Below are 57,221 nucleotides of genomic sequence, written 5' to 3'. Positions count from 1 at the left end.
CGGTGGCGGCAACAAGCCCCACCGCGATGAAAGTTGCCGATGACGGAATCAGCGCCAACAACCACAAGTAGCGTTTCCGGTCTCTCCATGTTGCGAGCCGGCCATCTGGCTCGGTGTACACCAACGCCGCCATCGAATTCTCCAGTTCTCGTTCGGATCAGTGAGTGCGTCCTGCGCGGCAATCCGCGACACGAACAACATCTATGTATAGAGAGTGGACAAATGACAGTGTTTTGTCAACGATTTTCAAGGAAAAACTTTTACAAACATGCTGATTTGTACATCTAGATAAACCCTCCGTTCGGGCTGATCGCAAATCTTCCGCCACCGCGCCACACTCGGTACAAAAGTGGAATGGGGACGTCAGCGTGCGCAATATGCGCCAAACACCAAGGAACAGGCCCGCTCGTCAGCCCCCGAATATTCGAGGACGACTTCGTCGTTGTCTCCCATCGGCCTCCTCAGCCAGACGGCCGTTCGGTTCCTGGATATGTGTTCGTCGAGACCCGTCGACACGTGTCCGGATTGCCTTCACTATCCGAACCTGAAGCACTCGCCATCGCACACGCGGTCTGGTGCGTCTCACGTGCCCTCGACTCGGAATTGACTCCAGAATTCGTGTTCTCCGCGATCGCCGGGCGAAGCGTCCCCCACTTTCATCAGCACGTTTTCGTCAGGCCCTTCGGCCCTTCGGCGCTCCGAGTTCAGTGAGTTGGAACGACGTCGATTCATGGGACGACGCGCCACGCGTCGACGAGGTCGAGCTCACGCTTCTGTGCAGGAGAATCGCGCTCGGCTTCGAAGCCGAGCAATAGCGCAAAACAGTCGGTGCGCGGACGGACAGTCGGCGCGAGACTCAACCTCTCGATGTCCGATTTGCGCGAATTTCCCCAAAACGAAAGTTCGCTTACCCATACTGAAATGACCGACTGTCCCCGACGTGAGTGGGTCCTCATGGATACCGACGTATTGGTAGCGGGCGCCGGCCCGATCGGTTTGACCACCGCGATCGAGCTGCGCAGACGCGGTATCTCCTGTCGAATAGTCGACCCCCTCGACGAACCGCGGCAATACGCGAAAGCCGTCGGGATTCAGCCACGCACACTCGAACTCTTCGAGAACATGGGGGTGCTCCGCCAGGCACTCGACGCCTCGACATTGATGCGCGGTCAGATCATGTACACGAACGGCGTCGAGGTCGGCCGCGTCGACCTCACCCTCCCCGACGACGTTCCTTACTGGTTTCTCTGCCTGCCTCAGTACTCGACGGAGCGCATCCTCACCGAGCGCCTCGCCGAATTGGGAACAACCGTCGAACGCGGAGTCGGCCTCACCGCATTCGAACAATCCGACGACGCCGTCACCTGCACCCTCAGCGACGGCAGCGCCGTGACGGCCCAGTACCTGGTGGGTTCCGACGGCGCGCACAGCGTGGTCCGCAAAGGGCTGGGCCTGAGCTTCGAGGGCGGCGCGTTTGCCGAAAGCTACATGCTTGGTGACGTCGAAGTCGACTGGTCGATCCCCAGCGGCTACGCGGTGCGCGCCAACCACACCAGCGACGACGGAACCACCGACGATCTACTCGTGTGCATCCCACTTCCCGGACACAAGCGGTACCGCATGTCGATGCTCGTTCCGGACGATTTGATGCCGGACGAATCGTCGAACAAAGCCTCTGTACAACACGGTTTTTCAACCGGCAAGACACCTGAACTCCATCACATCCAGGCCGTGCTCGACAGACTGTCCCCAGAACCGACAACCGCCTCGATGCTGCGATGGTCCTCGGTCTTCCGCATCAGCCACCGCATCGTCGACGCATACAGTCGCGGACGGGTTTTTGTCGCCGGCGACGCCGCGCACATCCATCCCCCGACTGGAGCGCAGGGCATGAACACCGGGATCCAGGACGCCCACAATCTCGCATGGAAGGTAGCGCTCGCCGTCAAAGGCGTTGCAACAGCAGATCTTCTCGAGACCTACGACGCCGAAAGACGGCCGGTTGGTGAAGAAGTCGTCGGGATGACCGTCCGAAATGCTCGAGAAGGAATCGGTTCGGGAGAGTCCTCGATCGACACGGCAATGCGGCGCCAGGCTCAATTGTTGATCGACTACTCGGAGAGTCCGCTGAACAGCGGGCGTGATTCTTCGAGTCCACACGTCCAACCGGGCGAGCGTGCACCCGATGCGCGCGGTCTGCGCCGAGATGGTGTGCAGTATCCAATTCGGCTGTTCGACTTGCTGTCCGGAGTCGACCACACGTTACTGCTGACTTCGGACGGATCCGCGGAGAGCATCAACGGTCTGGAGAAGGTCGCCGACGCCGCAATTCGATCAGCGCACGGCTTGCTGGACGTCTATGCGATAGTGCCACCGGGAACTGTGCCCGTCGATTCGCTGGTGCCGATCATCGAGGACAACGACTCGCAGCTGTGCGCCGCGTACGGAGTCGAAGGTACGGCGGCGCTGGTCATCCGCCCCGACGGCTACCTCGGATTCCGTGGTCACCCGGAGAACGTTTCCGACTACTTCGCGAAAGTGTTTGCCGTCAATCAGGAATGAGCGAAGCGAACATCAGCCGGATCTCGGGTGAGAGCTTCATCAACTCGACATATCCACCCAACGGCCCGGCATCGAGGTAGGAGAACTCCATGCCGGCGCCCTCTACCCGACCCTGTTGCACCACCGGCATTCCGCGACGCTCGGCCTCGACCAGCGTCGCCTCGTAATCGTCCGGAACCCAGGCCAGGTGATGAACTCCGACGCCGTGAGTCTCCAGGAATTCCGTGTACAGGTTGTGTCCGGACACTGGTTGGATCAGCTCGAGCTGTTGGCTGCCCGCATATCCGATCGACACGTGCACGACATAGTCTGCGGGCTCCCCGCGAAAGGTTGTGGTCTCGGGACCAAAGGCGATGTCTGGCATACGTAGCCACCGCTCCACTCCCCACTGCCGAGTGAACTCTTGTTCGGCAGCCTCGATGTCCTCGACCACCCAGCAGATCTGGAAGATCGGTCCCGAGACCAACGGGGTCATGCCATTTTTCCGTTGTCCACCGAGTAGACGGCCCCGTGTATCGCTGAGGCGTCGTCGGAGGCAACGAAAGCCACCATCTTCGCGACGTCCTCGGCTTCCATCAAGCCACGCGGCGACGCAACCTTCATGACGAGATCGAAGTCGACTCCGTCGGGGAAGGTGAATCCGGTGACTTGAGGAGTCATCATGCCGCCGGGGCAGATTGCGTTGACACGCAGAGACTTTCCGGTGAACTCCATCGCCATCGCCCGGGTCAGTCCGATGAGCCCGTGCTTGGCAGCGCAGTATCCAGCCGAATACGCCTGCCCTTCCAGTCCCGCAATCGAGGAGACGTTGACGATGTTGCCGCCCCGTTCCAGCAAGTGCGGCAGTGCTGCTCGGGACAGGAAGAACGGTCCGTTCAGATTGACCGCAAGGTCATGTGCCCATTCGGAATCCGCAATATCCGCCGTGTGACGAAGCGAGTGGGATCCCGCCACATTGACGAGGATGTCGATACCACCGAGTTCGTCGACACACGCTTGCACGGCCGCATCACACTGAGTGGAATCCGAGACGTCCGTCGCTGCGTAACGACGCTCACCGTCCGTGCCGACCACCTCGACCATCGACTGCCGCAGCTTTTCCTTGTCGCGGGCGATACCGAAAACCTGTGCGCCTCTGCGGTGGAGAATCTCGGTGACGGCGCGCCCCAACCCTGAGGACGCGCCGGTCACCAAGGCCACTTTTCCGGCCAGTACGTCTGCCATGGGCTAGGAAGCCGCTGCTTCGCGCTGGAGTTCCAGCGCGATGTCGATCAACTGATCTTCCTGTCCGCCGACCAACTTGCGCTTACCTGCACGCACCAACAGTTCCGCGGACGACACTCCGTACCGCTCGGCCTGACGCTCGGCATGCTTGAGGAAGCTCGAGTACACGCCGGCGTAGCCCATCATCAGTGCCTGACGATCGAGCAGGCACTCCTGCGGCATTGCTGGGCGCACAACGTCTTCGGCTGCATCGGCAATCGCGAAGAAGTCGATACCTGTCTTGACTCCGATCTTGTCGCAGACACCGACAAACGCCTCGACCGGGGCGTTGCCGGCGCCGGCACCGAACCGACGGGTACTACCGTCGATCTGCTTGGCTCCCGCACGAACTGCCGCAATGGAATTGGCGACGCCCAGGCCCAGGTTCTCGTGGCCGTGGAAGCCGACCTGAGCGTCGTTGCCGAGTTCCTGAACCAGCGCCTCGACGCGATCGGATACCTGCTCGAGTACCAGCGCGCCGGCCGAGTCGACCACGTACACACACTGGCAACCCGCGTCGGCCATGATGCGAGCCTGCTTGGCCAGCTTCTCCGGCGGAATCGAGTGAGCCATCATGAGGAATCCGACTGTTTCGAGTCCGCGCTCACGCGCGAGGCCGAAGTGCTGGATGGATACGTCGGCCTCGGTGCAGTGAGTTGCGATGCGGCAGATGGACGCACCGTTGTCCTGTGCGATGACGATGTCGTCCTTGATGCCCAGTCCGGGCAGCATCAGGAAGGCGATCTTCGCGTTTGTCGCGGTCTCGACGGCAGCTTTGATGAGTTCCTGCTCAGGAGTCTTCGAGAAACCGTAGTTGAAGGAGGACCCGCCGAGACCGTCTCCGTGAGTGACCTCGATGACCGGCACTCCGGCTCCGTCGAGGGCGCCGACGATGGCTCGCACTTCTTCGACGGTGAACTGATGACGCTTGTGGTGGGAGCCGTCGCGCAGCGATGTGTCGGTGACGCGGATGTCCCAGCTCGAATCGAAATGAATCATGTCGCTCACGCCTTCACACTCAGAAGCTTCTGGGCGATTTCCTCGCCCACCTTGGTGGCTGCTGCCGTCATGATGTCGAGGTTGCCCGCGTACGGCGGCAGGAAATCGCCTGCACCTTCGACCTCGACGAATGTTGTGACCGTGGCGTATCCACCGGAAACGACACTCGGTTCGTCGAACTGCGGTTCGTTGAGCAACCGGTAGCCGGGCACGTACTGCTGGATGTCCTTGACGACGCGGTGAATGGAGTCGGTGATCGCGGCTCGATCGGCGTCCTCGGGAATGGCGCAGAAAATGGTGTCGCGCATGATCATCGGCGGGTCTGCGGGGTTGAGGATGATGATCGCCTTACCGCGCTTGGCGCCACCGATCGTCTCGATACCGCGGCTGGTGGTCTTGGTGAACTCGTCGATGTTCGCGCGGGTTCCCGGACCGGCGGACAACGATGCAACGGAGGCGACGATCTCGGCGTACGCCACGTCGACGACTCGCGACACCGCGTAGACGATCGGAATGGTTGCCTGCCCACCGCAAGTGATCATGTTGACGTTGGGTGCGTCGAGGTGCTCACGCAGGTTCGCCGGCGGAACCACGGCCGGGCCGACCGCGGCTGGAGTCAGGTCGATGGCGCGGATACCCGCGGCCTCGTAGCGGGGTGCTGCCTCGCGGTGCACGTATGCCGACGTCGCCTCGAACACCAGGTCCGGTTTCTCCGCCTGGTTCAGCAACCAGTCGACACCCTCGGCGGAGGTCTCGAGCCCCATCTTGCGAGCGCGAGCCAATCCTTCACTCTCGGGATCGATTCCGATCATCCATCGCGGCTCCAGCCACTCGGAACGCTGCAATTTGTACAACAGATCGGTACTGATGTTTCCCGATCCGACGATCGCCACACTTGCCTTGGTCATGACTACTCCTACGTGAACTGAAGAGAGACGGAGCCGAGGCCGCTGAACTCGGCTCGGAAGTTGTCGCCTGGATGAGCGTCGATCGCTCGCGTGCACGAACCCGGCAGCACGATGTCGCCGGCCTTGAGCCGAACTCCGAAGGTGTCGACCTTCTGCGCCAACCACGCAACCGCGGTGACCGGGTTCCCGAGTACCGCATCGCTGCGCCCCTCCGCAATCCGCTCCCCGTTGCAGGTCAGAACCGCGTCGATGGCCTTGATGTCGATGTCCGACGGGCGAACTCGTTCCTTGCCGAGGATGAACCCCGCGGAGGACGCGTTGTCTGCGATGGTGTCCGAGAGCCCGATCTTCCAGTCCTTGATCCGACTGTCGATCAACTCGATGGACGGCGCGTAGGCAACAGTGGCGTCGATGACATCCTGTTCGGTGCACCCGGCGCCCGGCAGATCTGATCCCAGAATGAAGGCGACCTCCACCTCGACGCGTGGGAAGCAGAAGCGCGACGTGTCGACCGGACGGTCCTCGAACTCTTCCATCTCGGCGAGCAGGTGACCGTAATCGGGCTCGTCGACGCCCATCATCTGCTGCATCGCCAGTGACGAGAGTCCGACCTTGTGTCCGACCACCTTTGCGCCACCGGCAACACGACGCCGAATGTTGATGAGCTGGATCTCGTAGGCGTCGACGACGTCGATGTCCGGATAGTCGGCGATCAGCGGGCTGATCGGAGCGCGGTCCCGTTCCGCCGAATCGAGGTGGTCGGCAAGTTCGCCGCGGATCTGCGTCGAGAGCATCGTTCAGGCCTTTCCGACTGTGGAGAATGCGGCTGCGTGCTGACCGGCTCGTCGTCCGGAGAACACGCAGTCGGCGAGCGACAAGCCGCTCACATACGAGTTGGAACAGATACCGACAGCGGTACGGCCGGCGGCATACAGGCCAGGGATACCCTCCCCGGCCTCGTTTTTCACCATGCCGGACGATTCGTCGACCACCAATCCACCGAGCGTGAGCATCGGGCACGGATTCATCATGTTGGGCTTGATCGAGACGTCGTACATCGTGAACGGCGCGCTCAGTATCGGCCTGACGAAGTCCGACGGCTTACCCATCGGATCGGGTTGCCCGGCAGCGGCAGCCGAGTTGTGCGCGTCGACTGTGGCTTGAAGGCCGGCGACGTCTATCCCCGCCTTGCGAGCGACCTCGGCAATCGTGTTGCCACGCACCGCGGTACGCATCATGCCGGTGGTCTGCACCCGCTGGAACCACATCGACTGGTCACTGATCTGCGACTTCGCTTCGCGAACAAGCTCGGAATCTGCCAGCAGCCAACCGATTCCGCTGCTCTTCTCCGCCATCGCCTGACCGAGAGCGGCACCGTAACGTGACTCGTCGACGATTCGCGCACCGGATTCCCCCACCAGAACGGAACCGAGAAAAGCACTCGGCGGGACGATGAATCGCCAGGCGGAAACATTGCCGAGCTTGTCGGTTGCGCCCCCGGCTTCGATACCGAGGTTGATGCCTTTGCCGTCGTCGCCCGACGTGCCGAGCGGGATACCGCCCTTGTAGGCAGGAGCATGGGTACGCATCATCTCGCGATTGGACACGAAGCCGCCGGCGCTGAGGATCACGCCGCCCCGAGCTTGGATGCGAATCCGCTTGGCGTGCTTCTTCTCGATGTTCGCGATGAGTGCGTCGAGAATCGTGCGCAACTGCGGCGCGTAGACGCCGGGCTTGGAGGACAACGATCCGAGCGTCGCGTGCCGGCGCCGAACACCGGCAGGTGCGTCGCCAAGAGTCAGTGCTTCGACGCCGATCACCCGGCCGTCCTCGATGATCAGCCGGTCCGCTCGCGTCTGGCCGAGAAGTTGGACGCCCTTGGCCGCCGCGGACTTCGCGAGCGGGCTGTACAGCATCTTCCCCGACGTGCCCCTCCCCTTGGCGCGATGACCGCGCGGAGCAGGTTTTGCGATGTCACGGAACCCGCCGGCCGATTCGCTACCCGAGAAGTAGAGGTAGTGCTTGTTGCTCGGATACGACGTCTTGTACGGACACAGTGAAGCCTCGAACGGCACTCCGTGACTGCGCAGCCAGTCGATCGACGCCGGACTCTCGTCGACGAACCGGCGCAGCGTCTGCGGCGTCACCGCGTCACCGACCTCGCGGTTCAGGTAGGCGAGCATGGCTTCGGGACTGTCCTCGACTCCGGCTTCCTTTTGAATCACGGTGCCGCCGCCGGCGTAGTAGATTCCCCCGGAAATCGTGCTGGCACCGCCACCGAGCGCTCGGTCGATGGCCAAAACCGACGAACCGGCCGCTACCGCTTCGAGCGCCGCACTGGCGCCCGCCACACCGAACCCGACCACAAGGACGTCAACCGAAGTATCCCAGGTCACACCGCACCATCCTCAATTTCACTGCAACGTGTTTCGTTATCAATGACAACGTCCGGAAATACTTCCTGGCAGAAAGCATGGACTGACACCCCCATCATTCTATAACGTGTTCTACATGAGCAAGCAGGAATACGACATCGTCGTCGTCGGCAGTGGTGCCGCAGGTATGACAGCGGCCTTGACCGCAGCCCACCAGGGCTTGAGTGTGGTCATCGTGGAGAAAGCCGCCCACTACGGCGGATCGACCGCCCGTTCCGGTGGTGGGGTCTGGATCCCCAACAACGAGGCACTTCAGGCGGACGGTGTCACCGATACACCAGAGGCTGCACGTTCCTACCTGCACAGCATCATCGGCGACGTCGTCGCTCCCGAACGCATCGACACCTACCTCGAGCGCGGCCCCGAGATGCTCTCGTTCGTGCTGAAGAACAGCCCGCTCGAACTGCAGTGGGTCCCCGGCTACTCCGATTACTACCCGGAAGCTCCCGGCGGACGCCTCGGTGGCCGCAGTGTCGAGCCCACCCCGTTCGACGGCAACAAGTTGGGCGCCGACCGTAAGAATCTCGAGCCCGATTACGTCAAGGCCCCCAAGAACTTCGTCATCACCCAGGCTGATTACAAGTGGCTCAACCTGCTGATGCGCAATCCGCGCGGACCGCTGCGCGCCATGAAGGTCGGCATGCGATTCCTCGCCGCCAAGGCCACCAAGAAGGATCTGTTGGTTCGTGGCCAGGCACTGGTCGCCGGCATTCGACTCGGGCTTCAATCCGCCGGAGTGCCCATCCTGCTGAACACCCCGCTGACCTCCCTCTACACCGAAGACGGCGCGGTTCGCGGCGTCAACGTCCTCGTCGACGGCGAGGAGCAGGTCATCCGCGCTCGCCACGGAGTTGTGTTGGGATCCGGCGGATTCGAGCACAACAAGGAAATGCGTGAGAAGTACCAGCGTGGGCCCATCGGCACCGAATGGACCGTCGGCGCCAAGGCGAACACCGGCGACGGCATCCGCGCAGGCCAAGAAGTCGGCGCTGCAGTCGATTTCATGGACGACGCCTGGTGGGGCCCGTCCATTCCGTTGACCGGCGGACCGTGGTTCGCTCTCTCCGAGCGCACGCTCCCCGGCTGCATGATGGTCAACATGTCGGGCAAGCGCTTCGGCAACGAGGCGGCTCCGTACGTCGAGGCAACCCATGCGATGTACGGCGGCGAGTACGGCCAGGGCGAAGGCCCTGGTGAGAACATCCCGACCTGGATGATCCTCGATCAGCGTTACCGTAACCGCTACACGTTTGCCGGTATCACTCCGCGCTCCCCCTTCCCCGGCCGCTGGCTCAAGGCCGGCATCGTGGTCAAGGCGGGAACAATTGCCGAATTGGCCGAGAAGACAGGGCTTCCCGTCGCATCGCTGACTGAAACCGTGGAGCGGTTCAACGGCTTCGCGCGCAACGGCAAGGACGAGGACTTCGGCCGCGGCGACAGTGGTTACGACGCGTACTACGGCGATCCCCGACTGAAGAACCCCAGCCTCGCCGAGATCAGCAAGGCCCCGTTCTACGCCATCAAGATGGTTCCGGGTGACCTCGGCACCAAGGGCGGAATCTGCACCGACGTCAACGGCCGAGCACTACGCGAAGACGGAAGCGTCATCGACGGCCTCTACGCCGCGGGCAACGCGAGCGCTCCGGTCATGGGCCACACCTACGCCGGTCCAGGCGCGACCATCGGTCCCGCAATGACTTTCGGCTACCTGGCCGTACTCGACATCGTCGAGCGTGCGAAGAAGGCCGAGACCACCACGGCACCTGCAGCTGAAAAGACGGCGGTCGACCATGCCAATTGATCCGAAGATCGCACTCGGCGCCGAGCTTGCGCCACAAGAGTTCTCGTGGACCCCGTCGGACGTGCAGCACTACCATTTGGCACTGGGAGCAGGTGCGCGTCCGCTCGATCCGAACGAACTGCGCTACCTCGACGACGAAAAGCCTCAGGTGCTACCCACCTTCGCCACCGTCGCCGCCAACTTCCACGCCACCGAGGCACCGAAGGTGTCGTTCCCCGGCGTCGAAATCGATCTGGCGAAGGTAGTACACGGAAGCCAGGAAGTCACTGTCCATCAGCCGATCCCGGCAAGCGGTAGTGGACGCACCACCACGCGGATCGCCGAGATCTGGGACAAGGGCAAGGCCGCCGTGATCGTGCAGGAATCCGTCACGGTCGACGCCGACGGTAACCCGCTCTGGACTGCCCGCTCGTCGATTTTCGCCCGCGGAGAGGGTGGTTTCGGGGGTGAACGTGGTCCGTCGGAGTCGATTTCGCTTCCGGATCGGGAACCAGATGCGACAGTGGTGACACCTGTGCTTCCACAGCAGGCGTTGCTGTATCGGATGTGCGGTGATCGGAATCCGTTGCACTCGGATCCGCAATTCGCCTCCGCGGCAGGCTTTCCAGCGCCTATCCTGCATGGACTGTGTACTTACGGAATGGTCTGCAAGACCGCAGTGGATACCATGCTCGACGGCGACAGCAGTCGGGTAGCCGGATTTCGGGCCCGCTTTGCCGGGGTCGTGTTTCCCGGCGAGAACTTGAGTATCCAGATCTGGAAAGACAATGGGCGACTCCTGATCTCAGCTTCTGTACTGGAGCGTGAAGCTCCTGCCCTGGCTGACGTAGTTCTCACTCTTGTCTGATACCACCCTGTCTGATACCCACCTGTTAGAACTCACCGTAGTTCTCGAACCCGATGGAGTAGCCCGAAGATGACGGCACAAGACGAAAAGTTCCGACTGTCCCGACGAGGTTTCATGGCCGCTGGAGCCGGTGCCGTGGCAGCGACCGCATTCGCCGGCTGGACGCCGGCCTATGCCGTCCCCGCCGGCTCTTCCGGCTCCGCGGGTGGCCCCGTCTCCACCCTCACCCCGCCGCCTGCCTTCCCCGAGGGCATCGCCCTCTACCAGCAGGCATATCAGAACTGGTCCAAGGAGATCATGCTCGATGCGATCTGGACCTGTTCGCCCAAGACGCCCGAAGACGTAGTCCGCCTCGCCAACTGGGGCCATGCCAACGGCTACACCATTCGCCCCCGCGGTGCCATGCACGGCTGGACGCCGCTGACCATCGTCAACGGTGCGCCGGTCGACAAGGTCATTCTCGCCGACACCACGGTCCATCTCACCGGCGTCTCCGTCAACGCGGGTGGTAGCCCGGCCACCGTCACCGCAGGACCCGGCGCGACCCTCGACGCCATCACCACGGCGCTGCAGGCACAGGGACTCGGGTTCGCGAACCTGCCGGCACCTGGTGTGTTGACCATCGCCGGTTGCCTCGCCGTCGACGCTCACGGCGCAGCTCTTCCCGCCGAAGGCGAAGCACGCGTTCCCGGACAGACTTTCGGCTCACTCTCCAACCTCGTCACGTCCCTGACCGCAGTGGTCTGGAACGGTAGCGAATACGCGCTGAAGACGTATGCACGCAGCGACGCGGCGATCAAGCCGCTGCTGACTCACCTCGGACGCACCTTCCTCACCTCCGTCACCTTGCAGGCCGCTCCCAACTACCGCATGCGCTGCGTCAGCCACACCGACATCGGTTGGCAGGAACTCTTCGGTGCCCGCGGCGCTTCCGGACGTACCTTCGAGAAGTTCGTCCGCGAAAACGGTCGCGCAGAAGCAATCTGGTACCCCTTCACGGAACGTCCCTGGATGAAGGTGTGGTCACTTGCCCCCACCAAACCGCCGTTCGCGCGTGAGGTGACCGGGCCGTACAACTACATCTTCTCCGACAACCTTCCCGAACCTGTCACCGACATGATCGGCCAGATCAATGCCGGAAACCCGGGCATTGCACCGGCATTCGGGCAGATCATGTACGCCACCACCGTTGCCGGACTCGCCGCGACGTTCTCCAACGACTTGTGGGGATGGTCCAAGGACGTCCAGTTCTACATCCGGGCCACTACCCTGCGCCTGACCGAGGGCGGCGGAGCCGTCATCACCTCTCGCGCCAACATCGGCCAGGTCATCCACGACTTCACCCAGTGGTTCAACGGCCGCATGGAGTACTACCGCTCCATCGGACAGTTCCCCCTCAACGGCCCCGTCGAAATCCGCTGCTGCGGGCTCGATCAACCGTCCGAGGTCGAGGTCGACTCGGCAGGTGCCCCCACCATCTCGGCCATGCGCCCTCGCCCCGACCATCCGGAATGGGACACCGCCATCTGGCTCAACGTCCTCGGCGTCCCGGGAACTCCCGGCATGTTCGCGTTCTACCGCGAAATGGAACAGTGGATGCGCAATCACTACAACAACAACGACGCCACCTTCCGCCCCGAGTGGTCCAAGGGCTGGGCGTTCGGTCCCGACAAGCCGTACACCGACACACCGATCATCACCCAGGGCCTCCCCCAGACCTACCGCGAGGGTGTTCCCTCGAGCGACAACTGGGACACCGCCAACGCCGCCTACAACGCGTTGGATCCACACAAGGTCTTCAGCAACACCTTCCTGGATCAGTTGCTGCCTTGAGGTTCAAGTACTAAACGCACACTCTGGCAACTCGACGGTCGTCGCCACTCCCCTGCTTTTCAGGAGTGCGGCGGCCGTCGTGCGTTGTAGCGAGAGGGATGAAGGAGTCCCCGCACCCCGACCAACTAACTGACTCAACCGCGATCAGGATGCATCGCCTCGTGCATGCTTTCCACCGCCCGGGCGTGGGTCGAGAGCTCAGATCGAGCAGACCGAATCGAGGCACTATTGCTGCGTGTCCCAGGCTCGGACGGCGCCGCGTCCTCTCCGTGGTTCGAGGTAACACCTGCGGGATGCTCGGAGGGGCTGGTTTGCTCTTCCCTCTCCGCGCGGGCACGCAACAACGACTCGGACTTCGGGGTATTTCGCATCGCAACATTGTCCCAGATCCACCTCGTACGACTCACACCGCGCGCTCTCACCCCCCATGACCGGGTCGTTTCCGAGCTGCAATACCTAGAAAGTTCGCAACAAAATATCTACAGCGGTCAGAGTAGACATTCTCACGGGGGTGTTGTATCTTTTTTCTCGTAGCAAGGAACGAATCAAGAGATGCGGGAGAGATGAACTACCCGCAAGCAGTACCGCAGGGCAGGGACGTGCCGGGGCCGAATTCGTGTGTGAGTGTGTAGTCGGACCCGGCACCCCCCTTCAAAGCGGCTACCGGATGTCTTGTGCGAGTCCGGAAGTTCGAAAGAATGCAGTTATGTAAGTAAGTTCAAACCCCATCCGGCCCCCGGCGCACCTCGCGCCGGGGGCCCCGTCCATTTAACGAAAGAAGCGAGCCATTTCGGCAGATATACCCCCGGGTGACCCGTCCGGCAGATTCGACGACGAGAACTACCCGGCATACAGCATGGGGCACGCCGCCGAGATCCTCGGCGTCAGACAAGCTTTCCTTCGCAGCCTCGACGCCGCGAAACTGCTCACCCCGCAACGCTCCGAGGGCGGGCACCGCCGATACTCCCGCTACCAGCTTCGCATCGCAGCTCGCGCCCACGACCTTGTGGCCAACGGCACGGCGCTCGACGCGGCTTGCCGCATCATCATCCTCGAAGACCAACTCACCGAAGCCCGTCGCATCAACGCCGAGCTTCAGCACGCGCAGGACCTGCGAGAGGAACCGGACGCGGCACCCGAATGAGGAATGCACTGGAAATAGCAGTTTCACCTATACGGCCGATCTGATCCCTCCTCATTTCAACTGCGGTAAATTCGGCCAATTGGGACATTGCTAGGCGTCGGTTGCTCGATTTCCGCATCGAAGGGATCGCAGGCATGACTTCCTCCCACCACCGCCCTCGGGTGCGGCTAGCTGCTCTCTCGATCGCCTTGACCATTGCCGTTGCAACCGCTGCGTGCAGTTCCGACGAGGGCTCCGCAACAAACACGGGCAGCGCCTCTCCCAGCACCTCGAGCAGTCAGGAATCCACCCAGATCACGGATATCGTCCGCCGTCAGGTGGCCGACTTGGGCCTCAGTGCCGCTGTGTTCGGTGTGTGGCGGGGCGGCGACGAAGTTGCTCTGGGCGCCGTCGGAGAGTCCCCTCTCGGAGTTCCGGCGACAACCGACATGCAGTTGCGCGTCGGCCAGCCGATGGAGCCGATGCTCTCGACCGTCCTCCTGCAACTCGACGAAGAGGGCACGCTGCCACTCGATCAACCGATCGCGAAGTGGGAACCGAACTTTCCGCGCGCAGATACGATCACTCCGCGAATGCTGGCCAATAGCACGTCGGGCATCTCCGACTACGTGACCGATCCGCAGTTCCTGAAACTCTTCACGGATAACCCGATGAAGGGCTGGACTGCTCAGGAGATCCTCGATTTAGCCAACTCCCGCCCACCGCTGTTCGAACCCGGCACCAGTTGGGCGTATGCGCACAGCGACCTGACGCTGCTCGGCGACGTCATGGAGAAGGCGACCGGAAAGCCGCTGGGCGAACTACTTCAACAGCGCGTCTTCGATCCGCTCGGGATGGATCACAGTAGCGTTGTGCTCACGTCGCAGATGGACGAGCCGATCCTGCACAGCTACACCAATGAACGCGGAGTGTTCGAAGACTCCACTTTCTGGAATCCGACGGCATTCCTGCACAGCGGAAACATGAACGCACCTGTCGCCGACGTCGGAAAGTGGGTGCGCGCGCTGGGAACGGGAGAGTTACTCTCCGACAGGGCTTTCGATCAACAGATGGCGCCGACGACCGCGGGCTTGGGAAGTATGACGGCGGACAAGTTCTTTTCCTTCGGGACCGGGCACCTCAACGGTTGGCTGGTGATGAACCCGTCGTACGGCGGTTACAACGGCCTTGCGCTCTACTACCCCGACTCGAAAACCACGATCGTCGTCTACGCGACTCTCGGGCCGACAACCAACGCGGATCTCAACAACGCCGTGCCGATGGGCAAGGCGATCGGAGCCCTCCTCGAGCCGGATCACCCACCGCAGGTCCCGACACCGTGATGCGCCCCACACGCCGGTAGGAAACAGCGTCGGCCTGCAACTTCCTGTTTACGCACGGATTACCTCCAGGACTTATCGCCCCATCACCATTCTCTTCAGTACCGAACGAAACGCGTCGGACCGCGGGTTGTCTCGCCAGTGAACGAGAACGTAGATGGATGGGGACAGGCCCGATGAGGAAATACGCGATGTCAGTGGCATGCACGGTTGCAGTCACAGCGGGAGTGACTCTGGTGATGTCGGTACCTGCCGGAGCTGCTCCGAATGACGGTGGGTCGTGCCCGGCCGGTGCAGTATTCGCAGTTGGCGGGACGTGGGATCCGACGGGACAAACAACGCAACCCGTCACCGACCGCTACGTGGCCCAGGGTTACACCTCCAAGCCGGTGACCTACCCGGCGAGCTTCTGGCCGCTCGGCGATCAGACGTACGACCAGAGTGTTGCCGCGGGCGCCCAGACGCTGCGCAGCGAGGTCAACGCTTTTCACGCTCAGTGCCCCGGCAGCGAGATCGTCGTCACCGGGTACTCACAGGGTGCTCGGATTGCCGGCGACGTGCTCGGTGACATCGCGCGCGACGGATCCATTCCACAGTCGCAAGTCGAAGGTGTGCTCTACGCCGACCCCCGCAACTCGGCCGGAGGCATCGAAACCGTAGTGCCCAATGTCGTTCCAGGAGCGACGATGTCCGGAGCACGCGGCGGATTCGGTGACATCGCAGTGCAGGAAGTCTGCATCGAGGGTGACGGCATCTGCAACATGCCCAAGCCCCGCGATGCCCCCGAGGTGTTCGTCGACTCGGTATTCGGATACTTCACGAAGCACAACACTTATACGCCGATGATGTCCGAGTCCGCTCCGCCTGCTCCCCCGGCATTGCCGCAGACGCCTTCGATACCCCTCCAACCCGCTGACGTTGCCACCGCGATCGTGACGCGAGTCGTCGAGAACATCACTCCGTATCTGAGCGCTGCACTCGCCACCGTGCTGACGAAGTAACGAGGTACAGCTTGTTCGACGGACTGAAAGTCGACCGATTCGTACAAGTCGAGGGCCACCCGCGCCGTGCACGATCGAAAACATGCTCACGTTCATCGTCAGATACGGGTACGTCCCGTACATGCTCTTGGGAATCAACGGAGCGGCAATTGCGCTCGCGGCATCCGGTGCGCCGAAATGGTCGCTGGTGGCGTTGATTCTCTTCGCCGTGGTCTGTTCTTTCGCGGCCGAACGGGCGCTTCCCTACGAATCTTCGTGGAATGCGCCGGGAGCGGACCGGTTTCGCGACGCAATCCATGCCTTTGTCAACGAATCACTCATCCTGGTAAGTGTCGCCGTCATTCCGTTGATGGCAGCGGTGATTCCGTTCGACGGGTTGTGGCCGAGCAGTCTTCCGTTTGTCGTTCAGGTTGTGTTCGCAGTACTGGTTGCGGATTTCGGTATCACCGTCGTACATCTGATCAGCCACAAGGTTGGATGGTTGTGGCGTTTTCACGCGGTCCATCACAGCCTCGAGCGGTTCTACGGCATGAACGGACTCATGAAACATCCCGTCCATCAGACTTTCGAAACCGCCGGTGGCGTCCTGCCGCTGATCCTTCTCGGGATGCCCGTCCCGGTTGCGTCGGCACTCGCGGTGTGTGTCGCTGTCCAACTCCTGCTTCAGCATTCGAATGCCGACTACCGCATCGGCCCCCTGCGTCCGATACTCGCCCTCAACGCCGGCCACCGATTCCATCACCTGAAGTGGGCTGGAATCGGCGACGTCAACTTCGGTTTGTTCACTCTCATCTGGGATCACCTGTTCCGTACCTACTCTTTCGATCCGGAAAAGCGATTCAGCAGTGACGATCTCGGTATGGCGGCCAAGCCCGACTACCCGGACGACTATCTCGGCCAGTTGGCGGAACCGTTCCGGAGACAGAACTGACGGACGACGGGTTGAGATTCAGCCGGCGAGCACCCGACGCATGACGGGCCTGGCTGCGAATGCACTGGCCAACACCAACGCGATCCCCGCTGCCAGGGTGACGGCCAACTGAACCAGCGCCATCGGAGTGGTCAGCACGGCTGCCCCTGCCAGCGGGAAGAGGAACAGCAGTGCGGCGCCGGCACCGGCCAGTGCCATGACGACGACGGGAGTTCGAACGTGCCGCATGCGTGCGCTGTCCATCACCTCGACAGGTGTACCGGCCAGGGTCAGGCTTCGATACAGTTCGCGGTTGTCGAGGATCCCGGATACCTGGGTGAGCGCAGACGAGATGGCGGCCAACGTGAATGTTGCTCCGAGAGTGAACAGCACACCGGTTCGCATGTCCGCGAACAGGAACTCCTGTCCTGGTTCCAGATCCTGCCCTTCTCCGTTGCCGATCGCGGCGAGCAAAGAGGTTCCGGCGGCAACAAAACTTGCCATAGTCACACCGCTGACCGTGCGCCACAATGCCTTCGGGTTGTCCAGGACCCGACGGGCCGCAATCAACGACGCACCGTCTTTGGCACATTTGAGCATGATTTTTCCGAGCACCAAGATGACGAACGGACCGACCAGCGCAACAACGCCGAAACAGACACCAAGGCCCACCAGTATTGCCGCGATGCTTGCCGCGGAACCACCGAATGCACTCCATCCCAACAGAACCCCGACGCCCGCAAGAGCAAAGATCATCTTCGGTGCGGCGCTGGGATTACCCGCCGTGACGCCCAACGGGCTCACGAATACCTGACGCATCCCGAGCATCGACGTCAAAGCAGCCAGGACGGTCATACCGAATACGATGCCCACCAGAGGAAGTGCACCTACCCAGAGCTCACTCCACTCGAAGGTCCGGCCTTGAAATCGCAAGAGGGCTACGAGTGGCAGTGCGAGGAAATACCCCAACACGCCGATCAACGCGCCGGCAAAACCCTGGATACCCGATTCCGCAGCGCACAGCGCAACAATCTGACGGGGCGTGGATCCGATGAGTCGCAGCGCCGCCAGGCGTTCGTCTCGACGACGGGCACCCAAGCGGGCCGCCGCCAGACCGAGAGTGATTGCCGGGACGATCATCAACACGGAGGCAACCCCGGCGAGCGCGAGATATGCCTCTGACTCAGGTTCGCTCGATCGGCCCGCAAAGGCACCGTAGCCACCGAGAACCGTGAGCAACAGGGTGGTTGACGCAGCGAAGGCCGATACCGGGAGCGCGAAGGTACTCAACGCCTTTCTGCCTTCACCTCGCACCGTCAGCAGGGCGACACGCGCGGTGGCTTTCATGCCGCCACCTGTGTCCCGACGAGCGAGCCGGCCTGCATCATCATCGTGCGATCACACCAGCGAGCAACTTCGGCGTCATGAGTGACGACGACCAACGCCGAACCGATCTGTTGTGCAGAATCACGCAACACCCTCATCACTTCCCAGCTTGTCTGTGCGTCGAGCGCACCGGTCGGCTCGTCTGCAAACAGGACTGCGGGTTTGGTCACCAACGCTCGGGCAATCGCGACACGTTGGGATTGCCCACCCGACATCTGACCCGGGCGACGGTCCTGCAGCCCGTCCAGTCCCAAAGGCGCGAAGAAACCGTGTGCCGTCCGCTTGGCTTCCGCGATGGACAACCCGTTGAGCACCAAGGGCAAAGCGACGTTCTCGATCGCCGGAAGCTCGGGCAGCAGCTGACCCGATTGAAAGACGAAACCGTAGGATTCTCGCCGAAGTCGACTCCGATCGTTCTCCCCGAGGTTCTCGATATGCCTACCGCTCAACAGGATCGCGCCCGAATCAGGCTTCACGATTCCCGACATGCAGTGCAGCAGAGTCGACTTCCCCGATCCTGACGGACCCATGATCGCCGTGGCCGTGCCCGCACGGACTTCCAGCGACACACCGCGGAGCACTGGAACGTCGCCGTACGACTTGCCCAGCGAGTGGACCGACAGGACTGCGGGTGATTGTGCGTTGTTCATGAGTACAGCCTCTCGCGTACCCCTCGCATACACATCGGCCCAGCGCACGATCTTCGAACTCACCTCGGTCCTACCGGAGGATGACCGGACCCCGAGGTCTGTCAGGGTCGTCACTATCATCGCTGACATGACCTGGTCCGGTGACGTCCACATGCAGCCCGGAATTCTCATGTTCACCGGCGCCGTCGGATCGGCGCACACGCATGCTCACGCCGCTGTTCAGATCTTGATCGTCGATGCCGGGTCCGTCACGGTCACCGACGGAACAGGTCACAGTGAAATCGTGGGAGCCGTGATCGTTCCCTCCGGAGCAGTGCACTCGTTGTCCGCCTCAGAGGGCGCGCGGGGGCAGGCGATCTATGTCGATTCCACCACCGGAATGGGCCGGCGCATCAGGCCGCCTGAATCCGAGCACGGTGGTGTGGCCGACTGGTCGGACCGTGGGCAGACCGCAGTAGCGATGACGGACCGTGACTCTGATTCGGATCTGGAATACGCAGCGAGGCTGATCGATTCACTGTCCGAAAGTAAGCAGCCGTCGAGCGTACGCGCTCTTCACCCTGCACTCGAGCATGCTCTGACGATACTGCCCGAGCGACTTTCGGGGCCGGTAACGCTGACGGACACCGCCGCGCTGGTCTCCATCTCGCCCGGCCGATTGGGAAGAATCTTCAACGATCAACTGCAGATGAGCTTTTCGACCTACATCCGCTGGTTGCGGCTACGACGTGCCATGGAGGTGATGAGCGGTGGCGCAAGCCTGACAACCAGTGCCCACGAGGCCGGTTTCACCGACAGCGCCCATCTCAACCGTATCTGCCACAGTATGTTCGGGCTCACCCCCAGCGCCGCGACCGGTGATCTCACCTGGAATTGACGCTGCGCCTCAACTGACGCTGTCCAGCTCCGACCGCGCCAGTAGCACCAGTCGGCTGTAGAGGCGCGCCAATCCGGGAACGCCCCGAAGACTGCCCGCCACTTCCTCCACACCGGCAGCGGCATACACGGTCAGCCGTGCATCGACGTCGTACAGAACATCGACGACGTTACCGAAGCGGCGGACTGCAAATTCCGAAGCTTCAGCGAGCGCCGGCACCCCGAAAATCACCCAGTCGCCGAAGCGGGAGGCGAGCTCGAGGTAGTCGGCGGCCGAGGTCGAACCGCCGCACAGCACCTCGAAGTCGAACCAGACGACGCCGTCTCGAATCGCCGAGCATGCCAATGTGCGTGTGCCGATCGTCAATTCGACGCCCTCGCCCGAAGGCCTCACGATTTCCGAGTCGACGAGGAATTCCCCTGTCGCAAACCGGTAGTCCCCGGCACTTGGTTGCCCCGCTGTCCGGTAGTCGACGGAGCCGCCCAACTCGATCACCTCGAGCCTCTGCTCCATCAACTCGATGGACGGCACGAACTGTTCGTGAAAGAGCGGATTCGGAAGAAGCTCGGTCGGCGGGACATTGGACGTGGCAACAACAGTCACGCCTTTCGCGACGATCGTATCGAGAACCCTTGCCATGAACATCGCGTCGGCGACGTCGTCGATGTGGAACTCGTCGAAACAGAGCACGCGGATTCCGTCCACCACGTGGTCCAGCGCCGAACCCATCGATCCGAGTTCGTGCGCCCGGGCGTGCAGGTTTGCGAAGAACCGATGAAAGTGAATGCGCCGCTTGCCGACCGAGAGCTCGTCGTAGAACTCGTCCATGAGCATCGTCTTCCCACGACCGACGCTTCCCCAGAGATAGATCCCACCCCCGACCTCACCGTCGGAGATCCGAACCCGCAGTGCATCGAGGGCTTCACGTGCCGCCAACTGCTCTTCGTCCAGTAACATGAGGCTCCTCTACATCTGTAGAGTCGAGGCTAGTGACCGAATACAAATCGAGTCAATGTGACCCTCACGACGCACCATCAGAAGCATGCAGCTCCGGCAGCATGAAACATCGACAGCAAGGAACGACATGAAGCCTGATCGAAGAGCCCTCATCGCGGCATCGGCCGTCACGATCATCGCCGAGCAGGGTCCGCGTGCGCTCACCCATCGGGCGGTTGATCAGTCCTTGGAACTTCCTGCCGGTTCGACGTCGTACTATTTCCGCACTCGCGAGGCACTTCTCGAAGCAACTGCATTGCACATCGTGCACCGGTCACGTTCGACTTTCGACGAACTCCGAGAAGGGCCCGGAAATCCTGCCGCCCTGACGGCCGAGTATCTCGACGATCTTCTCTCGCACCGCAGAAACGAATTGATCGCTCGATACGCACTGCTCGTGGAAACTCCCCGAGATTCGGCATTGCACCAACTCCTCGAAGGCAGCCTGTTTTCACAGGAGAAGGCAAGACCTATCTTCGGCACCGTCAGCGTTGACGATCCTGACGTCGCCGCCGCAAATTTCCTGAGCCTTCTGGAGGGCTTGATCTTCGACTACTGCCTCGGAGCACGTAGCCGAGATCCTCACTCCTCCGAAACCGTTCGGCAACTTCGGATCCCGATCGACATCTTTCTGCGCGGAGTTGGCGCCACCTGAAAGACGTTGGTCAGCAAAGGCTTCCGGTGCAGGGCCGTTGACCAGAAAACAGTGCCGCGACAAACGGGGTGCTGTCTGGAACCGAAGCCGGAACGGTTCCCAGGTGATCCGTGGGATAGGTATGGAATGCAAAGTCCACGTCGTTGGCAGCCAGGTCAGCAGCAAACTTCAAAGTCAGTGGCGCCGGAACATCGATGTCCGAGAGTCCCTGACCGATGAAGAACGGGCGGCTGTATCCCGAGGTCGGTACCGTGAGCAGCTCGCGCGCAGCGTCCATGAACGTTGGATTGTCCAGCGACTTCGACAGCACCTGACCGAGCGTGACGGTTCCGTATTTGGTGCGCGCCTCGGTGTAACACATGTTGTTCTCGACGTCGTCGAGGATGGTCTTGCCTAGCGGGGTCAGATACGAGTCGATGTCGATGTCCGGCCGCGAAGCACGCAATCCGTCAAGAACATTCGCTATGTAGACCGTCGTACCCTTGAGTGGAAGTGCCGGGAAAGCGGGCCCACCGAGCGGTAGAAGATTTTCGATGTTCGAGGGAACACCAGTGGCGACAGCGCCGCGGTAGTCCAACTCCGGCGCGTAATCGGTGGCGAGAGAAGCAGTGAACATAGTCGCCTGCCCACCCTGTGACTGCCCCATCGCTACCCAGGCGCTCGACAGGTCGTCGTCGACCGCACGAGCGGCACGCACCATGTCGACAACGCTGTGCGCAGCGGAACGACCGTCGAGATACGGATGAACACCGGGTGTTCCGAGCCCCACGTAGTCGGTGGTCACCACCGCATATCCCTGCTCCAGCCAATGCCCGAGATGCGTCGCGGTCCGCTCGAGCGGAACGCTACTGCTCGGCGCACACTGATCCGCGACACCCACCGTTCCGTGCGCGTAGGAAATGACTGGCCAACCACCCTCGGGCGGAGCCCCCTCGGGGCGGTACACCACACCGGTACTCGTCATCGGCGCATCCTTCGGGCCCGTCGACCAGTACGTCACCTTTGTTGCGCTCACAGCGCCGGGAATCACCCGATCGGGGCCGAGCGACTCATGGCTCACCACGGAGCCCGGAAGATCGTTCTCTTCCGCCGCGGCCGGCACTGTGACGGTCAACGCCACCAATGCGCTCGCGCCCAATCCGACGAGCGTCCTACAGAGCCGCTTGCTCACGTGCCTTCTCCTACCGATTGCGTTGACAGTGCCGTATGTGGTGATCAGCCCCACATCAGCCGATCGAGTTCAGACCCTAGAACAGCCCTACCAATTGGTCAACCTAGATTCCCGCTGCACATTCCCCGTCGTCACGCGCCTGCTCCGGTAAGGTGGCGGTGTTCTATACATGCAGGTCCCCCGCGAGATCAGGAGGCCGAAAGGCTCTCTCATGTCAGCGCCTGATCTCCCGACCTCTCCCCCTTCGCAGCAGAATTCGGTGGCCGCGATCCTCCGGGCAGCAGGTTGCGTGTTCGCCGAGGACGAAGCTCGCTTACTCCTCCACGCCGCACGCTCGCGCGACGAACTCGCTGCGATGATCGATCGACGAGTTGCCGGCGAGCCCCTCGAGCCCGTCATCGGGTGGGCTGAATTTTGCGGATTGCGCATCCACATCGACCCTGGAGTATTTGTCCCCCGCCGACGCACCGAACTCCTCGCTCGACAGGCCTGCACACTCGTCGACTCGGGAAGCGTCGTCATCGACATGTGTTGTGGTTCAGGAGCTGTCGGGTCTGTCGTGCAGGCGAAGATCGATACTGTCGATCTCTACGCGGTAGACATCGAACCGGCAGCGATTCGGTGCGCTCGCCAGAACATCGCACCGCCCGAGCGTGTACTCGAAGGCGATCTGTACGGCCCACTGCCGGCGAAGTTACGAGGTCATGTTGACGTCGTCGTCGCCAATGCGCCCTACGTCCCCACCGATTCAATCCGACTCATGCCGCCCGAAGCGCGACTTCACGAACCGCGAGTCTCGTTGGACGGCGGCCCCGACGGCCTGGACCTGCAGCGCCGCATCATCGCCGATGCTGCGCCGTGGCTACGACCGGGCGGCCACCTACTCGTCGAGACGAGCACGGAGCAGGTCGAGATGACCGTCGAAACATTCACTCGGGGAGGGTTTCTCACTCGTGTGGCAACCTACCATGAAACCGCATCAACCGTGGTGATCGGTCAGCGTTGACGGCGATCGGATTATGAAGGCACAGACCAGTTCCGAGCGTGGGCGGCAAAGCCGTCGACAAAAAGCCCGAACGCGCGATCGACGCGAGCCCGGTCCCCCGTGGCCAGAAGATCCATCGACAAACCCCGCATTTGCGAAAGCAACAAGGTAGCGACCGACGAAACATCCTCCTCGGGACAGCCCGCTTGCCGTAGTCCGGTTTCCAGAGCTTCGATCCAATCGCCCACGAAACGGTCCAAAAACCGTCCGTAGCGTTCGCGATCGCCGAGCGCGAGGGCGTAGATCTCGACCATCACTCGGAATCGGGGCAGGACCTCCGGTGTCGTACGTTCGGTCCACCACGCGGTCAGCACTGTCGCCGGATCGATCCCCGCTTCCATCGGGACCGCAAACGGAATGGACTCGCTACGCATGTTCTCGATTACCTCGGAGAGCAGATTCTCCTTGCTCTCGAAATGGTTGAGCAACGACGCATGCGACACACCTACGGCTTTGGCGAGCTGCCTCACCGTCAGTTCCCCGACACCGTTGTCGATGACGTACCGGGTCAGCGCGTCGAGCAACTCCTCACGTCGCCCGGCGTATCTCAGGCTGCGTTTGTCGATGCGTTCAGACTCCGGCACATACCTACCCTACCGGCCGGAACCACCAGGTCAGCGGCTGACTGCCTTCTGATAGCGACGAATAGCGAACGGTACGAAGACGATCAGCAAACCGAAAGTCCACAACAACGACGCGATGACCGGGTTCTGCAGTGGCCACGCATCCGGGACTGTCATCGCAGGGTTGGTATTGCCGAACAATTCACGCACCGCCTGAGTCACCGCCGACACCGGATTCCATTCGGCGATCACTTTGAGCGGACCGGGAAGATTGGTGGTCTCGACAAAAGTGTTCGCGATGAACGACAGCGGAAAGATGACGATGAAGCTCGCGTTGTTGAATACCTCCGGCGTCCGGATCCAAAGCCCGACAACAGCCATGACCCACGACAACGCGTACGCGAAGAACAGAAGTAGCGCATAACCCGCCACCGCTTCGAGGAAGCTGGAATGGATGCGCCACCCCACCAGAAGACCGGTCAACGACATGACCACCAAACTGATGACGTTGATCAACACGTCACTTGATGTTCGGCCGGTCAGCACGGCGGACGGAGCCATAGGGAGCGATCGAAATCTGTCGATGATTCCTTTCTGAATGTCTTCGACCATCCCCAGACCAGTCCACGTAGCACCGAAAATCACTGTTTGCGTGAAGATTCCGGCGATCAGGAATTCTCGATACGACGTGCCCGGGACCGAGATCGCACTGCCGAACACGTATGCGAACAAGAGCACGAACATGATCGGAGACAAAGTGGTGAACACCAGCAGATCCGGAACACGCTTGATCTTGATCAAGTTTCGCCTGGCGATGGTCAAACCGTCTTCGAGCGCCATCTGCACGGTCATTTCTGATCCTCCAGTTCAGCCTGGTGCCCGGTCAGTGTGAGGAAGACATCGTCGAGAGTAGGTCTGCGCAGACCGACGTCGAACACCCGGATGCCGCGTGCCGACAGAAGATTCAGCGCCGCGACCAACGCATCGGTGCCGTCGTCGACAGGAACGGTGACACGACGGACATTCTCTTGAACCTGAATGTCCCCGACGGCAAGCGAGCGCAATTCCTCTCGGACGATGTCGAGGTGCTCGACCTCGTGCACACTCAATTCGATGCGCTCGCCGCCGACCCGCGCCTTCAACTGATCTGCAGTACCGCGTGCGATGACCGAACCGCGGTCGATAACGGCGATCTGGTCGGCCAATCTCTCGGCTTCTTCCATGTATTGCGTCGTGAGCAACAGCGTGGTTCCCTGCGCCACCAACCCTTCGATGACATCCCAGAGACCGAGTCGCGCCCGAGGATCGAGGCCGGTGGTCGGCTCGTCGAGAAACAACACCTGCGGGCGAGCAACCAGTGCGCCGGCGAGATCGAGACGGCGGCGCATTCCACCGGAGTAGCCCTTGACCGGCCGATCGCCGGCCTCCACCAGATCGAACTGCTCAAGCAATTCCCGGGCTCTGGCCTTACTGCTTCGTGCACCGAGGTGATACAGCCTCCCGACCATGTCCAGATTCTCGTAGCCCGTCAGGTACTCGTCGACCGCGGCGTATTGACCCGAAGCTCCGATCTTGGATCGCAACGCCCGCGCATCCTTGACCACGTCCAGCCCGGCAACCTCGGCGCGACCACCGTCCGGAATGAGCAGCGTCGTGAATATCCTTACCGCAGTGGTTTTTCCGGCACCGTTGGGACCCAACAAAGCCATCACCGAACCCTCGCGCACTTCCAGGTCGATGCCGTCCAATGCCGTGACGTCGCCGTACTTCTTAACCAGCCCCTCGGCCACAATCGCTTCGGTCATGAGCCCTCCCGCATCGGTAATCCGTCGGTAGTCCGTTCCCCAGTGTGACCCAGGAGGCCGACACATTCCAGGAAATTTCGTCAGTTGACGGGCCGCAATCACCTCGCCGGTTTCGCCGGTGGCTTTCGGTCCCGAGGTACGGAACAAGCCGCACGTCCCCATCCTGTCCAATACAGCCGGTAAATTTCACTAACCTTTCGACCGAAATACACCCGAAAGAAAAACTCGAAATTTCTTGAATAAAGATCATTTTCGGGTATTCACGACAGACGCGGCAGCGTTACACTCGTACCGCAAGTGACACTCGGCCCAATGACAGCGGCTATCTGGTGTCGAATCTCGAAATGAACCAAGCAGAGGCCGAAAAGAATTGAATCACCGATTCAGTGCACGCGGGGAAGACTCACACTTCGGGGGATCGAGAAAGGCTGACTGCGCCATGAGCGTCCGAACTCCATGCACCAGAACTCAATGCATCCGAAGAACGGCAAAATATTCCTTCGAGACGATCTGCTTCACACTGGCCGTGATTGTCGTGGCCGCACTGATCTCCGCGTACGACACGCAACCACGCTCCGCGCCGACGTACACACCGACTTCGTTCTCTGCGAATCCCGAATCTGCAGCGTTGCCCTTCGACATACCGCCGAAGTCAGTACTCAACGGGAAGTTGGTTTTCGCTCACTACTTCCCGCCATATCCGGTATCGATCGACAACGCGAATCCATCCGGTGATTATTATGCGACACAATATCTTACGGTCAACGGCGAGAACAACAAGCACGTCCGCTACGGAGGATTCCTCCGCGATCGGCCGAGTCCGCGGCAACCCATCGCCGATGCACAGTGGCGCCAACGCGATCTCGAAAACGAGGTTCGTTCGGCGATCGCTGCGGGCATCGACGGATTCTCCGTCGACATCATCGCCAAGGCAACCGACACCAGTTGGTGGGGTTCCACTGTGCCCACTGCACTGATCAAAGCGGCGGCGTCGGTCGATCCGAATTTCAAGATCATGCTCATGCCTGATATGAACGGCGCGTTCAAAAACATGACCGCCGCCCAAATGGCAGCTGAGATGAAACCGTATTCGTCCATGGCTTCATCATTCAAATTGAACGACGGACGGCTCGTGATATCGCCATTTCTTGCCGAAAACAAGACTGCGGGCTGGTGGTCGGAATTCATGACCATAATGAAAAATTCATACGGAATCAACGTGGCATTTGTTCCGGTTTTCCTCGACGCCGCAGCCAACCGGAATTCTTTTGCATCGATCAGCTACGGGATGTCGAATTGGGGTAATCGAAACCCGGCAGGAAATCCGCTCTCGGCCTCGAACCCGAACTCTCCGATGGGACTTGCCGCTGCCGCTCACTCCTTGGGAAAGATATGGATGCAGCCAGTCGCCTTCCAAGATGTTCGTCCGAGTCAGTCGATCTACGACGAGGCACAGAATTCACAGAATCTGCAGAACATGTGGCAGATTGCGATTGCGTCCAACAGCGAATGGGTACAGCTCGTAACCTGGAACGACTACAGCGAGGGAACGTCGTTCGCGCCCAGCGCCGGTCATGGACGCGCGTTGCTCGACATGAGTTCCTACGGGTTGTACAGCTTCCGCACCGGCGCCTCGCCCGCGATAGTTCGCGACACCGCCTATCTCATCTATCGCAATCAGTCGATCTCCGCGGTCCCCACCAACCGTTCTGCCGCCCCTATGGCACTACGCCAATGGTCATCTCCCGCTCGCGATACCGTCGAAGTTCTTTCCTTCTTGACTGCGCCTGCGGTCGTCAAGGTGACAGTGGGAAGCACAACAACCACCTGCAATGCTCCGGCCGGGATGAGCAGCTGCATCGCACCGTTGAAGGTAGGCGCTGTCAAAGCCACAGTCGTTCGCGGCTGGACCGAGGTGTCCCGGGTGAGTTCACACACTGCGGTAACGGCCACACCGTACAACCAGAATCTCGAGTACCTGGTCGATTCCAGTAGGAGATAGCGGTGACGAGGATCGGGTGAGTCCCTCGGCTCACCCGATCCTCGTTACGCCGTCGGTTTCTGCTGCAGTAGGCAACTCGGACACAGATACCGCACCCGTCCGATCCACTCTCACTGCCAACGTCACGGCTGCGGCCAATGCCGATACACCCGCTCCGATCCAGTACAACACCGCGAACGAATGCAGGGTCGGTACAGCGGTCGCACCGATCACCACCGTCGAACTGGCCAATACCGCTGCCGCAACAGCGCTTCCGGTGGAGGTACCGACCGAGCGGAGCAAGCTGTTGAATCCGTTGGCCGACGCAGTCTGATGGATCGGTGCAGATTCGGTGATCAGCGTCGGCATGGCGGCCAGGGAAAATGCAACACCGGCGGACACCACGGCAGCGCCGATCACGATATTGACCAACGTCGGCGTCAACAGCACACGCAAGACGTATCCGATTGCAATGACGATCGCACCTGACGCCAACGTGGCCTTCGCTCCCCATCGCCTCGTCACCTTCGACGACACCGGCGCCAACCCGATCATCAGAACTCCGCCCGGCATCATCGCCAATCCGGCTTCGGCGGCTGAGAGTCCGAGACCGTCAGCCGACGCCAGGGGCAACTGAAGTTCCTGCGTTGCCGCCAATGCACTGATGAACATGGCAAATCCGAGTAACACCGCGCAGACGTTCGAGACGAGAATCGGGGCGCGAAGGGAAGTCCGCAGATCTACCAACGGTGCCGGCGTGTGCAGTTCCCACGGAATCCATCCACAGAGCAAGACAACTCCGGACGCGAGCAGAACGAGAACCTGGAGGCTTCCCCAGCCCCATTCGGTTCCCTTCGAAACGGCCAGCAGCAGTGCAGTCATGGCGAATGTGAGGACTGCGGCTCCCAGAAAGTCGAAGCGTCCTCGACTTTTCACAGCCGATTCCGGCACCACCAGCGGCAAGACGACTACCAGTACAACCCCGAACCCGCCGGTGACCCAGAAAAGCGCGGATAATCCCCAATGCGCCGAGATCACCCCCGCCATCGGCATGCCGAACATTCCGCCGATACCCAGCGTTGCGCTCATGAGAGCAACTGCACCACTGAGCTTTTCCGGGGGAAGGACATCGCGCATGATGCTGATTCCGACGGGCAGAAGCGCCGTCGCGAAGCCCTGCAACGAGCGACCGAGGATCAGTAGCCAGAAACTCTGACTGAGCGCAGCAACCACGCAGCCGACGATCATCACAGCGAGGCAGACGAGCATCATCGCGCGCTTGCCGAACATGTCGGCAAGTCGGCCGATGAGCGGGGTCGCGACGGCACCGGTCAGCAGCGTCGAGGTCACCAGCCAGGAAGCGGTGGCCGACGATACTCCCGATGCCGTCGCGAACTCGGGCAGCACCGGCACCACCAAGGTCTGTTGCAGCGCGACCACCACACCGCTCAGACTCAGGACGCCGACGACCCACCCGGTCCGCGCTTTCGCGCGAACAGTCTTGTCCGTCAAGCGTTCGAGCGAGCGGCTACTCCGGCGTCGACAGGAACCACGATGCCACTCATGTGGGCACTCGCGTCGGCGGCGAGGAACAGGACGACTCGCGTGATCTCGAAGGGATCCAGCCAACCGATCGGCTGCGCGTGCAAGGTCGCGTACACCGGTTCGACGTCGTCTGCCGTAGGCGATTCGAGGTCCGGCCGCATCATTGCGTACATCATGTCGTTGTGAATCATCGGCGTCGAGATATTGCCCGGTGCAATAGCATTCACGGTCACACCCGAGTTGGCCAGTTCGAGTGACACACTCTTCGTCAAACCGATGACACCCCACTTGGAGGCGCCGTACGCCGCCATCTGGGTGCCACCGGATCGACCCATCATCGAGGAGATCGTGATGATGCGACCGTAACCACGTTCCGCCATTCCGCCCGACACGGCTGCCACGGTGTTGAACACACCGGTCAGGTTCGACGAGATGACCTCGTTCCACTGTGCCGACGTCATCGACGTGATCGGAGCGGGCACGGACACACCGGCGTTCGCGACGGCGATGTCGACACGGCCGAACTCGGCTTCAGCGCGGGCAACCAGCGCATCCATCGCTTCGCGATCGGCTGTGTCAGCCTTAACGGCAATACACCGGCGGCCCGTGGCTTCCACCAACCTGACGGTTTCCTTCAGGTCCTCCTCGGTTGCGAGGGGGTAGGCGACGACATCACTGTTCTCGCACCGATCGCAGATCACGATGTCGGCGCCACGCTCCGCGAATGCGATAGCGTGGGCGCGGCCCTGACCGCGTGCGGCACCGGTGATCAGTGCAACTTTTCCTTCGAAGCTGCCTTCGAGGCTGTTCATGCCGTCTCCTAGTTCGTCGTATGCCAGCGTGCGCTGTACTGCATGCGTACTCCGAACCCGCCCGAAAGAAACTGTCGATCCCGGACAGCGGGAATCTAGCCGATCACTGGTAGACGGCGGTCTCGAATTCCAGGTATCCGTTGATGGATCCAGCGTCCGCGAACGGCAGAATCTGCGTTGCCCAGAACCCGCCGACGCCGGTTTGCCGGTCGATCCAGTAGTAGAGGTTTGCAAGACCCGCCCAAGCCAGTGATCCGGCCGGCCGGCCGGTGGGTGCCACCTCTTCATTTGTCATGAAGGAGTATGCCCATCCCTTTGGTACGCCGGGGAAGAATTCCGCATCGTTGGACAGCGTCGGAAGTACTCCGGGCAACAACCCGACGTGCTGGCCTTCGAGTCCGTTCCGTACGGCTGCAGCGACCGTCTCCGGCGCCAACACGCGGCCCGCAGTACCCGCGCCGTCGTTCAGCCACATACGGATGAACTTCATGTAGTCGCCGACAGTGCCGTGCAAACCGTGACCACCCATGTGCACCTCGGGCTCAGCCGGAAGCTCGAATCCTATGAGCGGAGTGAGGCTTCCGTCGCTCTCGCGCTGATGGATCGGTGCGAGTCGATCCTTCATCGACGGGCTCATCGTGAATGCCGTATCCGCCATCTCGAGAGGTTCGAAGATGCGCTCGCGCATGACATCGCCGAGTCGCTGACCTCGAATCGACTCGACGACCTGTCCGGCCCAGTCGATGTTGGTGCCGTACTCCCACTTCTCACCCGGGTCGAAGAGCAGCGGCGTCGTGAGCGCGGCTTTGCTACACGTGATCACGCTGGGCTGCCCATGTTCCTGCGAGAGCCGGTTGTACGACTCGTTGAAGAAGTCGTAACCGAACCCTGCAGTGTGAAGGAGCAGCATGCGAGTGGTGATGTCGCGCTTGGGTTCCCGAAGAACGGGGGTGCCGCCGGCGTCGAATCCGTCCAGGACCTTCAGCTCACCAATTTCGGGGATATAGGTCGCAGCGGGCGCATCGAGATCGAGCAACCCCTCCTCCACACATTGCAGGACAGCGGTACCGGTGATCGCCTTGGTCGTGGAGAAGAGCGCAAAGGTTGTATCGAGGGTCATCGGTTCGCCGTGACCGAGAGTCCGCTCACCGGCTGCACCCTCGTAGATGTTGCCTTCTCGATCCGTGATCATCGCGACGACACCCGGGACACGGTCAGCCCCTTGCGTTGCTCGCGCCAGCACGTCGTCGAGGCGGAGCTTCGAAAGAGGTTTCCGCGCAATATCTTCGATCGTCACTGCATTTCTCCATCCGACTCGCAACTTGTCTTGTCGAACAGAATGTAACGGTGATCACATACCCGGTTCTGCCTCGAAACGGCAGGAAAACTGTCTCGTTTCGGCAGAACCGGGCAGAGCTTGGAGTCAGCTCTGGGGCGCTCCGATATTCACTAGCCAGGAAATGCCGAATTTGTCTGTACAGGCGCCGAATTCGTCGCCCCACATCTGCTTCTCGAGTGGAACGCTCACCGTTCCCGTTCCCGACAACTGCTCCCAGTACCCGCGCAGCACGTCATCGTCGTCGCCGCTGAGGCTGACCGTGATGTTGTCGCCGGGGTTGTACGGCATGCCGGGCGGAGTATCGGCACCCATCAGGGTGTATCCCTGATCGGTTTCGAGCATTCCGTGCATGATCTTGTCGCCGCCTTCACCGGGATTGCCGAATTCACCGAACGTGCTCAGCGCCAGCGTGCCACCGAAGATTTCTTTGTAGAACTCCAACGCCTCGCGGGCATTGCCGTTGAAGCTGATGTACGGATTGAGTCGAGTTGCCATGACGTACTCCTAGCTCGTGGGATTGCTGTCACGTTCGAATTCAATCCTTGCAGAACGCTCCGACACGAAACAACGGATCAAGGCAGTTCATCCACTGTGTAAACCGATCGTCATGACCGTTCAAACAGCTGTCCTCAGAATCGGTTCCGAGTCTCGGAAGGTAGCTCCCCGAACCGTTTCCGGTATGCCGCCGCAAACATCCCCAGATTGACGTAACCCCAGGCGTTGGCGATTTCGGAGACGGTTCTCCCATCGGAACGCAATAGTTCGCTCCGTACTCCCTCCAGTCGACGAGTGCGCAGTCGTTGACCCGGCGTGGTGTCTCGGTATCGTCGAAATCCCGCAGTGAGCGCTCGGACGCTGACGCCCACTGCAGCCGCGATCTCCGACGCCGTCGGCACCGAGCGCGCGAAGGTGTCGATGTACTCCTCTGCCGATCGCACGTAGGCCGGTTCGGCGGAGGCGACGTCGACGCCGAGTTGCAACCCGGCCTGCGTCGCCCACTCGTCGAGAAGCTGAGCCGTGACGAGTTCTTGAACCCTGACACCCAACCTTTCACCCGACATCGCGTCGGGTGATTCTGCAATTGCGCGAACGACGTAGTCCATCAATGCCAGCCAACTCGAGCCACGCCCGCCGATGGTGCACTTGTGCCGCCACAGGCGGTCATCGGGAACTACCCCGTACCACTGTTGGGCGTGATCGGCGACAAGCTGATGCGGCACAGTGAGATTCAGCTGCAGGTGATCCTCGTCGAATTCGACGAAGTAGTCGGTCCGGCTGCAGTCTGCGACAAAGGTCTCCCCTACTCCGGTATTCGCCGCAGCGCCCCGTCCGAGAGCATGTCGACCGTTGCCCCTGATCGTCGTCAGGACCAGAATGTTTCCGGCTTCAGGCGAACATTCACCGACGGAGACCGGAATCCCGTAACAGAATCTGGTGACGTCGATCTTGCCGACTGCCGCCGAGTACATGTCCGAAGCCGGCTTCAACCGACTTCCGATCGGCGTCACCGTATAGGGCATGTAGATGTTGTCGGACCACTCCTTGATGCGATCCCAGTCCCGAGAAAAGGCCTGGTGATGCTGCATGGTGGGCCGACCGGCCACGTCGATGAGCAAGGCGTCCTCGAACATGGTTCGAGTATCGCACCAGGGCCGGGGAAGGTCACGCAAAGTCAGGTGGCGTGATCCCTGCTCGTACGGCGGCAAAAAGCAGCGAATCGACCGCGGCCCCCCGGATCACCATGTGCGCCCGCATCAGCCCCTCCTCCACCATGCCGATTTTGGCGAGCACCGACGCCGACGCCGAGTTCTCCGGACGACACGTTGCCTGCACTCGCTGCGCTCCAAGACGGGAACAGGCGAGTTCCAGAACCGCGCGCCCTGCCTCGGACGCATAACCCTGCCCCTGAAACTTCGGGTTCACGACAAAACCGAGTTCGGCCCGACAGTGCGCGGCGGATACTTCCCAAGCAGCTACCGACCCGATCACTGCTCCGTCAGCTTTCGACGTGATCGCCAGGGTGAACGAGCGACGTTCGACGAGCGCAGCTTCGAGCGCCGCATCGGCAAGGAACGCCCTGGTCATCGCGGGAGTATTCGGACCCCAATCAACATGCCTACAGACGGCAGGGTCGGACGCGTACTGATGGACGGCCTCTTCATCCTCGGGCGCGAAATCCCGCAGAACAAGGCGTTCCGTAGACAACGTGAACATCCAGCGATCCTAGATCGGGTTCGAAATATCCCTTGACTCGAATGTGTGTTCGAGTATTGTAGAGGGTGGGGATCGGGGGATTCTATGAGTGTCTTGTCGTCGGAAGTTGTTTCGGGTTCTGCGGTGGGGTTACGCGGACGGTTGTGGCAGTTGACTGCTGCCGAGTTGCGTGAGGCTGCTATCGAGGCAAGTGCAGAGATTCTGCGCTTGGAAGCCGTTCGGGTGGCGGTGGTGGACGAACTGTCGATGCGCCCGGACGATCAGGTGATTGCGTCCCGTGGAGTCGGGTCATGGTTGGCGGCAAAAACGATGCTGCAGGTTCGGGACGGGAAGAAGATCGCCGCCCTGGGCGCCGCGCTACGGCCGTTCCCGGCTGTGGCGGCTCGGTTCGATTGCGGGGATTGCTCGTTCGATCACGCCGTCTTGATCGTCGCGTTTTGTGAGTCCCCGCCGAAGGGGATGCCGGTGGAAGCGCTACCTCGCTGCATCGATTTGTTGTTGGCGGCTGCGTCGGGGGTGGAAGCGACAACAACGAAGGTGCGGCACGTCATCGCGACTTTGGAGCGGGTGTTCGAATCGGATGAGATTCCGCCCGCCGAAGATGTCGACCGCAACGAGCTGCGCATCGCCTCGACACTCAACGGTCGCGTGGTGGTGCGAGGCGATTTCGACTCCCTCACCGGCGAAATGCTGCTGTCGGCCCTGTCGAATCTGACGATGCCCACCCCCGCGCCCGACGGAACTCCCGACGCTCGGTCGGCAGCGAAGCGGACCGCGGACGGGTTCACCGAACTGATCCGCCGCTATCTGGATTGCGCGAAGACCGGTACCGACGGTGGTCAACGTCCGCACGTGAACGTGCACATCGATGCTCGGGATTTGGCTGAGCATCGGGATTGTGCCGCAACACCAACTGATGGTCGCGGCTCTCGGTCGGATCTTGATGTTGGGCATATGCCATGGTTGGGACCGCTGTCGGTGTCGCAGACGAGGCTTCTCGGCTGTGATTGTTTCCTGTCGACCGTCCTACTGGACGACCACGGGGCGCCCCTCGATGCGAGACCCGGAAAACGATTGGTCACCGCCGAACAGAGAGTGGCGTTGATCGCCCGCGACAGCGGCTGCGCGTTCCCCGGATGTTCATGCGTACCGGCGTGGACGGATGCGCACCATATCCGGCATTGGGCTAACGGCGGTCCGACGGTGATGAACAACCTTGTGCTGCTGTGCCGTTCGCATCACCGGCTGATGCACAGGAAAGCGGTGTTCGTCGGCAAGTGGGACATCAGAATGGGTGTCGACAACAAACCGTGGTTCATCCCGCCGCCCTCGATCGACCCGCAGCGGCACCCCAGGCCGGCGAACACCACCTTCAAAACCTGAGAACAGCTTCTCGGGTACAACAGAATACGGCCCAGCACCGCATCGAAGGGATCCCTCCGATGCGGTGCCAACAGGCCGTGACGCTTGATGAAGCCGTGCCCACGATCAATCAGCGTGTCAGCACAAGCCCCGATGTCGGAACGCCAGTTCCCGCAGTCACGAGTACATTTTCGACGGAGTCGACCTGGTTGACCGAAGTACCGCGGATCTGCCGAACACCCTCGGCGATACCGTTCATCCCGTGGATGTATGCCTCACCGAGCTGTCCGCCATGGGTGTTGATCGGAAGTTTACCGCCGAGTTCGATTGCGCCACCGGCGATGAAGTCTTTCGCTTCTCCCCTGCCACAGAAACCGAGTTCCTCGAGCTGCATCAGAACATAGGGCGTGAAGTGGTCGTAGAAGACCGCCGTCTGTATGTCCGACGGGCGCAGCCCACTTTGTGACCAGAGCTGATCGCCGACAAGGCCCATCTCCGGTAGGCCGGTCAAACCGTCACGGTAGTAGCTGGTCATGATGTATTGATCCGCCCCGCTGCCCTGTGCAGCGGCAGCGATAACGGCAGGGGTGTTCTTCAGATCCTTGGCTCGTTCTGCCGAGGTGACAACTATGGCAATGCCGCCGTCCGACTCCTGGCAGCAATCGAGGAGATGCAATGGTTCGGCGATGAATCGCGAATTCTGATGGTCCTCGAGGGTGATCGGTTTTCCGTAGAAGAATGCCTTCGGATTGGTGGCTGCATGCTTACGGTCCGCGACGGCGATTCGGCCGAAGTCCTCGCTGGATGCTCCGTAGACGTGCATGTATCGCTGGGCGACCATCGCGACAAACGATGCGGGCGTGCCCAATCCGTGAGGATAGGAAAAGGCGTTGTCTGTGCCCGACGAATTGACCTGCGCCACAAGGCCGGAGTTCACCTGACCGAAACGCGCGCCCGATCGCTCGTTGAACGCGCGGTAAGCAACGACTACGTCTGCAACGCCAGTGGCGACAGCCATGGCTGCCTGCTGAATCGTTGCCGCAGCGGCACCGCCGCCGTAGTGGATACGGCTGAAGAACTTGAGGTTCGGGATACCCACCGAACGAGCCACTGCCACTTCGGTGTTGGTGTCCATGGTGAACGAGGTAAGACCGTCGACGTCGGCGGGTGTCAGACCGGCGTCGTCCAACGCGGCTTGAACAGCCTCGGCGGCCAGTCGCAGTTCACTGCGACCGGAGTCCTTCGAGAAATCCGTGGCGCCGATTCCGACGATCGCGGCCTTGCCGGACAATGCGCTCATTCAATGTCTCCGTTTTCAATGTCTCCATTCGAGCCCGACGCCGGAAATGCCAGTGTGACCTGTGCGGTGATGTGATCTCCCAGGCTGTTCTTGCCGACCACCGCGAGCGACACGAGATCCTCGTCGTAGGAGGTCACCGTTCCGGAGAGCGTCAAGGTGTCGTAGGCGTACCAGGGGACCCCGAGGCGGAGTTTGATCGACGTGAGTACGGCCCGCGGTCCTGCCCAATCGGTCACGAATCGCTGCACCAGGCCGGTGTCGGTGAGGATGTTGACGAAGATGTCCTTCGAGCCGCGTTTCTGTGCGAGGTCGCGGTCGTGGTGAACATCTTGAAAGTCTCGGGTAGCGAGCGCCGCCGAGACGACAAAAGTCGGGTCGCCGTAAATCGAGAGCTGCGGAAGAATCTCTCCCACAGTGATATCCGTCGTCGAAGTCATCATCACTCCTTCACCGCAGAAACCGCAGACACAACCGACACCGCAGACACAGAAACCGGCTGCCAGGCGTACAGAGTCCAGGGAGTTCCCCCGGTCTCGTCGTCACCGGGGAAGTCGAGGTAGATCGCCTCCACCTCCATTCCGATCGATACGTTCGAGGGATCGACACCACGCAATTCGCCGAGCATCCGCACACCCTCCGGCAGTTCGACCAGGGCCACGACGAACGGCAACGACCGACCAGGAACCTTGGGGGCGTGGTGAACGACAAAGCTGAAGACCGTTCCCCGACCGGACGCGACCACGTAGTCGGTCTGCTGCGACTTGTCCTTCCAGATCGCGGGCACCGGCGGGTGCTGCACCGAACCGTCCGCACGCAGTTGAATGCGCAACTCGTGTGCGGCAACACCGTCCCAGAAGAACTGCGTGTCGAGAGATGCTGTCGGACGCAGCATCCGAGATGCGTCCAGGTCAGCAGGCACGTCGGTGGAGGGGCTCTCACTTGTTGGCGGCGCGAACTTCAAGATCCGGAACATCATCTCCGAGACCAGTTCTTCGCCGACCCGCCAGTAGCTACGGGTAGTGAAGAACCAACCTTCACCGAGACCTGTCTTCTTCGGCCCCACAACATCTTCCAACACCGACGAGATGGTGACTTCTTCACCCGGCTTCAGATAGCGGTGGTAGATCTGATCACAGTTGGTCGCGACGACGGACGTGAATCCGGCTTCGTCGAGTATGTCCGTCATCCGGCCCAACGGATCGTCAGCTTCGCGAATCGCGCCCAGACCGCGCATCGTCCATACCTGCGCCATCGCCGGCGGCGCGACTATGCCGTCGTGTCCGGCGGCGCGGGCAGCCGATTCGTCGACGTAGATCGGGTTCTCGTCTCCGATCGCCTCGACCCAGTTGCGGATCATCGGCAGGTTCACGGGGTCCCGGCCGGCGCGAGGAGCGCTCGGCCCGTCCTCCCGAACCCGTTCGGCAGCAGTGAGAATGGGATCTGACACGGTTTGTTTCCTATCTCGGAACGCGGGGAAGCTTCAGGCCGGCGGTCGCAATCAATTCGCGCATCACCTCGTTGACTCCACCGCCGAAGGTGATCACCAGGTTGCGCTTGATCTGCATGTCCAGCCACTCCATGAGATCAGCAGTTTCGGGATCGATCGGATTTCCGTACCGCCCGACGATCTCTTCCGCCAGTCGACCGACCCGCTGGATGCGCTCGGTCGCAAACACTTTGGTTGCCGAAGCGTCAGCGATATCCACCGAATCCGAATCACTCGACGCCACTTGCCAGTTGAGCAGTTCGTTGAGCCGGTACGTCGCATGAATTTCGCCGAGCGCGCGCCGTACGTCAACGTGATCAAGCAGATTTTCACGCTTGGCCCAGTCGAAGACGTGGTCGTAGATCCCTGCAACCCGACCTGCCGGGCCGAGCATGACGCGTTCGTGATTGAGCTGCGTCGTGATCAAGCGCCAGCCCTGATTCTCTTCACCCACAAGCATGTTCGCCGGAACACGAACGTCCTCGTAGTAGGTGGCGTTGACGTGATGCGCGCCGTCGCAGGTGATGATCGGCGTCCAGGTGTAGCCGGGATCCTTGGTGTCCATGATGAGGATGGAGATGCCGCGGTGCCGTGAATCGGCAGAACCTGTCCGCACGGCGAGCCACACGTAATCCGCGTCGTGCCCGCCGGTCGTGAAGATCTTCTGGCCGTTGACGACGTACTCGTCACCATTGCGCACTGCCGAGGTCCGCAGTGCTGCAAGGTCCGTGCCCGCTTCCGGTTCGGTGTAGCCGATCGCGAAGTGCACTTCACCGGCCAGGATCGCGGGCAGGAATTTCTGCTTCTGCTCCTCGCTGCCGTACTTCTGCAGAGTCGGGCCGACGGTCTGCAACGTCACCGAAGGCAGTGGGACATCCGCCCGCACAGCCTCGTTGACAAAAATTTGCTGCTCGACTTCTCCGAACCCACGTCCGCCGTACTCCACCGGCCAGCCGACGCCGAGCCAACCGTCCTTGCCCATACGGCGGATGACCTCGCGATAGGTAGGGCCATGCCGCTCCACACGCATGATCTTGGCCTCTTCGGGTGAGATCAGCGTCGAAAAGTAGCGTCGAAGTTCAGCTTGCAATGCGCGCTGACTGTCGGTCAGATCGATGAACACCGGGCCCCCACGAGGTCGAGTCGCTGCGAAGCGCCGCCGAGCAGGCGCGCCAAGTCTTTTGCCGTCGAGTAGTAACGATGAAGCGGATAGGTGACGTCGACGCCCAGACCGCCGTGCAAGTGGTGAAGCACCTGCATCGTGGCAGGCACTTCTTGGGCGATCCAGTACGCCATGACGTCGAGGTCCGACTGGGCATCCAGGCCCTCCGACACGCGCCAGGACGCCGACAACGCCGCGACGTGAAGAGTCCGCGAGGTGACGTAGGCGTCGGCTATCTGCTGTGAGACTGCTTGGAACGTGGCGAGCGGCTTGCCGAATTGCTCACGCGAGCCGACGTGTGTGGCAGTGAGATCAACGGCGCCGGAAACCAAACCGTCTGCGACGGCTCCGATACTCGCCGTGGCGATCCGGTACAGCGTCTGGATGGATTCCTCGCCGGCACCGAGAAGTTCACCGACGGCCTCGTCCATGGTGACTGCGAACTCCGGACTGCCGGACGAACTGGGAGTCGGTGTCAGTGCAACGCCGGCGGCGGTCGGATCGACAAGGACGACTCCGGCGTCGGTGGGCACAAGAATTCTGTGTGCACTCGCCGCGAAGGGCACGGCAAGAACCGTCCCGCTGACGCGATACCAGTCGCCTGACTGCTGCGCGATAGTCGACGGATGCGCCGGGAACTGCTGCCCCGGCTCACCGAGTGCCGCAGTGAACACCCGGCCGGCGCCGACTCCGGTGAGCAACTCGTCCTGCTGAGCATCGGTCCCCAGAGCAACGATGGGGAGTACGCCGAAGCCGAGGGTCGCGAGAGCCGGAATGGGAGCGGCGGCCCGGCCGACCTCCACGAGAAGAGAGCCGACGTCGGTGACCGAGAGGCCCTCGCCGCCCAGACGCTCGGGCAGTGCCAACGTGAGCAGGTCGGCTTCGGCGAATGCCGCCCAGAGCGCGTCCGGCTCCAGTTCGCGGGCAAGGAGCGCGGTAGCCACCTCGGCGACCGCTTCCTGGGTTTCATCGGGAGTGAAGTCCACGCTGGCAATCCTGTCTCTGATGTAGAACGTGTTCTAGTTGTATCACCAACGTGGACATTTCTAAAGGCCTCTACTCACGCCGTCTAATCACGGGGCAGGCCCAGAATTCTCTCCGCGGCGACGGTCAACAGAATCTGCGTGGTTCCGCCGGCAATCGACAGGCATCGCGTGTTGAGGAACTCACGCGAAAGCGGGCCCTCCACCCATCCGGCCGGGCCACCCAATTCCATGGCGAACTCCGCTACATTCTGACGCTGGCGCACGCCCACCAGCTTGCGGACGCTCGACGCCGGGCCCGGATCCTGACCATCCAATTGCCGCAGTGTCGTGCGCAATTCCAGCAGTGAGCCCACCATGGCGGTTCCGATCAGCCCACCGAGCTTGTCTGCAACCACAGGATCGGGATCGCCGGCCAGCTCGAGCAATTCCTCCATCGCACCGCCGAGTGAAGAGCCACCGCTCATCGCGACCCGCTCGTTCGCGAGGGTCGTGCGGGCCAGCTTCCAGCCTCCACCGAGCTGGCCGACGACGCACGCGTCCGGCACGAAGACGTCGTCGAGGAAGACTTCGTTGAACAGGGCGTCTCCGGTGATCTCGCGCAGCGGCGAGATCCGAATCCCAGCGGTCTTCATGTCGAGAAGGAAGTACGTGATGCCCTTGTGCTTGGGAACATCGCGATCGGTCCTGGCTAGGCAGATGGCCCAGTCAGCTTCACGCGCAAGCGAAGTCCAGACTTTCTGGCCGTTCAGCTTCCAACCGCCGTCGACCTTTTCCGCGGTCGTGCGCAGTGCCGCAAGATCCGAACCTGCACCAGGTTCGCTGAAGAGCTGGCACCAGGTGATCTCGCCCTTAAGCGTCGGAGTCGCGAATCTTTCGATCTGCTCCGCACTGCCGTGCTCGAGGATGGTCGGCACTGCCCACCACCCGATCACCAGGTCGGGGCGGCCGATACCGACGGCCGCCAACTCTTCTTCGATCAGGATCTGTTGCGCTGCCTTGGCGCCCCGGCCGTACGGCTTGGGCCAGTGCGGTGCGAGGTAGCCCGATTCGGCCAGCGCGTTGCGCTGCTCGGATTCAGGCAGCGCCACCAATTGCGCTACCTCTTCGCGAATTTCGGACCGGTCGGATTCGAGCTCACTCAAGTCGATCTGAAGGTGACGCCGTGCGCCGCCGATCGTCAATTCCGCGACGCGTGCGCGCCAATGAGACGATCCGCCCAGAATCTGCCGGAGCGACAGTGCTCGACGAAGGTAGAAGTGCGCCTCGTGCTCCCAGGTGAATCCGATGCCGCCGAGCACTTGAATGCAGTCTTTTGCCGTGTCGACTGCGGCGTCCAGCGACACCGCGGCCGCCACTGCTGCGGCGATCGGAAGTTCGTCGCCCGACTCGGCAGCGACCGCGGCGTCCCAGGCGACCGCTCCGGCATTCTCTACGCGACACAGCATTTCGGCGCAGATGTGTTTGATCGCCTGGAACGAGCCGATGGGCTTTCCGAATTGTTCGCGAATCTTCGCGTACTCCACCGCAGTACGCAGGCTCCACGCCGCAATTCCGGCTGCTTCCGCGGCCCCCAGTACCGCCGCGAGATCGGAAACCGATCCGGGCGCAATGTCATCGAGGATTCGGTCGGCGTCAACCGTCACTCGGTCGAACGAGACTCGTGCCAGTGGCCGCGACTTGTCGATCGTGTCGACGGCGTCGTAGGTCACGCCTTCGCTGTCGCCGTCGACGAGAGCCCAGACGACACGCGAGCCGTCACCTTCGGAATTCACGCCTGCCGACACGAGTACCGATACGCCCGAATCTCCACCCCAGGCGTAACCTCCTTCGCCATGAAGCTCGATGCCACCGGACGCGTTCGCCGTTGCCGCAACTGGACTTTCGTCCAATACGACGGCGCACGGCAACGCACCGTCGGCGAGCGTTTCGGACCAACGCTTGGCAGCGGGCGACGAACTACGCCCCACCACCAGAGCTGCGAGTGCAGTCGTGAGAACAGGACCCGGCACGAGTTCGATTGCCGCCTGTTCGAGCATTGCTGCGAGATCGACGATTTCGGCTCCGGCTCCGCCTACCGCTTCGGGAACGGCGACCGAAAATATCCCGAGAGACGCGAACTCGGACCATTTCTCCCGCCACGAAACTGCTGGTCCACGGCGTACCATGTCCATCGGCGTGGCCGAGCGAGCCCAGGCCTCTATCGATTCCTGGACCGCCCGCTGTTCATCGGTCGTGGCGATTGTCACAACTGGTTCCCGCCTCTCGATAAGTGACACAATTGTTTAGAACGTGTTCTAATATGACACCTGGCCAAGAGTCAAGGCGCGAAGGAATTTGTCGATGACCACAACATCCCGATCCCGCTCCAACGCGGTTGCTTCTGCAACGCTCGGGGACGACGATCTCAGCTCCAACGCGCAACGCGAACGCCGCAAGCGGATTCTCGACGCAACCCTCGCCTTGGCGTCCAAGGGCGGCTACGAGGCCGTCCAGATGCGCGCCGTGGCCGAGCGCGCCGACGTCGCAGTCGGAACGCTCTATCGCTACTTCCCGTCCAAGGTTCACCTGTTGGTGTCCGCTCTGGCACGCGAATTCGAGAAGATCGATTCCAAGGGCAAGATCCCACCCGGAACCAGCCCGCTCGAGCGGATGCAGCTGATCCTCAGCCTCATCACCCGCGCGATGCAGCGCGATCCACTCCTGACCGAAGCCATGACTCGCGCGTTCATGTTCGCCGACGCCTCCGCAGCGGCCGAGGTCGATCAAGTGGGCCAGTTGATGGACCGCCTCTTCGCACGAGCGATGACCGAAGAGGAGCCAACCGAAGAGCAGTTGGCGATCGCGCGCGTGATCTCCGATGTGTGGCTGTCCAATTTGGTGGCATGGCTCACGCGACGTTCTTCGGCTACCGATGTCGCCAATCGACTGGAATTGACGGTTGAACTGCTGCTCGGTGACGGAACTCGGAAACCCGAATAGACGTCCTTTGTCGCATCTGTCGTTTTTGCACTGATCGGCCGGAAACGTATCGAGCCAGGAGTCGCTGCATCACCTAGATTTGAAGAGGTGAGCGCACAAGATCTGTCCATCGAACTCCGCCGAGCACTGTCGGGCGTGGCACGCACCCCGCGTCTGCTCGTAGCCTCCGACTACGACGGGACGATGGCACCCATCGTCGCCAACCCGGACAAGGCGTATCCCCGTGCGGAAACGGTGCGTGCGCTCCGCTCCCTCGCCAGCCTGGCTTCGACGACGGCTGCCGTGATCTCCGGTCGCGCCCTCAAGGATCTGGCTGCGCTGTCCCGACTTCCCGCCGAAGTGCAGTTGGTCGGCAGCCACGGCTCCGAGTTCGATATCGGATTCGTTCACGCGATCGACGCCGACGCCAGGAAGCTGCTCGACGAGATCGTCACCGAGCTGGGCCGAATCGCCGCCGACACCCCTGGGGCAACGGTGGAGAAGAAGCCCGCCAGCGTCGCCCTGCACGTACGCAACACCAGCGCCGACGACGCCGAGAAGGCACTCATCGCCGTTCGCACCGAATCGGCGCTCTGGCCGGGTGTTCAGGTCACCGAGGGCAAATCGGTGGTCGAGTTGGCCGTCATCGCCACCGACAAGGGCCACGCACTCGACTTGATTCGCCACCAGGACGGCGCTACTGCTGCCGTCTTCATCGGGGACGACGTGACCGACGAAAAGGCGTTCAGCAGGCTTCAGGGGCCGGACATCGGAATCAAGGTCGGCAGTGGGGACACCGTCGCCGACTATCGCGTCGACAGCACCGAGGACGTCGCTGCCGCTCTGGCGTTCCTGCTCGACGAGCGTCGTACGTGGCTTTCCGGTGCGGACGCTCCGCCCATCGAGCGGCTCTCGATGCTCGCCAGTCCGCGCACCGTCGCTTTGGTGACCCCGGATGCGACGCTGACGTGGTTGTGTCATCCAGAACCGGATTCAGCGGCCGTCTTCGCGCACCTTCTCGGCGGAACCGGGGCGGGCCATTTCACGGTCGGGCCTCGCCGAACAGCCCTGCCGCTGAGCCAGAAGTACATCGACAGCACGATGACCGTTCAGACCCGCTGGGCGAGCCTGTCCGTCACCGACTACCTCCCCCACGACGTCCCGCAGGGACGAACCGACCTGACTCGCATCATTTCCGGCCAGGCCGACGCGATCGTCTCGTTTGCACCCCGTCCCGAGTTCGGCCAAGGTCAGGTCACCCTCGAGGTCGTCGACGAGGGCATTCGGGTCCTCGGCACCAACGAGCCCTACGTGCTCCGCTCCCCCGGCGTGCTGTGGAACATCGCCACCGACGGAAACCAGCAGACCGCGCACGCCATCGTCGAGCCGTCCAAGGGCGACGTCGTCCTCGAATTGCGCTGCGGAACAGAAGAAATCGGCCCTTCCGAGATTCCGGAGATCGAACGCCGAGCAACTTCGGAGGCATACTGGTCCGATTGGGCCAAGACGCTCGAACTGCCGAAGCTGAAGCCGGACTTGATGAAACGCTCTGCGCTGACCTTGCGCGGGCTGGTTCACGCCGATTCCGGTTCCATCATGGCCGCCGCTACGACATCGCTGCCGGAAGAGATCGGCGGAGTCCGCAACTGGGACTACCGCTATTGCTGGTTGCGCGACGCCGCCCTCACCGCAACAGCTCTCGTGAGTGTCGGATCCACCGACGAAGCCGAGAACTACCTCGACTGGGTCCACCGCGTGCTCGAAACGCTGCCGGGACCTGAGCGCCTGCACCCCCTCTACACGCTGTACGGGACTTCGCTACCGCCCGAGGCGGTCATCGACTCACTTCCCGGGTACGCCGGCTCCCGGCCGGTCCGCGTCGGAAACGCCGCAAATCAGCAAGTTCAACTGGACGTGTTCGGCCCGATCGTCGAGCTGATCGTCGAACTGGCAAATGCACGCGAAAAAGCCGGTGCTGCCGACCCTTTGAGTGACCGCGACTGGGAACTGGTGTGCGCCATGGTCGAAGCAGTGCAGCGACGCTGGTTCGAACCCGACCACGGTATCTGGGAAATTCGCGACAACCCGCGCCACCACGTCTATTCCAAGGTGATGGGTTGGGTCACCGTCGACCGCGCTGTCGATCTTGCCGCCCGCTTTTCTCGTGAGGCTCTGCCCGAGTGGGTGGAACTACGTGACCAGATCGCCGACGAAGTACGCCACAAGGGATGGAAGGACGACGTCCAGTCGTACACCGCTGCCTACGACGGTACCGATCTCGACGCCGCCACTCTGCACATCGGACTGTCGGGACTGATCGATCCCACGGATCCACGCTTCGCCGCAACCGTCGTAGCCACAGAGGCCGAACTACGCAGCGGCTCAACGGTATACCGCTACCACCACGACGACGGCCTGCCCGGCATCGAAGGTGGATTCCATCTCTGCGCAGCCTGGCTCGTCGAGGCATACCTACTGATCGGGCAACGCCTGCAAGCAGAGGCACTGTTCGACCAGTTGGTCGCGGCAGCGGGTCCCACCGGACTGCTCGCGGAGGAGTACGACCCCATCGCGGAACGCTCGCTGGGCAACCACCCCCAGGCATACAGCCATCTGGGATTGTTGCGCTGCGCCCAACTCCTGGCGTGAGCGCTACCCCGTGACAGCTACACCCGGATCCGACCTGATGTTCGCCCGGCCAGTAGTTCGGTGTCGAGCATCTCGACTACCGGAACGCCGGATCCCGACGGCGACATCAAGAGCGCACCGGCGCGCCGGCCCTTCTCTTCCTGGGGCTGGCGCACCGTTGTCAGTGATTCGCGCAGCGCCTCGTCGACGCCGTCGAATCCGGTGATAGACAGTTGACCAGGTACATCGATGCCCTGCCAGCGCGCCCAGTCCAAGGCGCCGAGGGCCAGCACGTCGGTGGTGCAGACGAGTGCGGTGATCTCGGGTTTGGTCGCGAGAGCTTCCGCTGCCGCCGAGTGCCCGGACTGCGAAGTGTGGACGTACCGCTCGATCACGGTGAGTGAGAGTGGGTCCATGTCAGCCGCCACCATTGCGTCGCGGACTCCTTCGATGCGCTCACGCTGGACATGGAAGTGTGGGGACTTGAGTCGTTCCTGGCTGACGACGCCGTCCATCCGGTCGCGCCCCAGCCTCATGCAGAGGACGCCGATGTCACGGTGGCCGAGACCGATGAGGTAGTCGGCGACCTTGCGCATGGCGGCGCGGTCGTCGATGCCTACGAGGGACGCACCGGGAATCTCGCGGGGCTGGTCGCACACGACGATCGGAATGTGACGTTCGAGCACGGCAGCAAGATACGGGTCGTCGTCGGCCACCGAGTAGACGACAAAGCCGTCGACGCCCGCCTGCTGGACCACAGCCGCAGCATCCACCTCGTCGCGCCCGGGCCCTGCCGGGATGAGCAGCAAGCCCTGGCCGGCGTCCTCACATGATTCCGAGAGACCGGCCAGAAAGCTCATGGCGGCCGGGTCACGGAACGAATAACTGAGTGCTTCGGTGAGCAAGAGACCGACGGCGCCGGCTTTGCGAGTTCGCAAGGAACGGGCGACCGGATCAGGTCCGGGGTATCCGCGTCGCTTGGCCGCTTGGAGCACTCGATCCCGTAGCTCGACGGAGAGCTGATCGGGTCGGTTGTACGCGTTCGAGACTGTAGTTCTCGACACATTGAGCTCGGCGGCAAGCGACGCCAAAGTGGCTTGACGGCGTGGCTGACGGGACCGGGGCATAAACGGACGTTAGCCGTAGTGCCCGCAGACGGCGCGTTGGGGCTGAACCGAAGGTGAACTACCAGCGACTATGCGCTAATATGTAACGGTAACGGTTTCCAATAGCATTTAGCCCAGCCTTTGTTCAGGAGAAAAGCACGTGCGTTCGTCGTCGAAATTCCGCACCGCCACCGCCCTCGCGGCCGTCTCGGTCGCCGCAGCATTCGCGCTCACCGCGTGCAGCTCAACCTCCTCGAAGGACGACGGCATCACCGTCGTCGCATCGACGAACGTGTGGGGCGACGTCGCGCAGGCCGTCGCCGGCGACAAGCTGACCGTGACGTCGATCATCAACGAGCCGTCCGCGGACCCGCACTCGTTCGAAGCGACTCCCGCCGACGCCGCCAAGATCACCGACGCATCGCTTGTCGTCTACAACGGCGGCGGCTACGACCAGTTCATCACCGACGTCCTCGACGCAGGCAAGGGTGAGCAGAAGACGGTCAACGCCTACAACCTGCTCGACGGCGGCATCCATGCCGGCGAAACCGCGGGCGAATCGCACGACGGTCACACCCACGGCGCAGTCAACGAACACGTCTGGTTCGACATCCCGACCGTCGACGCCGTCGCACATTCGGTTGCCGATCAGCTGAGCGCTCTCGATCCGGGCAACGCGGCGACCTACGAGGACAACGCGAAGGCATACAGCCAGAAGCTCGCCGGCGTCACAGCGATCACCGATTCCATCGCCGCTGCCCACGCGGGCACACCCGTGGCTCAGACCGAACCGATCGCGCACTACCTCCTGGTCGCAGCTGAACTGAAGGACGCAACTCCCGAAGAGTTCACCAGCGCCATCGAAGACGGCAACGATCCTTCACCGGCCGCAATCGCCGCAACGCGCCAGCTCCTCTCGGAGAAGCAGGCCCGCGCACTGGTCTACAACATCCAGACGCAGGACAAAGTGACCCAGGACATGCGCACCACCGCCGAAACCGCCGGAGTGCCCGTCGTCGAGGTTACGGAGACTCTCCCCGAGGGCCTGGACTACATTCAGTGGCAGACGCAGACCGCGGAGTCGCTCGCAAACGCCCTCTCTGCCCAGTAATTTTTGCCCCACCATTTCCGAGAAGAACCGATCGGCTTGTGACAGAAACTTCCGCGAATACTCCTGTGCCTTCTGGTGACTCCGTGCCTTCAGGAAACACCGTGCCCTCTGGTAACACCGAGCCTTCTGGTACCACCGTGCCCGCTGTGACGCTGAAGGATGCTCGACTGTCCTTCGGCACCCGCACCCTCTGGGACGGACTCGACCTCGAGGTACAGCCAGGTGAGTTCATCGCCGTACTCGGACCGAACGGGTCTGGCAAGACCTCGCTTCTGAAGATTCTTCTGGGTCAACTGCAGCTCAGCGGTGGTAGTGCTCAGATCGTCGGCACGCCGGCGCGGGCCGGGAACTCACATGTCGGGTACATCCCGCAGCAGAAGTCGATCGACGACGGCCTCCCGCTCCGCGGCCGCGACCTGGTCGGCCTCGGCGTCGACGGTCACCAGTGGGGCACGGGGCTACTGCGCCGGGGTCGTCGACGCAAGATCGTCGACGACGCCATCGCGCAGGTCAGCGCCCAGTCGTTTGCCGACGCCCCCATCGGCTCCATGTCCGGCGGCGAGCAGCAGCGACTGCGTATCGCTCAGGCTTTGGTCGGCGACCCGCGGATTCTGCTGTGCGACGAGCCGCTGCTCAGCCTCGACCTCGCCAACCAGCACCTGGTCTCGACGCTGATCGACAAGCGTCGACGCAGCCATGACACGGCGGTGCTGTTCGTGACGCACGAGATCAATCCGATCCTGCCGTTGGTGGATCGAGTGCTCTATCTGGTGGACGGCAAATTCCGGATCGGGACGCCGGCCGAAGTGATGACGTCCGAGGTTCTCTCGGATCTGTACAACACCGACGTCGAGGTGCTGCAGGTTCGTGGTCGCCTCGTCGTGATCGGCACCGGAGATGCCATCGACGCGCTCGGCAGCGCGGGCGGTTTGCGTCCGGGAGAAGGCGTTCACCATTCTGATGAGGATCACCACCAGTGAGTAACAAGTTCACCGACGCGATGTCGCGGATGTTCGACGTGTCCGCCACCGCCGATCTACTGCAGTACGACTTCGTCCAACAGGCGTTGATCGCCGGCGCCATCCTCGGATTGCTGGCGGGCATCATCGGGCCGCTGATCGTGAGCCGTCAGATGTCGTTCTCGGTGCACGGTACTAGTGAGCTGTCACTGACCGGTGCATCCGCCGCACTTCTCGTCGGTGTGGGCGTCGGCTTCGGCGCCATCGTCGGATCCGTGGTCGCCGCGGTTCTGTTCGGGCTACTCGGAGCCAAAGCGCGGGACCGGGATTCGGTGATCGGCGTGATCATGGCTTTCGGCCTCGGCCTGTCGGTGTTGTTCCTCTGGGCGTACGACGGTCGCACGGGAACCAGCTTCTCGTTGTTGGTCGGACAGATCGTGGCTCCGGGGAACAGCGGTCTCGAACTTCTGCTGCTGTGCGCGGTCATCGTGATCGGCACACTCGGATTCATCTACCGCCCTTTGCTCTTCGCGAGCACCGATCCCGAAGTTGCTGCAGCTCGCGGCGTTCCGGTTCGGGCTCTGTCGATAGTGTTCGCAGTGTTGGTCGGTATCACCGCCGCGCTCGGCGTGCAGATCGTCGGCGCTCTGCTGGTGATGTCGCTGCTGATCACTCCCGCAGCGGCCGCCGCGTACGTCACGGCAAGCCCACTCAAGGCGACAATTCTCTCCGTCGTGTTCGCCGAACTGGCAGCCGTCGGCGGCATCCTTCTCTCGTTGGCCCCCGGCGTTCCGGTCTCGAGTTTCGTCACCTCGGTCTCGTTCGTGATCTACCTGATATGCCGACTCTTCGGATCCGCACGTCGCAAGAATGCCGGACGGATTCCGGCGCACGCCTGAACACCGCGAGCCCGCATATCTCTAAGCCTATGTACCTAGAATCGAAGTATGGGCTACAGCGTTGATCTGAACAGCGACCTCGGCGAGGGCTTCGGAGCCTGGACACTGGGCGACGACGACGCGATGCTCGAACTTGTCACAAGCGCGAACATCGCGTGTGGATTCCATGCCGGCGATCCGACGACGCTGTTGGCGACATGCGAATCCGCAGCCACCCGCGGCGTACGGATCGGCGCGCAGGTGGGGTACCGAGACCTCGCCGGTTTCGGCAGGCGCTTCATCGATGTCTCTCCGAAGGACCTGACCGCCGACGTCATTTATCAAATAGGGGCGCTCGACGGTTTGGCGCGTGTCGCCGGATCGCGGGTCACGTACGTCAAACCCCACGGCGCGCTCTACAACGCGATAGTTCATCACCGTCGGCAAGCACGGGCCGTGGTCGCCGCCGTCGTCGCCTACGACAGTTCGCTACCTGTTCTCGGACTGCCGGGTTCGGTGTTTCTGGAAGAAGCTCGAGAGGCCGGACTCGACATCGTCGCCGAGGCTTTTGCCGATCGCGCGTACACGGCAGAAGGCACCCTGGTCCCCCGAACCGAACCAGGTGCGGTGCTGCACGACCCGACGCTGGTTGCAGAACGGGTTCGCCGCATGATCGTCGACGGCGAATTCGACGCAGTCGACGGGAGCACCCTCAAGATCGCCGCAGCCTCGGTGTGCGTGCACGGTGACAGTCCGGCGGCCGTCGACATGTCCGCGGCGATCCGTGCACTCCTCGAATCCTCCGACGTCGAGATCACGCCGTTCACATGATCACGATCCTGCCCGCCGGTGAATCCGCAGTCCTCGTCGAGTACGACGAACTGCTGAACGTGTTGGGCAACTTCAGGGCCCTCGACGCCAGTCGGATCCCCGGGGTGATCGACTTGATTCCTGCGGCGCGAACCATCTTGATCGAGTACAACAACACGATCACCGGGCACCAACTCGTGGAGAAATGGGTGCGCGGTGCCGTACCGATCGAACTGACGGCCGACGAGAGCGGACCTGCCGTCGAGATTCCGGTCAGCTACGACGGCGCCGACCTTGCCGAAGTGGGCAAGCTGACCGGACTCGGGGTCGACGGTGTGATCGACGCTCACGCGTCTGCGACCTGGACCGTCGCGTTCATCGGTTTCGCCCCCGGCTTCGCGTATCTGACCAGCAGCGAGACAAGGCTGGAGGTTCCACGTCGATCAGACCCGCGCAGGCAGGTCCCGGCCGGTGCAGTCGGATTGGCCGGACCGTTCACGGGCGTCTACCCGCGTAGTTCCCCAGGCGGCTGGCAGTTGATCGGAACCACGGAACTGTCGGTGTGGGACACCGAACGCCGCCCGCCGGCGTTGCTTCTACCCGGCACCATGGTCACCTTTGTCCGTGCCTGAATTCGATGCCCGCATGATTTCGGTGTCTTCACCGCGTTGTTGCGGGAGAATGGATTCATGGCCTGGCTCGAGGTAGTGCGTACCGGCCCGCTCGCCACAGTTCAAGACCGCGGGCGGACAGGCTACGGCGCCCTCGGGGTAGGTAGATCCGGGGCCGTCGACATGATCGCGCACGACAGCGCGAACAGACTTGTAGGCAACACTTTTCGAGCAGCAACCATCGAAGTCACCACTGGCGGTTTCGCTATGCGAGCCGTCGGATCGATGACGGTGGCAGTGACGGGCGCACGGGTACCGCTGACCGTCGACGGACAGCCGGTGCCTGACTACGCGAGCATGCACCTCGACGGCGGCAGTGTTATCGAATTAGGTTACAGTACAACCGGTTTGAGAACGTATATCTCCGCACGCGGTGGCGTAGACGTCCCGCAGGTACTCGGCAGCAGATCCACCGACACGCTCTCCGGACTCGGGCCGCCGCCGCTCACCGTCGGCGATCACCTCCTCCTCGGAGCCGAGGAAGGGACGTGGCCCACCGAAGAGTTGATTCCACCGCCGGCCCCTCCACGCGGCGCAGTTCCGATCGAGATCACGCTCGGACCCCGAAATTCCTGGTTCACCGCCGCATCCGTCCACGCGCTCCTTCACACCACCTGGAAAGTCACCGAACACACCAACCGAGTCGGTGTCCGGTTACAGGGCCAAGGGCCTCTGCATCGCTCACACACAGAGGAATTGCCGAGCGAAGGCGTCGTCGTGGGGTCGATCCAGGTGCCACCAGGCGGAGCGCCCGTCGTGTTTCTCGCCGACCATCCCGTGACCGGCGGATACCCGGTCATCGCCGTCGTCTCCGACGCAGGGATTGCGTCGCTGGCACAGCTGCGGCCCGGCAGCACTATTACCTTCAAGGCCACTACTCGGCCGTCGTAGCGCTGATAGTCTCAGCCGCGCCAGCAACGCTGCCGGCGGCGCTCGGCCGTCGCCAGAACCTGAAGGACTGTCACACTATGAGCCCTAAGAGCAGCACACTTGCTCTCGGAATAGCGTCACTGATCACTGCTGCACTCGTCCTGTCGGGATGCAGCAGTTCGGAAAGCGGAGAGGCCGTCTCCAGCGAAACAACCACTTCCGAAAGTTCTGCATCCTCGCCGTCGGCCGCTGCCGCGACGCCGACCTTGCGGGACGGGACACCGTTCATCGGCGAGCGGACGACCATCGAGACCGGCAACGACCCCGAAGCGCCGAGCATCAGCGTCAGCCTCCCGCCGAGTTGGACCCAAGGCGAGAACATCCCCGCCGGGGTTACGGATGCGTTGTCCAGCAACAGCCGCGAACCCAGTGGCTTCATGCCGAACACCACCGTCACGGTCGAAAACCAAGGCACCGCAACAAAAGACGAGGTTCTTGCCGCCGCGCGTGAAACAATCGCCACTCTCGACGGGTGGACCGAGGTGAAGTACACCGAGATCGACGTCGACGGACAGCAGGGATTCCGCCTCTCCGGAACCTGGACCGCTCCAAACGTGGACGTTCCGCTGTACGCCGTCATGACAGTTGTCGCTTACCAAGCCGACGACAGTTCGCCGGTCTACTTGGTCAGCTTCGCAAACCAGTTCACCGATACGACAAACATGCAGACGTCCAACCAGGTGGAGGAAATCAACACTTCCATCGAATTCGGATGAGCACCTGATGGTTTGAATACCTGATCACCGAACAACAGCGGCGGGCCGAGGCTTCGACAGTCTCGGCCCGCCGTTTTCACAACTATCGACTAGCTCGACCCGAATAGGCCACTGAGGGAACCGAGGCCACCACTCAACGAGCCGAGTGATCCGGTTCCGCCACCGGTTCCGGGGTTCGTGCCGGGATTGGTTCCGGGATCAGTACCAGGATCAGTACCGGGGCCGGTCGGATCCGTTGACTGCACCACGATGGCGGGCCCCATTTCCGGGAAGCTGGCGCTGGTTCCGGCCCCACCCAAAAGCGTCGCGCCGACAGTCAACCCGCTGCCGTAGGTGCCCGGATCACACGTGACGACGTAGCTGGTCTTCATCGTTATCGGGTTCTTGCTGTTGTTGTACCAACCGTTACTGGTGAAGACCTTCGTGGTTGCGGTCGACTGGGAGGCATTCGGGGTTTCCACAGTTTCCTTCATGACGCCTCCCAAACCCGGGAGGCCACCCATCAGTTTCGAAATCTTTGCCGAGCCCGGCACGAACTCGAGACAGCCGGCATGAATCTCGGTCAGCCGATTGACATACCCTTCGAGCCCGCTCTTACTCGACACCGTCGTGTAGGTGATCGTGTCGCCGACCTTCGGGGACGCATTGTCCACAGTCCGAGTAAATGTGTAGGCACCAGAAGTTGCAGTCTCGGCAGTCGCGACTCCAACACCAAGGGCACTTGCACCCACAGTAAGAGCGATCGCCGCCAAACCAGATCCAACGGTGGACAGACTGCGATTTCTTGATCCGTACATCGCCACGAATAATCTCCACTCTTTGAGGTTCCAGGACAACTGAATTCGTTGATTACTGAAACTTGTTGCAACCCGACTCCCGATGTACGATACAGTCGACCTGGACATTCGCCCAGCTTTTCGTGGAATTGGTCGACAATCAGTTAACAACAGGCAATCGACATCGAAAAAGTCCTCTCAATTCGGACTTTTCCGTAAATTCTGCCGAACTGATACATAGCCAAGCGTCCGATAGGTTTCAATGGTTATCGCGGCGCAACCTTTGAAGAGTCATCCCATCGCCGTCAGTGTGAACCCCCTCGAACGGAGATTTTCATGTCACGTTTTTCAATGCGTAAAACACTTACCGGAGTAGCAATCGCTGCGTTGGCCACCAGCGGACTTTTCATGAGCGCAGGCACCGCAAGCGCTGATGCAGCCCACCCGGCCTCTGCGACCGTCAACTCCTCCAACGTCCGGATCACCAAGAGCATTGTCGGCGACGGCGAAGTTGCACCCGGCGGCAAGGTCACCGTACGCACCGTGATCTCTACGACCGGCCACCCCGAGCGCTACGTCAATCAGTTCGTCGATCGCTACCCCGCCACGTTCAAATACATCCAGGACTCCGCGACGGTCAACGCATGGCATTTGGTCGGTGGCCAGAAGACCGAATCCGTCACGCCGTCTGTCGATACGACCAACCGCACCGTCAACATTCCGAGCACCGGTTGGCTGATTTCCCCCACCGGTAGCAAGACCGTGACGATCGAGGCACAGTACCTCGTCGCCGATGATGCACCGATCGGTTCGTACCAGGAACTCTCCAGCTCGATCGGTATCTCGCTGTTCAGCACCGATCAGAACATCAGCGGCGTCTACGCCAAGATCCGCGCCAAGAACCCCGGCGAGGCAGCCGCATCGGGCTCGGCAGATCTGGGCTTCGGCTCTTCTGACGGCGAGGGCGGAACCGGTTCGGCCGGCTCCTCCATCCTGGACAACCCGGCCGGCTTCATCTCCGACATCATCAGCGGTGTCCTGGCCAACGGCAGCTGATTCGCCCGCTCCACCTGTAAACACTCCGTCGGGGATTGTGTTCGAGGGTGGCATCGAGTCTTCGGACTCGATGCCACCCTCGATCTTTTGTGGCGATCACACTCCGTCGCGCCCGCATCAAAGAACCAAATAGGAAAGCATTACCTAAGTCATTCGCGGTATGATCCAGCGATGAGTTCCACAGGATTTCCGTACTGGGCTGTGCCGGCAGGCCGGTACGTTCCGCTCCCTTTCTCCATGACCACGTCCACCATCGGGCGCGATCAGAAGCGGGCGTGGCGTGAGATCCGCCATCCCGAACACGAACTCCTCTGGGGCGCTTCCGGAGAGATGAGCGCCTACATCGACGACGTTCGTTGGCAGATCCCACCGACGGTCGGCATGTGGATTCCGGCCGGAACTCCACGGCGCATCACACTCGGCGCATCCACCGAGGCTCGCTTCACGTACTTCCGGCCCGAGTCGTTCCCCCACCCGTGGACAAAACCCGCGATCATCGGCATCGACGACGTGGTCAAGACGATGCTCATCCACCTGCACCAGCGAAATATGCCGACCGAGGCTCGCTTACGCGCCGAATCAGTAGTCTTCGACACGCTCGCGCCCATCGAGGCGGCCGATGTCGCGGTGCCGATGCCCGCCGATCCCCGGGCCCTCGCCGTCGCACGCCGCTTGATCGCCGACCCCGCCGATCAACGCGGGCTCGCCGATTGGGCCTACGTGGTCGGCGGAAGCCCCCGCACCCTGAGCCGCGTGTTCGCTCAGGGCACGGGGATGTCCTTCACCGAGTGGAGAATTCAAGTTCGCGTCCGCGCTGCGATGTCCTATCTCGCTGCGGGCGTTCCTGTTTCGACGGTCAGCCGCCGTGTCGGATACGAAACCCCCAGCGCCTTCACCAGCGTGTTCCGCAAGGTCACCGGACGGACACCGAAGAACTATTACTCGGATGCGTGCGAATTGTCGGCCTAGCTGGTCAGAATCATCAGCTGGGCAGAAATATCAGTCGGTCAGAACCCGTTCATCTTCGAGACCAGTTCGGCGAAGGCATATTTCACGCTCAGCGACGTGGGTGAGGCCAGTGCCATGACTCGGGCCAGGCCGAGTTGCTGAATCAGCCTGCCCTCCTTGACCGCCGGCAGGTCGGCAAACAACTTGTCTCCCATCAATCCGGGGAGCCCCTGGGCACTCGCGTCGTTGAGCACGATAACGTCCGCGTCCAGTTCGTTGAACTGTTCGCGCGATGCGGTGACAGAACCCTGCGTGTCGCCGCACAGCCCTGCGCTTCCGGCCGACTGCTTCAGTCCGAGCTGGGTCATCAGGATGACTCGGCCGTCGTCGGCGCAGTAATTGGTGAGGCCGTCGATGTTTCCCGAGAGGAAGGTCAAGGTCTTCCCGTTCAGATTCGGGGAGCCCGCGGCGAGGTCGGCTATGGACTCGTCGGTTTCCTCGATCAGCTCAGCTGCCCGCTTCGGTTGACCGAGCACTGAACCGATGGTCGACAACTGCTCCTGCCACGTGGTCGCCCATGCGGTCTCCTTGAACGGAATCGTGGGTGCGATCTGAGTCAGACGTGCATAGTCGTCTTCGGTGATTCCGGAGACCACCGCGATGATCACGTCCGGCTCCAATGCCAGGATCTGCTCGAACGGCACACCGGACGTGCTGTCGAGCAACGTGGGTTCGGCATCGCCCAACAATTCTTCGTCCCACGGCAGGATTCCGCTCTCCAAGCCGGTCCCACTGAACGACTCCATGGCGACAGGTGTCTTACCCAGTGCGAGGACCGAATCCTGGCTGTTCCAACCGATGGTCACGATCCGCTGAGGTTCGGTCTCGATGGTGGTCGAGCCGTACGCGTGGTCGATGGTGGCCGGCAGCGCGCCGGTCTCGGCCAACTGCGTCGTATCCTCCGACGCTGTTGACTCGGTGCTGCTCTGGCAGCCTGCGAGCAGGGCAATCGCGGCCAACGCAGCCACTATTCGGGTAGTGCTTTTCATCTTCTGTCAGCTCTCTTCGCAAACGTACTTGTTTCGACCAGGCAGGTATATCGAGACCTGATCCCGGTAATGGGGTCTCGATGGTTCATCTGTCCGCTGCCGCGTAGCCCTTGGCATCTACGAGCACTTTCCGTACCTCCACCGGCTCTACCGTAGAACTGCACAACGAGTGTTCGGATCTGGGCGAGGAGTTTCACGAGTGTCAGCGCTGCCCGAAACTCGTACCGGTCCGATGGAGATGATCAGAACCGGATCGTTCTCCTCCGGG

At 61.9% G+C, this 57,221-nt stretch carries 54 protein-coding genes (2 of these 54 only partly in view); 25 read left to right on the top strand and 29 right to left on the bottom strand.

The window, feature by feature from the left end; all coding sequences use genetic code 11:
* Positions 1–133, bottom strand: partial view of an alkane 1-monooxygenase gene (locus ACWF6P_RS20435; RefSeq protein ID WP_452622259.1) — the 5' portion only. The gene continues 1,043 nt to the left of window position 1, outside the view; only the first 133 of its 1,176 coding nucleotides appear in the window; its start codon is at positions 131–133; the stop codon falls past the left edge of the window.
* Positions 134–954: 821 nt separating this feature from the next.
* Here ACWF6P_RS20435 and ACWF6P_RS20430 point away from each other — a divergent pair.
* Entirely contained in the window at positions 955–2,562 is a 1,608-nt protein-coding gene (locus tag ACWF6P_RS20430) for an FAD-dependent monooxygenase (protein WP_452622270.1), read from the top strand.
* Here ACWF6P_RS20430 and ACWF6P_RS20425 read toward each other — a convergent pair.
* From ACWF6P_RS20425 to ACWF6P_RS20400, 6 genes are read right to left on the bottom strand one after another with little or no spacing between them, the layout of a single operon-like run.
* Positions 2,549–3,037 carry a VOC family protein gene (locus tag ACWF6P_RS20425; RefSeq protein ID WP_452622258.1) on the bottom strand — a complete coding sequence of 163 codons (489 nt, stop codon included), beginning with the start codon at positions 3,035–3,037 and terminating at the stop codon, positions 2,549–2,551. The two genes, ACWF6P_RS20430 and ACWF6P_RS20425, sit on opposite strands and share 14 nt — an antisense overlap.
* A complete protein-coding gene (locus ACWF6P_RS20420) occupies positions 3,034–3,786 on the bottom strand; it encodes an SDR family NAD(P)-dependent oxidoreductase (protein WP_452622257.1) in 753 nt (250 codons plus the stop codon). The genes ACWF6P_RS20425 and ACWF6P_RS20420 overlap by 4 nt, the downstream gene beginning before the upstream one ends.
* 3 nt (positions 3,787–3,789) lie before the next feature.
* The gene (gene dmpG / locus ACWF6P_RS20415; RefSeq protein ID WP_378536156.1) at positions 3,790–4,824 is read right to left on the bottom strand and encodes a 4-hydroxy-2-oxovalerate aldolase; all 1,035 of its coding nucleotides are present in this window, start codon (positions 4,822–4,824) and stop codon (positions 3,790–3,792) included.
* 5 nt (positions 4,825–4,829) lie between these two features.
* Positions 4,830–5,732 carry an acetaldehyde dehydrogenase (acetylating) gene (locus ACWF6P_RS20410; protein ID WP_378448253.1) on the bottom strand — a complete coding sequence of 301 codons (903 nt, stop codon included), beginning with the start codon at positions 5,730–5,732 and terminating at the stop codon, positions 4,830–4,832.
* Between the two features lie 8 nt (positions 5,733–5,740).
* Positions 5,741–6,526: a 2-keto-4-pentenoate hydratase gene (locus ACWF6P_RS20405; RefSeq protein ID WP_452622256.1), complete on the bottom strand. Its 786-nt coding sequence runs from the start codon at positions 6,524–6,526 to the stop codon at positions 5,741–5,743.
* Between the two features lie 3 nt (positions 6,527–6,529).
* The gene (locus ACWF6P_RS20400; RefSeq protein WP_452622255.1) at positions 6,530–8,128 is read right to left on the bottom strand and encodes an FAD-binding protein; all 1,599 of its coding nucleotides are present in this window, start codon (positions 8,126–8,128) and stop codon (positions 6,530–6,532) included.
* A 115-nt stretch (positions 8,129–8,243) separates the two neighbouring features.
* Between ACWF6P_RS20400 and kstD the strand changes: the two genes are divergently transcribed.
* From kstD to ACWF6P_RS20365, 7 genes are all read left to right on the top strand, one after another.
* Complete coding sequence (gene kstD / locus ACWF6P_RS20395) at positions 8,244–9,968, top strand: 3-oxosteroid 1-dehydrogenase (protein WP_452622254.1); 1,725 nt, start codon at positions 8,244–8,246, stop codon at positions 9,966–9,968.
* Positions 9,958–10,815, top strand: a complete 858-nt coding sequence (locus ACWF6P_RS20390) for a MaoC/PaaZ C-terminal domain-containing protein (RefSeq protein WP_214886859.1) — start codon at positions 9,958–9,960, stop codon at positions 10,813–10,815. The genes kstD and ACWF6P_RS20390 overlap by 11 nt, the downstream gene beginning before the upstream one ends.
* 69 nt (positions 10,816–10,884) lie before the next feature.
* Positions 10,885–12,648, top strand: a complete 1,764-nt coding sequence (locus ACWF6P_RS20385) for a cholesterol oxidase substrate-binding domain-containing protein (RefSeq protein ID WP_452622253.1) — start codon at positions 10,885–10,887, stop codon at positions 12,646–12,648.
* Between the two features lie 856 nt (positions 12,649–13,504).
* Complete coding sequence (locus ACWF6P_RS20380; RefSeq protein ID WP_452622252.1) at positions 13,505–13,792, top strand: MerR family transcriptional regulator; 288 nt, start codon at positions 13,505–13,507, stop codon at positions 13,790–13,792.
* Between the two features lie 134 nt (positions 13,793–13,926).
* A complete protein-coding gene (locus ACWF6P_RS20375) occupies positions 13,927–15,114 on the top strand; it encodes a serine hydrolase domain-containing protein (RefSeq protein WP_452622251.1) in 1,188 nt (395 codons plus the stop codon).
* 188 nt (positions 15,115–15,302) lie between these two features.
* Positions 15,303–16,112: a PE-PPE domain-containing protein gene (locus tag ACWF6P_RS20370; RefSeq protein WP_452622250.1), complete on the top strand. Its 810-nt coding sequence runs from the start codon at positions 15,303–15,305 to the stop codon at positions 16,110–16,112.
* Between the two features lie 82 nt (positions 16,113–16,194).
* Positions 16,195–17,043: a sterol desaturase family protein gene (locus tag ACWF6P_RS20365; protein WP_452622249.1), complete on the top strand. Its 849-nt coding sequence runs from the start codon at positions 16,195–16,197 to the stop codon at positions 17,041–17,043.
* 18 nt (positions 17,044–17,061) lie between these two features.
* Here ACWF6P_RS20365 and ACWF6P_RS20360 read toward each other — a convergent pair whose 3' ends face one another.
* Positions 17,062–18,369: an FtsX-like permease family protein gene (locus tag ACWF6P_RS20360; RefSeq protein WP_452622248.1), complete on the bottom strand. Its 1,308-nt coding sequence runs from the start codon at positions 18,367–18,369 to the stop codon at positions 17,062–17,064.
* Complete coding sequence (locus tag ACWF6P_RS20355) at positions 18,366–19,211, bottom strand: ABC transporter ATP-binding protein (protein WP_452622247.1); 846 nt, start codon at positions 19,209–19,211, stop codon at positions 18,366–18,368. Before ACWF6P_RS20355 ends, ACWF6P_RS20360 begins: the two co-directional genes overlap by 4 nt.
* On the opposite strand from ACWF6P_RS20355, the gene ACWF6P_RS20350 reads away from it, so the two are divergent.
* Positions 19,186–19,935, top strand: a complete 750-nt coding sequence (locus tag ACWF6P_RS20350; protein WP_452622246.1) for a helix-turn-helix domain-containing protein — start codon at positions 19,186–19,188, stop codon at positions 19,933–19,935. The two genes, ACWF6P_RS20355 and ACWF6P_RS20350, sit on opposite strands and share 26 nt — an antisense overlap.
* A gap of 9 nt (positions 19,936–19,944) precedes the next feature.
* Here ACWF6P_RS20350 and zapE read toward each other — a convergent pair whose 3' ends face one another.
* A complete protein-coding gene (gene zapE, locus ACWF6P_RS20345) occupies positions 19,945–20,892 on the bottom strand; it encodes a cell division protein ZapE (protein WP_452622245.1) in 948 nt (315 codons plus the stop codon).
* 127 nt (positions 20,893–21,019) lie between these two features.
* On the opposite strand from zapE, the gene ACWF6P_RS20340 reads away from it, so the two are divergent.
* Positions 21,020–21,586 (top strand): TetR/AcrR family transcriptional regulator, encoded by a 567-nt coding sequence (locus tag ACWF6P_RS20340; RefSeq protein ID WP_452622244.1) that lies wholly within the window; start codon positions 21,020–21,022, stop codon positions 21,584–21,586.
* A gap of 10 nt (positions 21,587–21,596) precedes the next feature.
* Here ACWF6P_RS20340 and ACWF6P_RS20335 read toward each other — a convergent pair whose 3' ends face one another.
* The gene (locus ACWF6P_RS20335) at positions 21,597–22,757 is read right to left on the bottom strand and encodes a lipase family protein (RefSeq protein ID WP_452622243.1); all 1,161 of its coding nucleotides are present in this window, start codon (positions 22,755–22,757) and stop codon (positions 21,597–21,599) included.
* A gap of 211 nt (positions 22,758–22,968) precedes the next feature.
* Between ACWF6P_RS20335 and ACWF6P_RS20330 the strand changes: the two genes are divergently transcribed.
* A complete protein-coding gene (locus ACWF6P_RS20330) occupies positions 22,969–23,763 on the top strand; it encodes a putative protein N(5)-glutamine methyltransferase (protein WP_452622242.1) in 795 nt (264 codons plus the stop codon).
* An 11-nt stretch (positions 23,764–23,774) separates the two neighbouring features.
* Here the strand turns inward: ACWF6P_RS20330 and ACWF6P_RS20325 are convergent, their stop codons facing one another.
* Genes ACWF6P_RS20325 through ACWF6P_RS20315 form a run of 3 tightly spaced genes read right to left on the bottom strand, consistent with a single transcriptional unit; the run spans position 23,775 to position 26,170 of the window.
* Complete coding sequence (locus ACWF6P_RS20325) at positions 23,775–24,386, bottom strand: TetR/AcrR family transcriptional regulator (protein ID WP_378546415.1); 612 nt, start codon at positions 24,384–24,386, stop codon at positions 23,775–23,777.
* 30 nt (positions 24,387–24,416) lie between these two features.
* Positions 24,417–25,217, bottom strand: a complete 801-nt coding sequence (locus ACWF6P_RS20320; protein ID WP_003945537.1) for an ABC transporter permease — start codon at positions 25,215–25,217, stop codon at positions 24,417–24,419.
* Positions 25,214–26,170, bottom strand: a complete 957-nt coding sequence (locus ACWF6P_RS20315; RefSeq protein WP_230814761.1) for an ATP-binding cassette domain-containing protein — start codon at positions 26,168–26,170, stop codon at positions 25,214–25,216. Before ACWF6P_RS20315 ends, ACWF6P_RS20320 begins: the two co-directional genes overlap by 4 nt.
* A 526-nt stretch (positions 26,171–26,696) precedes the next feature.
* Between ACWF6P_RS20315 and ACWF6P_RS20310 the strand changes: the two genes are divergently transcribed.
* Positions 26,697–28,172, top strand: coding sequence for a glycoside hydrolase family 71 protein (locus ACWF6P_RS20310; protein WP_452622241.1), 1,476 nt, complete (start codon positions 26,697–26,699; stop codon positions 28,170–28,172).
* Positions 28,173–28,202: 30 nt separating this feature from the next.
* Here ACWF6P_RS20310 and ACWF6P_RS20305 read toward each other — a convergent pair whose 3' ends face one another.
* The 6 genes from ACWF6P_RS20305 to ACWF6P_RS20280 all read right to left on the bottom strand — a co-directional run bounded on the left by ACWF6P_RS20305 (position 28,203) and on the right by ACWF6P_RS20280 (position 34,061).
* A complete protein-coding gene (locus ACWF6P_RS20305; RefSeq protein ID WP_452622240.1) occupies positions 28,203–29,663 on the bottom strand; it encodes an MFS transporter in 1,461 nt (486 codons plus the stop codon).
* Complete coding sequence (locus ACWF6P_RS20300) at positions 29,660–30,508, bottom strand: mycofactocin-coupled SDR family oxidoreductase (protein WP_452622239.1); 849 nt, start codon at positions 30,506–30,508, stop codon at positions 29,660–29,662. The genes ACWF6P_RS20305 and ACWF6P_RS20300 overlap by 4 nt, the downstream gene beginning before the upstream one ends.
* A gap of 103 nt (positions 30,509–30,611) precedes the next feature.
* A complete protein-coding gene (locus tag ACWF6P_RS20295) occupies positions 30,612–31,751 on the bottom strand; it encodes a serine hydrolase domain-containing protein (RefSeq protein WP_452622269.1) in 1,140 nt (379 codons plus the stop codon).
* A gap of 180 nt (positions 31,752–31,931) precedes the next feature.
* Positions 31,932–32,342, bottom strand: coding sequence for a VOC family protein (locus ACWF6P_RS20290; protein ID WP_452622238.1), 411 nt, complete (start codon positions 32,340–32,342; stop codon positions 31,932–31,934).
* 134 nt (positions 32,343–32,476) lie between these two features.
* The gene (locus tag ACWF6P_RS20285; protein WP_452622237.1) at positions 32,477–33,478 is read right to left on the bottom strand and encodes a helix-turn-helix domain-containing protein; all 1,002 of its coding nucleotides are present in this window, start codon (positions 33,476–33,478) and stop codon (positions 32,477–32,479) included.
* A 31-nt stretch (positions 33,479–33,509) separates the two neighbouring features.
* On the bottom strand, positions 33,510–34,061 hold the full coding sequence (locus ACWF6P_RS20280) for a GNAT family N-acetyltransferase (protein WP_452622236.1): 552 nt from the start codon (positions 34,059–34,061) through the stop codon (positions 33,510–33,512).
* A gap of 84 nt (positions 34,062–34,145) precedes the next feature.
* On the opposite strand from ACWF6P_RS20280, the gene ACWF6P_RS20275 reads away from it, so the two are divergent.
* Entirely contained in the window at positions 34,146–35,444 is a 1,299-nt protein-coding gene (locus ACWF6P_RS20275; RefSeq protein WP_452622235.1) for a DUF222 domain-containing protein, read from the top strand.
* Positions 35,445–35,553: 109 nt separating this feature from the next.
* Here the strand turns inward: ACWF6P_RS20275 and ACWF6P_RS20270 are convergent, their stop codons facing one another.
* The 6 genes from ACWF6P_RS20270 to ACWF6P_RS20245 all read right to left on the bottom strand — a co-directional run bounded on the left by ACWF6P_RS20270 (position 35,554) and on the right by ACWF6P_RS20245 (position 42,603).
* Positions 35,554–36,723, bottom strand: coding sequence for a lipid-transfer protein (locus tag ACWF6P_RS20270; protein WP_452622234.1), 1,170 nt, complete (start codon positions 36,721–36,723; stop codon positions 35,554–35,556).
* Positions 36,720–37,160 (bottom strand): MaoC family dehydratase, encoded by a 441-nt coding sequence (locus tag ACWF6P_RS20265; RefSeq protein ID WP_378535008.1) that lies wholly within the window; start codon positions 37,158–37,160, stop codon positions 36,720–36,722. The genes ACWF6P_RS20270 and ACWF6P_RS20265 overlap by 4 nt, the downstream gene beginning before the upstream one ends.
* 2 nt (positions 37,161–37,162) lie before the next feature.
* Positions 37,163–38,170, bottom strand: a complete 1,008-nt coding sequence (locus ACWF6P_RS20260; protein WP_452622233.1) for a bifunctional MaoC family dehydratase N-terminal/OB-fold nucleic acid binding domain-containing protein — start codon at positions 38,168–38,170, stop codon at positions 37,163–37,165.
* 10 nt (positions 38,171–38,180) lie between these two features.
* Complete coding sequence (locus ACWF6P_RS20255) at positions 38,181–39,332, bottom strand: acyl-CoA dehydrogenase family protein (protein ID WP_378645019.1); 1,152 nt, start codon at positions 39,330–39,332, stop codon at positions 38,181–38,183.
* Positions 39,317–40,357, bottom strand: a complete 1,041-nt coding sequence (locus ACWF6P_RS20250) for an acyl-CoA dehydrogenase family protein (protein ID WP_452622232.1) — start codon at positions 40,355–40,357, stop codon at positions 39,317–39,319. The genes ACWF6P_RS20255 and ACWF6P_RS20250 overlap by 16 nt, the downstream gene beginning before the upstream one ends.
* An 83-nt stretch (positions 40,358–40,440) precedes the next feature.
* A complete protein-coding gene (locus ACWF6P_RS20245) occupies positions 40,441–42,603 on the bottom strand; it encodes an acyl-CoA dehydrogenase (RefSeq protein WP_452622231.1) in 2,163 nt (720 codons plus the stop codon).
* Between the two features lie 94 nt (positions 42,604–42,697).
* Between ACWF6P_RS20245 and kstR the strand changes: the two genes are divergently transcribed.
* Positions 42,698–43,336, top strand: a complete 639-nt coding sequence (gene kstR, locus ACWF6P_RS20240) for a cholesterol catabolism transcriptional regulator KstR (RefSeq protein WP_003945752.1) — start codon at positions 42,698–42,700, stop codon at positions 43,334–43,336.
* An 87-nt stretch (positions 43,337–43,423) separates the two neighbouring features.
* A complete protein-coding gene (gene otsB / locus ACWF6P_RS20235; protein WP_452622230.1) occupies positions 43,424–45,964 on the top strand; it encodes a trehalose-phosphatase in 2,541 nt (846 codons plus the stop codon).
* A 17-nt stretch (positions 45,965–45,981) separates the two neighbouring features.
* On the opposite strand, the gene ACWF6P_RS20230 is transcribed toward otsB, so the two are convergent.
* A complete protein-coding gene (locus tag ACWF6P_RS20230) occupies positions 45,982–47,070 on the bottom strand; it encodes a LacI family DNA-binding transcriptional regulator (RefSeq protein ID WP_452622229.1) in 1,089 nt (362 codons plus the stop codon).
* Between the two features lie 139 nt (positions 47,071–47,209).
* Here ACWF6P_RS20230 and ACWF6P_RS20225 point away from each other — a divergent pair, with 139 nt between their 5' ends.
* The 7 genes from ACWF6P_RS20225 to ACWF6P_RS20195 all read left to right on the top strand — a co-directional run bounded on the left by ACWF6P_RS20225 (position 47,210) and on the right by ACWF6P_RS20195 (position 53,124).
* Positions 47,210–48,160, top strand: a complete 951-nt coding sequence (locus tag ACWF6P_RS20225) for a metal ABC transporter solute-binding protein, Zn/Mn family (RefSeq protein WP_452622228.1) — start codon at positions 47,210–47,212, stop codon at positions 48,158–48,160.
* Between the two features lie 137 nt (positions 48,161–48,297).
* Positions 48,298–49,140, top strand: coding sequence for a metal ABC transporter ATP-binding protein (locus tag ACWF6P_RS20220; RefSeq protein ID WP_378645138.1), 843 nt, complete (start codon positions 48,298–48,300; stop codon positions 49,138–49,140).
* Entirely contained in the window at positions 49,137–50,018 is an 882-nt protein-coding gene (locus ACWF6P_RS20215; protein WP_452622227.1) for a metal ABC transporter permease, read from the top strand. Before ACWF6P_RS20220 ends, ACWF6P_RS20215 begins: the two co-directional genes overlap by 4 nt.
* Positions 50,019–50,066: 48 nt before the next feature.
* Positions 50,067–50,828: a LamB/YcsF family protein gene (locus tag ACWF6P_RS20210; protein ID WP_452622226.1), complete on the top strand. Its 762-nt coding sequence runs from the start codon at positions 50,067–50,069 to the stop codon at positions 50,826–50,828.
* Positions 50,825–51,439, top strand: a complete 615-nt coding sequence (pxpB, locus tag ACWF6P_RS20205) for a 5-oxoprolinase subunit PxpB (RefSeq protein WP_452622225.1) — start codon at positions 50,825–50,827, stop codon at positions 51,437–51,439. The genes ACWF6P_RS20210 and pxpB overlap by 4 nt, the downstream gene beginning before the upstream one ends.
* Before the next feature lie 57 nt (positions 51,440–51,496).
* Positions 51,497–52,369 (top strand): 5-oxoprolinase subunit C family protein, encoded by an 873-nt coding sequence (locus ACWF6P_RS20200; protein WP_452622224.1) that lies wholly within the window; start codon positions 51,497–51,499, stop codon positions 52,367–52,369.
* Between the two features lie 77 nt (positions 52,370–52,446).
* On the top strand, positions 52,447–53,124 hold the full coding sequence (locus ACWF6P_RS20195) for an LpqN/LpqT family lipoprotein (protein WP_452622223.1): 678 nt from the start codon (positions 52,447–52,449) through the stop codon (positions 53,122–53,124).
* Positions 53,125–53,213: 89 nt separating this feature from the next.
* Here the strand turns inward: ACWF6P_RS20195 and ACWF6P_RS20190 are convergent, their stop codons facing one another.
* Positions 53,214–53,777 (bottom strand): hypothetical protein, encoded by a 564-nt coding sequence (locus ACWF6P_RS20190; RefSeq protein ID WP_452622222.1) that lies wholly within the window; start codon positions 53,775–53,777, stop codon positions 53,214–53,216.
* A 459-nt stretch (positions 53,778–54,236) separates the two neighbouring features.
* On the opposite strand from ACWF6P_RS20190, the gene ACWF6P_RS20185 reads away from it, so the two are divergent.
* Both ACWF6P_RS20185 and ACWF6P_RS20180 read left to right on the top strand, forming a co-directional pair.
* Positions 54,237–54,956 carry a hypothetical protein gene (locus ACWF6P_RS20185; protein ID WP_378546364.1) on the top strand — a complete coding sequence of 240 codons (720 nt, stop codon included), beginning with the start codon at positions 54,237–54,239 and terminating at the stop codon, positions 54,954–54,956.
* Between the two features lie 171 nt (positions 54,957–55,127).
* Complete coding sequence (locus ACWF6P_RS20180; RefSeq protein WP_452622221.1) at positions 55,128–55,925, top strand: helix-turn-helix domain-containing protein; 798 nt, start codon at positions 55,128–55,130, stop codon at positions 55,923–55,925.
* Between the two features lie 38 nt (positions 55,926–55,963).
* Here the strand turns inward: ACWF6P_RS20180 and ACWF6P_RS20175 are convergent, their stop codons facing one another.
* Entirely contained in the window at positions 55,964–56,953 is a 990-nt protein-coding gene (locus tag ACWF6P_RS20175) for an iron-siderophore ABC transporter substrate-binding protein (RefSeq protein ID WP_452622220.1), read from the bottom strand.
* Between the two features lie 199 nt (positions 56,954–57,152).
* Between ACWF6P_RS20175 and ACWF6P_RS20170 the strand changes: the two genes are divergently transcribed.
* Positions 57,153–57,221, top strand: partial view of an ABC transporter transmembrane domain-containing protein gene (locus ACWF6P_RS20170; protein WP_452622219.1) — the 5' portion only. Its footprint extends 1,557 nt past the window's final position; 69 of the gene's 1,626 nt are visible here — the first part of the coding sequence; it begins with the start codon at positions 57,153–57,155; its stop codon lies off the right edge, out of view.

Source organism: Rhodococcus sp. NPDC055024, from assembly GCF_053608585.1.
The sequence above is the reverse complement of the archived record's forward strand: the minus strand, read 5'-3'. Positions and strand labels throughout refer to the sequence as shown.

Excerpts from the sequence above, each read along its gene's own strand:
- ACWF6P_RS20430 (WP_452622270.1), top strand. The coding sequence starts at position 955 with ATGGATACCGACGTATTGGTAGCGGGCGCCGGCCCGATCGGTTTGACC.
- ACWF6P_RS20425 (WP_452622258.1), bottom strand. The coding sequence starts at position 3,037 with ATGACCCCGTTGGTCTCGGGACCGATCTTCCAGATCTGCTGGGTGGTC.
- ACWF6P_RS20420 (WP_452622257.1), bottom strand. The coding sequence starts at position 3,786 with ATGGCAGACGTACTGGCCGGAAAAGTGGCCTTGGTGACCGGCGCGTCC.
- dmpG (WP_378536156.1), bottom strand. The coding sequence starts at position 4,824 with ATGATTCATTTCGATTCGAGCTGGGACATCCGCGTCACCGACACATCG.
- ACWF6P_RS20410 (WP_378448253.1), bottom strand. The coding sequence starts at position 5,732 with ATGACCAAGGCAAGTGTGGCGATCGTCGGATCGGGAAACATCAGTACC.
- ACWF6P_RS20405 (WP_452622256.1), bottom strand. The coding sequence starts at position 6,526 with ATGCTCTCGACGCAGATCCGCGGCGAACTTGCCGACCACCTCGATTCG.
- kstD (WP_452622254.1), top strand. The coding sequence starts at position 8,244 with ATGAGCAAGCAGGAATACGACATCGTCGTCGTCGGCAGTGGTGCCGCA.
- ACWF6P_RS20390 (WP_214886859.1), top strand. The coding sequence starts at position 9,958 with ATGCCAATTGATCCGAAGATCGCACTCGGCGCCGAGCTTGCGCCACAA.
- ACWF6P_RS20385 (WP_452622253.1), top strand. The coding sequence starts at position 10,885 with ATGACGGCACAAGACGAAAAGTTCCGACTGTCCCGACGAGGTTTCATG.
- ACWF6P_RS20380 (WP_452622252.1), top strand. The coding sequence starts at position 13,505 with ATGGGGCACGCCGCCGAGATCCTCGGCGTCAGACAAGCTTTCCTTCGC.
- ACWF6P_RS20375 (WP_452622251.1), top strand. The coding sequence starts at position 13,927 with ATGACTTCCTCCCACCACCGCCCTCGGGTGCGGCTAGCTGCTCTCTCG.
- ACWF6P_RS20370 (WP_452622250.1), top strand. The coding sequence starts at position 15,303 with ATGTCAGTGGCATGCACGGTTGCAGTCACAGCGGGAGTGACTCTGGTG.
- ACWF6P_RS20365 (WP_452622249.1), top strand. The coding sequence starts at position 16,195 with ATGCTCACGTTCATCGTCAGATACGGGTACGTCCCGTACATGCTCTTG.
- ACWF6P_RS20360 (WP_452622248.1), bottom strand. The coding sequence starts at position 18,369 with ATGAAAGCCACCGCGCGTGTCGCCCTGCTGACGGTGCGAGGTGAAGGC.
- ACWF6P_RS20350 (WP_452622246.1), top strand. The coding sequence starts at position 19,186 with ATGACCTGGTCCGGTGACGTCCACATGCAGCCCGGAATTCTCATGTTC.
- ACWF6P_RS20355 (WP_452622247.1), bottom strand. The coding sequence starts at position 19,211 with ATGTGGACGTCACCGGACCAGGTCATGTCAGCGATGATAGTGACGACC.
- zapE (WP_452622245.1), bottom strand. The coding sequence starts at position 20,892 with ATGTTACTGGACGAAGAGCAGTTGGCGGCACGTGAAGCCCTCGATGCA.
- ACWF6P_RS20340 (WP_452622244.1), top strand. The coding sequence starts at position 21,020 with ATGAAGCCTGATCGAAGAGCCCTCATCGCGGCATCGGCCGTCACGATC.
- ACWF6P_RS20330 (WP_452622242.1), top strand. The coding sequence starts at position 22,969 with ATGTCAGCGCCTGATCTCCCGACCTCTCCCCCTTCGCAGCAGAATTCG.
- ACWF6P_RS20320 (WP_003945537.1), bottom strand. The coding sequence starts at position 25,217 with ATGACCGTGCAGATGGCGCTCGAAGACGGTTTGACCATCGCCAGGCGA.
- ACWF6P_RS20315 (WP_230814761.1), bottom strand. The coding sequence starts at position 26,170 with ATGACCGAAGCGATTGTGGCCGAGGGGCTGGTTAAGAAGTACGGCGAC.
- ACWF6P_RS20300 (WP_452622239.1), bottom strand. The coding sequence starts at position 30,508 with ATGAACAGCCTCGAAGGCAGCTTCGAAGGAAAAGTTGCACTGATCACC.
- ACWF6P_RS20290 (WP_452622238.1), bottom strand. The coding sequence starts at position 32,342 with ATGGCAACTCGACTCAATCCGTACATCAGCTTCAACGGCAATGCCCGC.
- ACWF6P_RS20285 (WP_452622237.1), bottom strand. The coding sequence starts at position 33,478 with ATGTTCGAGGACGCCTTGCTCATCGACGTGGCCGGTCGGCCCACCATG.
- ACWF6P_RS20280 (WP_452622236.1), bottom strand. The coding sequence starts at position 34,061 with ATGTTCACGTTGTCTACGGAACGCCTTGTTCTGCGGGATTTCGCGCCC.
- ACWF6P_RS20275 (WP_452622235.1), top strand. The coding sequence starts at position 34,146 with ATGAGTGTCTTGTCGTCGGAAGTTGTTTCGGGTTCTGCGGTGGGGTTA.
- ACWF6P_RS20270 (WP_452622234.1), bottom strand. The coding sequence starts at position 36,723 with ATGAGCGCATTGTCCGGCAAGGCCGCGATCGTCGGAATCGGCGCCACG.
- ACWF6P_RS20265 (WP_378535008.1), bottom strand. The coding sequence starts at position 37,160 with ATGACTTCGACGACGGATATCACTGTGGGAGAGATTCTTCCGCAGCTC.
- kstR (WP_003945752.1), top strand. The coding sequence starts at position 42,698 with ATGACCACAACATCCCGATCCCGCTCCAACGCGGTTGCTTCTGCAACG.
- ACWF6P_RS20230 (WP_452622229.1), bottom strand. The coding sequence starts at position 47,070 with ATGCCCCGGTCCCGTCAGCCACGCCGTCAAGCCACTTTGGCGTCGCTT.
- ACWF6P_RS20210 (WP_452622226.1), top strand. The coding sequence starts at position 50,067 with ATGGGCTACAGCGTTGATCTGAACAGCGACCTCGGCGAGGGCTTCGGA.
- pxpB (WP_452622225.1), top strand. The coding sequence starts at position 50,825 with ATGATCACGATCCTGCCCGCCGGTGAATCCGCAGTCCTCGTCGAGTAC.
- ACWF6P_RS20200 (WP_452622224.1), top strand. The coding sequence starts at position 51,497 with ATGGCCTGGCTCGAGGTAGTGCGTACCGGCCCGCTCGCCACAGTTCAA.
- ACWF6P_RS20195 (WP_452622223.1), top strand. The coding sequence starts at position 52,447 with ATGAGCCCTAAGAGCAGCACACTTGCTCTCGGAATAGCGTCACTGATC.
- ACWF6P_RS20185 (WP_378546364.1), top strand. The coding sequence starts at position 54,237 with ATGTCACGTTTTTCAATGCGTAAAACACTTACCGGAGTAGCAATCGCT.
- ACWF6P_RS20180 (WP_452622221.1), top strand. The coding sequence starts at position 55,128 with ATGAGTTCCACAGGATTTCCGTACTGGGCTGTGCCGGCAGGCCGGTAC.
- ACWF6P_RS20175 (WP_452622220.1), bottom strand. The coding sequence starts at position 56,953 with ATGAAAAGCACTACCCGAATAGTGGCTGCGTTGGCCGCGATTGCCCTG.